At 64.6% G+C, this 56210-nt stretch carries 52 protein-coding genes, 1 tRNA gene, 1 pseudogene and 1 riboswitch (1 of these 55 only partly in view); of the genes and pseudogenes, 33 read left to right on the plus strand and 21 right to left on the minus strand.

Features of this window, described 5'->3' with window-relative positions; genetic code table 11:
• Both ACO2Q9_RS09140 and lplT read left to right on the plus strand, forming a co-directional pair.
• On the plus strand, positions 1-918 hold the 3' portion of the coding sequence (locus tag ACO2Q9_RS09140; RefSeq protein ID WP_423310459.1) for a UDP-glucose dehydrogenase family protein. It extends 462 nt beyond the left edge of the window; 918 of the gene's 1380 nt are visible here — the last part of the coding sequence; its start codon lies beyond the left edge, outside the window; its stop codon occupies positions 916-918.
• Between the two features lie 35 nt (positions 919-953).
• Entirely contained in the window at positions 954-2228 is a 1275-nt protein-coding gene (gene lplT / locus ACO2Q9_RS09145) for a lysophospholipid transporter LplT (protein ID WP_423310461.1), read from the plus strand.
• Positions 2229-2234: 6 nt separating this feature from the next.
• On the opposite strand, the gene ACO2Q9_RS09150 is transcribed toward lplT, so the two are convergent.
• Complete coding sequence (locus ACO2Q9_RS09150) at positions 2235-3467, minus strand: glycosyltransferase family 4 protein (protein WP_423310463.1); 1233 nt, start codon at positions 3465-3467, stop codon at positions 2235-2237.
• 156 nt (positions 3468-3623) lie between these two features.
• On the opposite strand from ACO2Q9_RS09150, the gene ACO2Q9_RS09155 reads away from it, so the two are divergent.
• Positions 3624-4232, plus strand: coding sequence for a hypothetical protein (locus ACO2Q9_RS09155; RefSeq protein WP_423310465.1), 609 nt, complete (start codon positions 3624-3626; stop codon positions 4230-4232).
• Here ACO2Q9_RS09155 and ACO2Q9_RS09160 read toward each other — a convergent pair.
• The gene (locus ACO2Q9_RS09160) at positions 4213-5889 is read right to left on the minus strand and encodes an aminotransferase class III-fold pyridoxal phosphate-dependent enzyme (RefSeq protein WP_423310467.1); all 1677 of its coding nucleotides are present in this window, start codon (positions 5887-5889) and stop codon (positions 4213-4215) included. The two genes, ACO2Q9_RS09155 and ACO2Q9_RS09160, sit on opposite strands and share 20 nt — an antisense overlap.
• A 70-nt stretch (positions 5890-5959) precedes the next feature.
• Between ACO2Q9_RS09160 and asd the strand changes: the two genes are divergently transcribed.
• Entirely contained in the window at positions 5960-6829 is an 870-nt protein-coding gene (gene asd, locus ACO2Q9_RS09165) for an archaetidylserine decarboxylase (RefSeq protein ID WP_423310469.1), read from the plus strand.
• Positions 6830-6877: 48 nt separating this feature from the next.
• Here the strand turns inward: asd and ACO2Q9_RS09170 are convergent, their stop codons facing one another.
• From ACO2Q9_RS09170 to ACO2Q9_RS09180, 3 genes are all read right to left on the minus strand, one after another.
• The gene (locus ACO2Q9_RS09170; protein ID WP_423310472.1) at positions 6878-8575 is read right to left on the minus strand and encodes a PhoH family protein; all 1698 of its coding nucleotides are present in this window, start codon (positions 8573-8575) and stop codon (positions 6878-6880) included.
• Between the two features lie 178 nt (positions 8576-8753).
• On the minus strand, positions 8754-9230 hold the full coding sequence (locus ACO2Q9_RS09175; RefSeq protein WP_423310474.1) for a peroxiredoxin: 477 nt from the start codon (positions 9228-9230) through the stop codon (positions 8754-8756).
• Between the two features lie 107 nt (positions 9231-9337).
• On the minus strand, positions 9338-9715 hold the full coding sequence (locus ACO2Q9_RS09180; RefSeq protein WP_423310476.1) for an Mth938-like domain-containing protein: 378 nt from the start codon (positions 9713-9715) through the stop codon (positions 9338-9340).
• A 90-nt stretch (positions 9716-9805) separates the two neighbouring features.
• On the opposite strand from ACO2Q9_RS09180, the gene ACO2Q9_RS09185 reads away from it, so the two are divergent.
• From ACO2Q9_RS09185 to ACO2Q9_RS09235, 11 genes and pseudogenes are all read left to right on the plus strand, one after another.
• Positions 9806-11047: a pyridoxal phosphate-dependent aminotransferase gene (locus ACO2Q9_RS09185; protein WP_423310478.1), complete on the plus strand. Its 1242-nt coding sequence runs from the start codon at positions 9806-9808 to the stop codon at positions 11045-11047.
• Positions 11048-11075: 28 nt separating this feature from the next.
• Positions 11076-12386, plus strand: a complete 1311-nt coding sequence (locus tag ACO2Q9_RS09190) for a homoserine dehydrogenase (RefSeq protein WP_423310480.1) — start codon at positions 11076-11078, stop codon at positions 12384-12386.
• A complete protein-coding gene (gene thrC / locus ACO2Q9_RS09195; RefSeq protein WP_423310482.1) occupies positions 12386-13801 on the plus strand; it encodes a threonine synthase in 1416 nt (471 codons plus the stop codon). Before ACO2Q9_RS09190 ends, thrC begins: the two co-directional genes overlap by 1 nt.
• Positions 13802-13822: 21 nt before the next feature.
• The gene (mobB, locus tag ACO2Q9_RS09200; RefSeq protein WP_423310484.1) at positions 13823-14359 is read left to right on the plus strand and encodes a molybdopterin-guanine dinucleotide biosynthesis protein B; all 537 of its coding nucleotides are present in this window, start codon (positions 13823-13825) and stop codon (positions 14357-14359) included.
• Positions 14356-15603 (plus strand): gephyrin-like molybdotransferase Glp, encoded by a 1248-nt coding sequence (gene glp, locus ACO2Q9_RS09205; protein ID WP_423310486.1) that lies wholly within the window; start codon positions 14356-14358, stop codon positions 15601-15603. Before mobB ends, glp begins: the two co-directional genes overlap by 4 nt.
• 7 nt (positions 15604-15610) lie before the next feature.
• Entirely contained in the window at positions 15611-15862 is a 252-nt protein-coding gene (gene moaD / locus ACO2Q9_RS09210) for a molybdopterin converting factor subunit 1 (RefSeq protein WP_423310488.1), read from the plus strand.
• A gap of 78 nt (positions 15863-15940) precedes the next feature.
• Positions 15941-16432, plus strand: coding sequence for a molybdopterin synthase catalytic subunit MoaE (moaE, locus tag ACO2Q9_RS09215; RefSeq protein WP_423310490.1), 492 nt, complete (start codon positions 15941-15943; stop codon positions 16430-16432).
• A 20-nt stretch (positions 16433-16452) separates the two neighbouring features.
• Complete coding sequence (locus ACO2Q9_RS09220) at positions 16453-18633, plus strand: cyclic nucleotide-binding domain-containing protein (protein WP_423310492.1); 2181 nt, start codon at positions 16453-16455, stop codon at positions 18631-18633.
• A gap of 99 nt (positions 18634-18732) precedes the next feature.
• Entirely contained in the window at positions 18733-21333 is a 2601-nt protein-coding gene (gene clpB / locus ACO2Q9_RS09225) for an ATP-dependent chaperone ClpB (RefSeq protein ID WP_423310494.1), read from the plus strand.
• 14 nt (positions 21334-21347) lie between these two features.
• Positions 21348-21686 carry a hypothetical protein gene (locus tag ACO2Q9_RS09230; RefSeq protein WP_423310496.1) on the plus strand — a complete coding sequence of 113 codons (339 nt, stop codon included), beginning with the start codon at positions 21348-21350 and terminating at the stop codon, positions 21684-21686.
• Positions 21687-21779: 93 nt separating this feature from the next.
• Positions 21780-23075, plus strand: a pseudogene (locus ACO2Q9_RS09235) (UDP-N-acetylglucosamine 1-carboxyvinyltransferase); the annotation flags it as partial.
• A gap of 16 nt (positions 23076-23091) precedes the next feature.
• On the opposite strand, the gene ACO2Q9_RS09240 reads toward ACO2Q9_RS09235, so the two are convergent.
• Complete coding sequence (locus ACO2Q9_RS09240) at positions 23092-23940, minus strand: AraC family transcriptional regulator (RefSeq protein WP_423310498.1); 849 nt, start codon at positions 23938-23940, stop codon at positions 23092-23094.
• Between the two features lie 87 nt (positions 23941-24027).
• On the opposite strand from ACO2Q9_RS09240, the gene ACO2Q9_RS09245 reads away from it, so the two are divergent.
• On the plus strand, positions 24028-25269 hold the full coding sequence (locus tag ACO2Q9_RS09245; protein WP_423310500.1) for an MFS transporter: 1242 nt from the start codon (positions 24028-24030) through the stop codon (positions 25267-25269).
• Between the two features lie 19 nt (positions 25270-25288).
• Complete coding sequence (locus tag ACO2Q9_RS09250; protein WP_423310502.1) at positions 25289-26038, plus strand: sulfite exporter TauE/SafE family protein; 750 nt, start codon at positions 25289-25291, stop codon at positions 26036-26038.
• On the opposite strand, the gene ACO2Q9_RS09255 is transcribed toward ACO2Q9_RS09250, so the two are convergent.
• Positions 26028-26555 (minus strand): 6,7-dimethyl-8-ribityllumazine synthase, encoded by a 528-nt coding sequence (locus tag ACO2Q9_RS09255; protein WP_423310504.1) that lies wholly within the window; start codon positions 26553-26555, stop codon positions 26028-26030. The two genes, ACO2Q9_RS09250 and ACO2Q9_RS09255, sit on opposite strands and share 11 nt — an antisense overlap.
• A 113-nt stretch (positions 26556-26668) precedes the next feature.
• Positions 26669-26836: riboswitch (FMN riboswitch) on the minus strand.
• A 117-nt stretch (positions 26837-26953) separates the two neighbouring features.
• On the opposite strand from ACO2Q9_RS09255, the gene ACO2Q9_RS09260 reads away from it, so the two are divergent.
• Positions 26954-27793, plus strand: coding sequence for an SAM-dependent methyltransferase (locus tag ACO2Q9_RS09260; RefSeq protein ID WP_423310506.1), 840 nt, complete (start codon positions 26954-26956; stop codon positions 27791-27793).
• 27 nt (positions 27794-27820) lie between these two features.
• On the opposite strand, the gene ACO2Q9_RS09265 is transcribed toward ACO2Q9_RS09260, so the two are convergent.
• The 10 genes from ACO2Q9_RS09265 to ACO2Q9_RS09310 all read right to left on the minus strand — a co-directional run bounded on the left by ACO2Q9_RS09265 (position 27821) and on the right by ACO2Q9_RS09310 (position 38250).
• Entirely contained in the window at positions 27821-28687 is an 867-nt protein-coding gene (locus ACO2Q9_RS09265; RefSeq protein WP_423310508.1) for a sugar phosphate isomerase/epimerase family protein, read from the minus strand.
• 6 nt (positions 28688-28693) lie between these two features.
• Positions 28694-29902: a dihydrodipicolinate synthase family protein gene (locus ACO2Q9_RS09270; protein ID WP_423310510.1), complete on the minus strand. Its 1209-nt coding sequence runs from the start codon at positions 29900-29902 to the stop codon at positions 28694-28696.
• 12 nt (positions 29903-29914) lie between these two features.
• On the minus strand, positions 29915-31090 hold the full coding sequence (locus tag ACO2Q9_RS09275; RefSeq protein WP_423310512.1) for a Gfo/Idh/MocA family protein: 1176 nt from the start codon (positions 31088-31090) through the stop codon (positions 29915-29917).
• A gap of 16 nt (positions 31091-31106) precedes the next feature.
• Positions 31107-32078 carry a tripartite tricarboxylate transporter substrate binding protein gene (locus ACO2Q9_RS09280; protein WP_423310514.1) on the minus strand — a complete coding sequence of 324 codons (972 nt, stop codon included), beginning with the start codon at positions 32076-32078 and terminating at the stop codon, positions 31107-31109.
• Positions 32079-32260: 182 nt separating this feature from the next.
• Positions 32261-33622 (minus strand): hypothetical protein, encoded by a 1362-nt coding sequence (locus ACO2Q9_RS09285; protein ID WP_423310516.1) that lies wholly within the window; start codon positions 33620-33622, stop codon positions 32261-32263.
• Positions 33619-34449 carry a sugar phosphate isomerase/epimerase family protein gene (locus ACO2Q9_RS09290; protein ID WP_423310518.1) on the minus strand — a complete coding sequence of 277 codons (831 nt, stop codon included), beginning with the start codon at positions 34447-34449 and terminating at the stop codon, positions 33619-33621. The genes ACO2Q9_RS09285 and ACO2Q9_RS09290 overlap by 4 nt, the downstream gene beginning before the upstream one ends.
• A complete protein-coding gene (locus ACO2Q9_RS09295) occupies positions 34446-35957 on the minus strand; it encodes a tripartite tricarboxylate transporter permease (protein WP_423310520.1) in 1512 nt (503 codons plus the stop codon). Before ACO2Q9_RS09295 ends, ACO2Q9_RS09290 begins: the two co-directional genes overlap by 4 nt.
• Before the next feature lie 15 nt (positions 35958-35972).
• Positions 35973-36473, minus strand: a complete 501-nt coding sequence (locus ACO2Q9_RS09300) for a tripartite tricarboxylate transporter TctB family protein (RefSeq protein WP_423310522.1) — start codon at positions 36471-36473, stop codon at positions 35973-35975.
• Positions 36474-36513: 40 nt separating this feature from the next.
• Positions 36514-37521 carry a Bug family tripartite tricarboxylate transporter substrate binding protein gene (locus ACO2Q9_RS09305; protein WP_423310524.1) on the minus strand — a complete coding sequence of 336 codons (1008 nt, stop codon included), beginning with the start codon at positions 37519-37521 and terminating at the stop codon, positions 36514-36516.
• A 78-nt stretch (positions 37522-37599) separates the two neighbouring features.
• Positions 37600-38250, minus strand: coding sequence for a TetR/AcrR family transcriptional regulator (locus ACO2Q9_RS09310; RefSeq protein ID WP_423310526.1), 651 nt, complete (start codon positions 38248-38250; stop codon positions 37600-37602).
• A gap of 119 nt (positions 38251-38369) precedes the next feature.
• Here ACO2Q9_RS09310 and ACO2Q9_RS09315 point away from each other — a divergent pair, with 119 nt between their 5' ends.
• Positions 38370-40064, plus strand: coding sequence for a thiamine pyrophosphate-binding protein (locus ACO2Q9_RS09315; protein ID WP_423310528.1), 1695 nt, complete (start codon positions 38370-38372; stop codon positions 40062-40064).
• A 60-nt stretch (positions 40065-40124) separates the two neighbouring features.
• Here the strand turns inward: ACO2Q9_RS09315 and ACO2Q9_RS09320 are convergent, their stop codons facing one another.
• Together ACO2Q9_RS09320 and ACO2Q9_RS09325 are read right to left on the minus strand one after the other, a co-directional pair.
• A complete protein-coding gene (locus ACO2Q9_RS09320) occupies positions 40125-40577 on the minus strand; it encodes an SWIB/MDM2 domain-containing protein (RefSeq protein ID WP_423310530.1) in 453 nt (150 codons plus the stop codon).
• Between the two features lie 332 nt (positions 40578-40909).
• A complete protein-coding gene (locus ACO2Q9_RS09325) occupies positions 40910-41767 on the minus strand; it encodes a DMT family transporter (RefSeq protein WP_423310532.1) in 858 nt (285 codons plus the stop codon).
• 80 nt (positions 41768-41847) lie between these two features.
• On the opposite strand from ACO2Q9_RS09325, the gene ACO2Q9_RS09330 reads away from it, so the two are divergent.
• The 12 genes from ACO2Q9_RS09330 (at position 41848) to ACO2Q9_RS09385 (ending at position 52427) form a co-directional block, all read left to right on the plus strand.
• Positions 41848-42288 (plus strand): gamma-glutamylcyclotransferase family protein, encoded by a 441-nt coding sequence (locus ACO2Q9_RS09330; RefSeq protein WP_423310534.1) that lies wholly within the window; start codon positions 41848-41850, stop codon positions 42286-42288.
• Between the two features lie 282 nt (positions 42289-42570).
• The gene (aceA, locus tag ACO2Q9_RS09335; protein ID WP_423311228.1) at positions 42571-43878 is read left to right on the plus strand and encodes an isocitrate lyase; all 1308 of its coding nucleotides are present in this window, start codon (positions 42571-42573) and stop codon (positions 43876-43878) included.
• Positions 43879-44005: 127 nt separating this feature from the next.
• Entirely contained in the window at positions 44006-44185 is a 180-nt protein-coding gene (locus ACO2Q9_RS09340) for a hypothetical protein (protein WP_423310536.1), read from the plus strand.
• A gap of 185 nt (positions 44186-44370) precedes the next feature.
• Positions 44371-46278: a threonine--tRNA ligase gene (thrS, locus tag ACO2Q9_RS09345; RefSeq protein ID WP_423310538.1), complete on the plus strand. Its 1908-nt coding sequence runs from the start codon at positions 44371-44373 to the stop codon at positions 46276-46278.
• A gap of 84 nt (positions 46279-46362) precedes the next feature.
• Positions 46363-46956 (plus strand): translation initiation factor IF-3, encoded by a 594-nt coding sequence (gene infC / locus ACO2Q9_RS09350; RefSeq protein WP_423311230.1) that lies wholly within the window; start codon positions 46363-46365, stop codon positions 46954-46956.
• Between the two features lie 172 nt (positions 46957-47128).
• Entirely contained in the window at positions 47129-47332 is a 204-nt protein-coding gene (rpmI, locus tag ACO2Q9_RS09355; RefSeq protein WP_423310540.1) for a 50S ribosomal protein L35, read from the plus strand.
• A gap of 26 nt (positions 47333-47358) precedes the next feature.
• Entirely contained in the window at positions 47359-47718 is a 360-nt protein-coding gene (gene rplT, locus ACO2Q9_RS09360; protein WP_423310542.1) for a 50S ribosomal protein L20, read from the plus strand.
• A 128-nt stretch (positions 47719-47846) separates the two neighbouring features.
• Positions 47847-48902 carry a phenylalanine--tRNA ligase subunit alpha gene (pheS, locus tag ACO2Q9_RS09365; protein WP_423310544.1) on the plus strand — a complete coding sequence of 352 codons (1056 nt, stop codon included), beginning with the start codon at positions 47847-47849 and terminating at the stop codon, positions 48900-48902.
• 21 nt (positions 48903-48923) lie between these two features.
• Positions 48924-51368, plus strand: coding sequence for a phenylalanine--tRNA ligase subunit beta (gene pheT / locus ACO2Q9_RS09370; protein WP_423310547.1), 2445 nt, complete (start codon positions 48924-48926; stop codon positions 51366-51368).
• Positions 51365-51736: an integration host factor subunit alpha gene (locus tag ACO2Q9_RS09375; protein WP_423311232.1), complete on the plus strand. Its 372-nt coding sequence runs from the start codon at positions 51365-51367 to the stop codon at positions 51734-51736. The genes pheT and ACO2Q9_RS09375 overlap by 4 nt, the downstream gene beginning before the upstream one ends.
• 128 nt (positions 51737-51864) lie before the next feature.
• A complete protein-coding gene (locus tag ACO2Q9_RS09380; RefSeq protein ID WP_423310549.1) occupies positions 51865-52314 on the plus strand; it encodes a MerR family transcriptional regulator in 450 nt (149 codons plus the stop codon).
• 36 nt (positions 52315-52350) lie between these two features.
• A tRNA-Pro gene (locus ACO2Q9_RS09385) sits at positions 52351-52427 on the plus strand.
• 67 nt (positions 52428-52494) lie between these two features.
• Here the strand turns inward: ACO2Q9_RS09385 and ACO2Q9_RS09390 are convergent.
• The gene (locus tag ACO2Q9_RS09390) at positions 52495-53361 is read right to left on the minus strand and encodes an IclR family transcriptional regulator (protein ID WP_423310551.1); all 867 of its coding nucleotides are present in this window, start codon (positions 53359-53361) and stop codon (positions 52495-52497) included.
• A 161-nt stretch (positions 53362-53522) separates the two neighbouring features.
• On the opposite strand from ACO2Q9_RS09390, the gene ACO2Q9_RS09395 reads away from it, so the two are divergent.
• Positions 53523-54551 (plus strand): TRAP transporter substrate-binding protein, encoded by a 1029-nt coding sequence (locus ACO2Q9_RS09395; RefSeq protein WP_423310553.1) that lies wholly within the window; start codon positions 53523-53525, stop codon positions 54549-54551.
• 19 nt (positions 54552-54570) lie between these two features.
• Positions 54571-55290, plus strand: a complete 720-nt coding sequence (locus tag ACO2Q9_RS09400; protein WP_423310555.1) for a hypothetical protein — start codon at positions 54571-54573, stop codon at positions 55288-55290.
• Between the two features lie 27 nt (positions 55291-55317).
• Here the strand turns inward: ACO2Q9_RS09400 and ACO2Q9_RS09405 are convergent, their stop codons facing one another.
• Positions 55318-56139, minus strand: coding sequence for an IclR family transcriptional regulator (locus ACO2Q9_RS09405; protein WP_423310557.1), 822 nt, complete (start codon positions 56137-56139; stop codon positions 55318-55320).
• Positions 56140-56210 lie beyond the last annotated feature (71 nt).

Raw genomic sequence — 56210 nt, forward strand, 5'->3', positions numbered from 1 at the left:
TCGAACCCGGAATTCCTGAAGGAAGGCGTGGCGGTCGGCGATTTCATGCGGCCGGACCGCATCATCCTCGGCAGCAGCGAGACACCTGCCGGTGCCAGGGCGCGCGTGTTGCTGAACCGCCTCTATGCGCCTTTCAACCGTCACCACGACCGCACGCTGCACATGGATCGCCGCAGCGCCGAACTCACGAAGTACGCAGCCAACGCGATGCTGGCCACGCGCATCTCGTTCATGAACGAGATTGCCAACATGGCCGACAGCGTGGGCGCCGACGTGGATGCGGTGCGTCGCGGCATCGGTTCCGACTCGCGCATCGGTCCGAGCTTCCTCTATGCGGGCACGGGCTACGGGGGCAGTTGCTTCCCGAAGGATACGCAGGCGCTGCTGGAGACGGCGCGCGCGCACGGGCTCTCCATGCATCTGGTGGAGGCGGCCCAGCGCGTCAACCAGGCGCAGAAAGGCATGCTGCTGCGCCATGTGCTCGCGCGCATGGGTGAGGATCTCCAGGGCCTGACGTTCGGCGTATGGGGCCTGGCGTTCAAGCCCGATACCGACGACATGCGCGAGGCACCCAGCCGCGATGTCATCTGCGGCCTGCTCAGACGCGGTGCACGCGTGCTCGCGCACGACCCCGTGGCGATGCCCAATGCGCGCGCCTGCCTGGTGGAAGATCTGGCGGGCGATGCCGCCCTGATGGCGAACTTCAGCCTCTGCTATGCGCCGCAGGATGCGGTCGCCGGTGTGGACGCGCTGCTCATCTTCACGGAATGGAAGGCGTATCGCAGTCCGGACTTCGAGGCCATGCGTGGCGTCATGCGCCAACCGCTGCTGCTGGACGGACGCAATCTCTACGAGCCTGCGCAAATGCGCGAGCTGGGCTTCCAGTACGTCGGCATCGGCCGCCGAAGCGCTGCGTGAACGCAGGCGTGCCCGTTGAGCCAGTCGACGGGCCCGTGACCCAGGCAACGCTCGCTTCGGCGCGCATGCCGCGGGGCTTCTACCGGCTCATCGCCGCACAGTTCTTTTCTGCCCTGGCCGACAACGCACTGCTGATCGTCGCCATGGCGCTGCTCGCGGAGCAGGGCATGCCGATCTGGTGGGCGCCGATGCTCAAGTTCTGCTTCACGCTGGCGTACGTGATCTTCGCGCCGGGCGTCGGCCCGCTGGCAGATGCGCTGCCCAAGGCACGCCTGATGGCATGGATGAACCTGCTGAAGATCGTCGGAGTGCTGGGCCTCGCACTGCAGACCCATCCCTTGCTCGCGTTTGCCATTGTCGGGCTCGGTGCAGCCGCGTATGCGCCCGCCAAATACGGGTTGATCACCGAGCTTGTGCCGCCGCGCCAGCTCGTCGCTGCCAACAGCTGGCTCGAGGTGACCGTGGTGTGTGCTGCGCTGATGGGCACCGTGCTCGGCGGGTTGCTGGTGGCGGCTCCGGTCGTTGCAATCGGCGCGGAGTGGGGCGGGCCATGGCAGGGTCGGGGCGCGTGGTTTGCCCATCACACGGTCTACGGCGCTTCGCTGCTGGCGCTGCTGGGCATCTATTTCGTGGCCAGCGCGCTCAACCTCGGCATTCCGGACTCCGGAGCGCGCTATGCGTCGTCCACGCCGCGGCTGCATGTGCTGGTGCGCGAATTCACGGACGCCAACAGCCTGTTGTGGCGCGACGCATGGGGTGGGCTGTCGCTGGCCGTGACGACGATCTTCTGGGGCTTCGGCGCGACCTTGCAGTTCGCGGTGCTGCGCTGGGCGCAGGACTCGCTTCAGCTCTCGCTGGAGCAGGCGGCGTACTTGCAGGCTGCCGTGGCCATCGGTGTGGTGGGTGGTGCGGTACTTGCGGGCAAATGGGTCGGGCTGCACCAGGCCATGCGCGTGCTGCCGCTCGGCGTGTTGCTGGGACTGCTGGTGCCTGTGGTGGCCTTGGTGGACGAGCTCGGCCCGGCGCTGGTCCTGCTCGTGGTGCTGGGCGTGGCCGGGGGCGCGATGGTGGTGCCGATGAACGCGCTGCTGCAGCATCGGGGCTACCAGCTCCTGACGGCGGGTCGCTCCATTGCCGTGCAGGGCTTCAACGAAAACCTGGGCGTGCTCGCCATGCTGGCCGTCTACGCCGGCCTGCTCGGGCTCGACTGGCCGATCGAGGCGATCATGACCTGCTTCGGCCTGGGCATCGCTGCAGGCGTGCTGCTGCTGGCGCTGCGTGCGAGGCGGCTGGCGCCCCTCGTCCACTGAGGTCGCCTAGTGGCGCGAGGTCGGCGGCGACGCAGCGACTTCGCGCATCACGCTTTCGATGTCGTCGAGGATGCGTGACCAGCCGTGCTCCGACATGGCTTGCGCGGCAGCAGCGCCGACGCGGCGCAACTCCGGATCGGAGGCGACACACGCAACGGCCGTGCGAAGGTAATCTGCATGGTCGCCGAATGCGGCGAGCCAGCCGGTGCGGCCGTGCGGCCCGTGGGCACCGTTCGTGATGGCGGTCGCCGCCGCGGCGTAGTCGAAAGCGACCACGGGCAGGCCGCTGGCCATCGCTTCCAGGGTCACGTTGCCGAAGGTTTCCGTGAGACTGGGAAAGAGGAAGAGGTCCGCGCTCGCGTAATGCGCGGCGAGATCGTCACCCGTGCGTGCGCCGGCAAAATGCGCATGGGCGCAACGCGCGCGCAACTGTGCCAGCATCGGCCCGTCGCCGACGACGACGAGGCGTGCCGGCGAAAGTCCTGCAGACTTGCGCTGCGCGGCGATCGCATCGAATGCCTCCGCCATCAGCATGAGATTCTTCTCGGCTGCCAGTCGGCCGACGCTGAGCACCACGAGATCGTCCCGGCCAGCGCCCCATTGCTGGCGCAGGCCATCGCTGCGCTGGCCGGGATGGAAGAACGCCGTGTCGACACCGCGCTGCACCACGCGCAGGCGCTCGAAGCCGCGACTGTCCAGATCCTGCAGCAGACCCTGGTTGGGCACCATCGTGATCTGCGTGCGGTTGTGGAAGCGCCGCAGGTAGGCTTGCACCGGCTTCTGCAGCCAGCCCACGCCGTAGTGGCGGGCGTACGAGTGGAAGTTGGTCCGGAAGTCCGAACTGACCGGCAGGCGCAATGTCTGCGCGGCCTGCAGCGCGGACCAGCCGAGCGGCCCCTCGGTGGCGATGTGGATCAGGTCGGGACGGCGCCATTTCCACAGGTTCACCATCGCGCGCCTGGACGGCATGCCCACGCGCATCTGCGGATAGCCGGGGATCGGCATGCCGCGCGTGAGGAAGTCCTGCAACTGTGCGCCGCTGCTCTCGCGTCCCTGGCGCGGGCGGATGACCTGCACATCGTGCGAGCGCGCGCGCAGTCCGTCGACCACGCGCGCGATGGTGCGTGCCACGCCGTTGATCTCCGGCGGATAGGTCTCGGTGACCAGTGCGATGCGCAGCGTGCGCTGCGTCATCGGCGTTTCGTCGATATCGAAGCTCTCGTGGGCGGGTTCGTGCATGCACGGATTGTTGGGAACGCGCGCAACACAAATATGACAACGCGGTACATGTGTCCAGGGCGTTGCAGTCACCGGCCTGTCATCAGGAATTCACGACACACGGGCACGCTCCGCAGCCAGACATTCCACCCCTGCCCGAAAGCACAAGGAGCCTGCATGAGCGGATTTTTCGAGGAGCTGAGAATCCAGCGCTGGGACGACCACCGCTACTACCATCACAGCCGCATCAACCAGGCGCTGCACCTGCTCAGCGCCCTGAGTTTCCTGACGGCTTATTGCCTGCTCATGGTCGACCCGGCCATTGCCGCGTTGCTCGCGTGGCTGGTGTCCATGACGAGCCGGCAGGCCGGCCACTTCTTCTTCGAGCCGCGCGGCTACGACGAAGTGAACCAGGCGACGCACGAGCACAAGGAAGAGATCAAGGTCGGCTACAACTTGCGCCGCAAGGTGGTGCTGATGACGCTGTGGGCGCTCTCGCCGGTGGCGTTGTACGTCGAGCCGTCGCTATGGGGATGGATGGAGCCCGCAACCGATGCGTCGCAGTACCTGCACAACCTCGGTCTCCTGTGGCTTGCGATCGGCGTGGGCGGCCTGCTGTTCCGCACCGTGCACCTGTTCTTCCTGAAGGATGTGAAGTCGGGCCTCGTGTGGGCCACCAAGATCCTCACCGACCCGTTCCATGACGTGAAGCTGTACTGGCGCGCGCCGCTGTTCCTGCTGCGCGGTGAACTGATCGACCCGATGATCAAGCACCAGCGGGTCTGAACCTGCGGAACCAGGCACGCAGCATTTCATGTGCGATCGTGCGTCTGATCTCCTTGTTCGTCTGCGTGGCGCCTTCGTGCCACCAGCCGTCCCGCTGCATGGCCAGGCCCGCTGCAACGAACGCGTCGGTCACGGCGTCGACATCGGCATCGGTGTAGTTCAGGCTGAAGATCAGCCGGCCGGTGCCGATCCAGCTCAATGCCAGGCCGTGCAGGCGCAGGTAGTACTGCAGCATCCAGTTGTAGCGCGACGGTGTCGTGTAAGTGAGCGTCCAGATGGACGAGAGATTCACCGCACGCACGGGGAGTCCGCTGGCCTGCATGCGTTCGTTGAAGCGCTGCGCATGGTGGTTCCAGCGTTCGTCGAGCCCTTCGTACAGCGCCCGCGTTGCCGGTTTGTCGAGGCGATGCAGGAAGGCATTCATCGCCCCCATCACGTATGGATGCGAATTGAACGTGCCGCGCGCAAAGCAGAGATCGGCCGGCCGGTCTTCGCGGTAGCGCTTCATCAGGTCGCGGCGACCGCACACCACGCCGACGGGCAGGCCGCCGCCGAGCGTCTTGCCATACGTCACCATGTCGGCGCGCACACCGAAATATTCCTGGGCGCCGCCGGGCGCGAGACGGAAGCCGACGAAGACTTCATCGAAGATCAGCACGATGTCCCGTGCGGTGCACACGTCGCGCAGTTCGTGCAGCCATTCCGTGTAAGCCGCGCGGTCGTAATGCGCGCCGCGCGAACTGTCCACCAGCGACGAATCGCCGGGAGCATTGGCATTGGGGTGCATCGCCTGCAGCGGGTTGACCAGCACGCAGGCGATGTCGCGGCGCGTGCGCAGCACACGCAGGGTGTTTTCGTGCATGTCGCGCAACGTGTAGGTCTCGCGTGCCGGCATGGGGTTGCCGGGGCCCGGCTGCACGTCTTCCCACCAGCCATGGTACGCGCCGCTGAAACGCACGAGGTAGCGGCGGCCGGTGTGGTAGCGCGCAAGGCGCACGGCCTGCATCACCGCCTCGGTGCCGGACATGTGGAACGACACCTGCTCCTGGCCGGAGATGACACGCAGGCGGCGCACGTTGTCCAGCATGCAGGGGTGATACGCGCCGAGCACCGGGCCGAGCGACGCCACGAGCGCGCTGCCGTCGGCAATGGTCTGCTTGTAAACGTCGTTACCCAGCAGGTTCACGCCGTAGGAACCGGTGAGATCGAGGAAGCGGTTGCCGTCCAGATCGGTCACGGTCACGCCGTCCGTGGCGACGACGCAGCTGCCCGTGCGCAGATGCTGCCGCAGATATGGGCTGTACTGGTAAGGGACGCGGTAGGCAGAAATGAATTGCAGGTCGGCCAGGCTGTCCTGCAGCTCGCTGGTGGCGGCCAGCGACTGCGCGAAGCGCCGTGCGAACTCGTCCGACAGGCGGGAAAGAGCGTCGCGCCGGCGCTGCACGACGGCGTCACCCGCTCCGTCGGAGTTGAAGAACATCGACTCGTCGTACGCGTAGCCGGGCAGTTGCCTGGCCACGCGCTTGGACCAGCGCGCATGGCCGGTGAGCGAGGGATGCTTGGCGCGCGACAGCAGCAGACGCTGCCATGCCTTGAGTCCGGCCCAGCCGATCAGGGCGAGGGCGGCGGCACCAGTCACGACGGTCGTGCCATTCATCAGGGTTTCATTCATTGCAGCAAGAGGCAGGAGTTCCCTGCTGCTTTTAAGCCCGGGATTTGACAGCGCCATGAAAATCCGGAACAGCCTGCGCCATCTGATGCAGAACGAGTCGCTCAATTTCTGGCTGACCAACGGCCTGCCGCGGCGCAGCGTCACCCGCTGGATGGGGCGCCTGAGCAAGGTGCGCGTGTGGCCGGTGCCCCAGGTGTCGATGGGGCTGTGGCGCCTGTTTACCGACGTCGATCTGGGCGATGCGAAGAAGTCACGCTTCGAGAGCCTGCACGACTGCTTCACGCGCGAATTGGTCGAGGGTGCGCGACTTGTCGATCGCCGGGCAAGCATTCTTTCCAGCCCCTGCGATGCGATCGTCGGTGCATGTGGGCATGTGAAGCGCCATGCGATGTTGCAGATCAAGGGTCAGACCTATGCACTCGACGATCTGCTGCTCGATGCGGCGCTGGCTGCGCATTTCGATGGCGGTACGTATGTGACGCTGCGCCTGACGTCCGCGATGTACCACCGCTTCCATGCACCGCACGACGGCGTGGTGACGCGCGTGCGTTACCTGCCCGGCGACGTGTGGAACGTGAACCCGCCGACGCTGCGGCGCGTGCCGCGCCTGTTCTGCCGCAACGAGCGGGCCGTGATCGAGATGCGCATCGACGCGGACGGGCACCGGCTGGCGCTGGTGCCCGTGGCGGCCATCCTTGTCGCGAGCCTGCGGCTGCATTTTGCGGACCTGCACCTGCACATCGACTACGACGGCCCGTCAGACGTGGCTTGCGACGCAAAGCTCGTCAAGGGGCAGGAGATGGGCTGGTTCGAACACGGCTCGACCATCATCGTGTTCGCGCCGCGCGGCTTCGCGCTGGCCGATGGCATCGGGACCGGACAGCGGATCCGCATGGGGCAGGCGCTGCTGCAGACGCCGGAATGAAAAAAGGGAGCCGCGAGGCTCCCTTTTCGTTGGCGGAGGTGGCTCGGGTCAGAGTACTTCGCTGGCGAAGTCCGCCAGGCGCGAACGTTCGCCGCGCGCCAGCGTGATGTGCCCGCTGTGAGGCCAACCCTTGAACTTGTCCACCGCGAACGTCAGGCCGGAAGAGCCTTCGGTGAGGTAGGGCGTGTCGATCTGCGCAAGGTTGCCCATGCAGATGATCTTGGTGCCCGGGCCTGCGCGCGTGATCAGCGTCTTCATCTGCTTGGGCGTCAGGTTCTGCGCCTCATCGATGATGACGTACTTGTTCAGGAAGGTGCGGCCGCGCATGAAGTTCATGCTCTTGATCTTGATGCGGCTGCGGATGAGTTCATTCGTCGCCGCACGGCCCCATTCGCCGGCGCTGGTCTCGGTCTTGGCCAGCACCTCGAGGTTGTCATCCAGCGCGCCCATCCACGGGCCCATCTTCTCTTCCTCGGTGCCGGGCAGGAAGCCGATGTCCTCGCCCACGCTTACCGTGGCGCGGGTCATGATGATCTCGGTGTAGCGGCGATCGTCCAGCACCTGTGTCAGGCCGGAAGCCAGCGCCATCAGCGTCTTGCCGGTACCGGCCGTGCCGGCGAGGGTGACGAAGTCCACTTCCGGGTCCATCAGCAGGTTCATCGCGAAATTCTGCTCGCGGTTGCGCGTGGTCACACCCCAGACCGAATTCTTCAGATGGCCGTAGTCCTTGAGCGTCTTGAGCACCGCCGTCTTGGCCCGGATCTCGGTGACGCGGGCGTACAGGCTCGGTTCACCGGGCGCTTCGAAGTACACGAACTGGTTGATCAGCAGATGCGGCACGATGGGGCCGGTGATGCGATAGAACGTGTGACTGCCGCTCTGCCAGCTTTCCACCGTCTTGCCGTGCTTGGCCCAGAAGTCTGCCGGCAGGGCGAGGGCACCCGAATACAGCAGGTCTCCGTCTTCCAGCGTCTTGTCGTTCTGGTAGTCCTCGGCGGCCAGACCGAGTGCGCGCGCCTTGACACGCATGTTGATGTCCTTGGACACCAGCACGACGTCGCGCGGCGCGTGCTGCTGTCGCAGTGCTTCGACAACGGTCAGGATCTGGTTGTCGGCCTTGCCCTGCGGCAGTACTGCGGGCAAGGTGGCTTCGAGCTGCTGCGTCTGGAAGAAAAGGCGACCGCCGGCTTCGCGGTGGCCGGTGGTGTTGAGCAGCAGGCCTTTGGCGATGTCGGCCCCTTGCGCGCCGGCCAGCGCGTCCAGCGTGCGGCTGGTCTGGCGGCCATTGCGGGCGACCTCGGTCATACCCTTCTTGTGACCATCGAGTTCTTCCAGCACGATCATCGGCAGGAAGATGTCGTGCTCCTCGAAGCGGTACAGGCACATCGGGTCGTGCAGCAGGACGTTGGTGTCCAGCACGAAGAGCTTGGTCGGCCCGGTGGATCGCGCCTTGCGCGTCGTGCGCGGCTGGCTGGCGGCTTCCCTGGCGTGGTTGTGTGCCGGGGCAGGGCTTCCTGACGGCGAGCCCACACGGGAAATCAACTCATCTGCTTCTTCGGCGAATCCGGCATCGCCGCCGCCCTGGCGCGCGTCGAACAGGTCGACCGCCTGCGGTTTTTCAGCCAGCGGACTGTCGCTGGTCCCCTGCGATTTTCGTGATGCCCTGGCCGGGTTTCTTGCAGGTGCCTCGTAGGCTTCCGGCACGAGAAGGGCTGCACGCTTGGTAGGGGCGGGGGGCAGTGGCATGGGGCAGAAGACTCCTGAAAGTGAGGGTCAAAAAGCGAAAAAGCCGCCTCGAGGCCAAGGCGGCTTTTTGGGGGGAAGCAGTTGCGAACTCCAACGGCATGCGAACCATTATGCATGACCGCGATGAAAAGCAACCCCTGCTTCCCGGGCTGTTGCCCGGATACGTCAGGAACCTGTTTCAGGCAGCTTTTTTCAGGGCCTTTACCGCCTTGAGGACTTCGTCGACATGGCCGGGCACCTTCAGGCCACGCCATTCCTGCTTGAGGATGCCATCGGGGCCGATCAGGAACGTGCTGCGTTCGATGCCCTTGACCTTCTTGCCGTACATGATCTTGTTCTTGACGACACCGAACATGTGGCACATCTTCTCTTCCGTGTCGGCGATGAGTTCGAACGGCAGTTCGAGCTTGGCCTTGAAGTCGTCGTGCGACTTCATGTTGTCGCGCGAGACGCCGAACACGGTGGCGCCGGCTTTCACGAAGTCTTTGTACTTGTCGCGGAACTGCATGGCTTCGGTCGTGCAACCGGGCGTGTTGTCCTTGGGGTAGAAGTACAGAACCAGGATCTGCCCGAGATGCGTGGTGTTGGACACCTTGATACCGCCGGTGGCGTTCGCTTCGAATTCGGGAATGAGTTTGTTGACAACGATCGCCATATGGATTTGTATCTCTGTGTATGTCCCGCTGGAACGGGGTTGCTCGTTGCTACACGGGGCCTCCGAGCCCCCCTTGCAACCCTCGATTTTACCCTGAAAAAGGGTACTCAGGGCACGGGCTCCACCAGCAAAGCCGCAATGACATGACGGCCTTCCCCGGCGAGGATGTTGTAGGTGCGGCAGGCGGCCTGCGTATCCATGGTTTCCACGCCGATGCGCCGCGCCATCAGGACGGAAAGCCAGGCCGGCGAGGGAAAGCGCAGCTTCTGGCCGCTGCCGAAAATGACCAGCTCGGGGGCCATTTCCGACAAGGTTGCAAAGTGTTCGGCGTCGAGATCGGCGAAGGCGGCCACCGGCCAGGGCGTCAGTTCACCGCGGGAGCCCACGAGCAGACTGGTTGTGAATTTCTCGCCGTTGACGCTCACCCAGTCAGGCCCGCAGGCGTTGATGGACTGGACGTCGAACTGGTCGGGTTGCAGCTTCATGGTGCAGGGTCTGTTGCGCTGCACTAAAACAATGCAGAACTGTGGTCAAATTATAGGTTTCCCCACTGCAAACCGCCTCCCGGAGGGACTTTGAAAGCGATCACGAAATCGGCCAAGCTGGCAAACGTCTGCTACGACATCCGTGGGCCCATCATGGACGCCGCCCGACAGATGGAAGAAGACGGCCACAAGATCATCAAGCTGAACATCGGCAATCTGGCCGCATTCGGCTTCGATGCGCCCGAGGAAATCCAGCAGGACATGATCCGCAACCTGCCGAATTCGGCCGGTTACTCCGACAGCAAGGGCATTTTCGCCGCGCGCAAGGCGGTGATGCACTACACGCAGCAACAGGGCATCAAGGGCGTCACGCTGGACGACATCTATCTGGGCAACGGCGCGAGCGAGCTGATCGTCATGGCGACCAATGCGTTGCTGGACAACGGCGACGAGTTGCTGCTGCCTTCGCCCGACTACCCGCTGTGGACCGCGGCTGCCAGCCTGTCCGGCGGCACACCTGTGCACTACATGTGCGAAGAGAAGAATGGCTGGATGCCGGACCTGGACGACATCCGCCGCAAGATCACGCCGGCGACCAAGGGCATCGTCGTCATCAACCCCAACAACCCGACCGGTGCGCTGTATTCCGACGAGACGCTCAAGGGCATCGTGAAGATCGCGCGTGAGCACGGCCTCGTGATCCTGGCCGATGAGGTGTACGACAAGGTGCTCTACGAAGACGTGAAGCACACGGCGATCGGCAGCCTTTCCGAAGACGTGCTCACGCTCACCTTCAATTCGCTGTCCAAGAGCTACCGCTCATGCGGTTACCGTGCGGGCTGGATGGTGGTGTCGGGCGACAGGAAGCCGGCCCGCGACTACATCGAGGGCCTGAACATGCTCTCGAACATGCGCCTGTGCGCCAATGTGCCGGGGCAATGGGCGATCCAGACGGCGCTGGGCGGTTACCAGAGCATCGATGAGCTGGTGCGTCCCGGCGGGCGGCTGCGTCGCCAGCGCGACCTGGCGCACGAACTCATCACCGCGATTCCCGGCGTGACCTGCGAAAAGCCGCAGGCTGCGCTGTACATGTTCCCCAGGCTCGACCCGGCGGTCTACCCGATCGTCGACGACCAGCAGTTCTTCATGGAGCTGCTGCAGGAGACGCGTGTGATGCTGGTGCAGGGCTCGGGCTTCAACTACCCGGACAACCAGCATTTCCGCATCGTCTTCCTGCCGCATGAAGACGACCTGCGCGAAGCCATCAACCGCATTGCGCGCTTCCTCGCGCAGTACCGCGAACGCGCAGGCACGATGCGCCTCGTTGCGTGAACCAAGAATCATCAGTACCGGGTTTCAAATGAAAGCGATTCAAGTAGGCCTGCTGGGCATCGGCACGGTAGGCAGCGGCACGTTCAACGTGCTCCAGCGCAACCAGGAGGAGATCAAGCGCCGCGCAGGCCGTGGCATCGAGATCACCATGGTGGCGGACCTGGACACCGTGCGCGCGCAGCAGGTGGTGGGCGACAGCGTGAAGGTGGTGAACGACGCCCGTGCGGTGATCGCCAATCCGGAGATCGACATCGTGGTCGAGCTGATCGGCGGCTATGGCATCGCGCGCCAGCTGGTCATGGAGGCCATCGAGGCCGGCAAGCATGTGGTTACCGCCAACAAGGCGTTGCTGGCCGTGCACGGCACCGAGATCTTCGCCGCCGCGCACCGCAAGGGCGTGATGGTGGCATTCGAAGCGGCGGTGGCCGGCGGCATCCCGATCATCAAGGCGCTGCGTGAAGGCCTGACCGCCAACAGCATCCAGTGGATCGCCGGCATCATCAACGGCACCACGAACTTCATCTTGTCCGAGATGCGCGACAAAGGGCTCGATTTCGATGTCGTGCTCAAGGAAGCCCAGCGCCTGGGTTACGCCGAAGCCGATCCGACTTTCGACATCGAAGGCGTCGATGCGGCGCATAAGGCAACGATCATGAGCGCCATCGCGTTCGGCATTCCGGTGCAGTTCGACAAGGCGCACGTCGAAGGCATCACGAAGCTGGCTGCCCAGGACATCCGCTACGCCGAACAGCTCGGCTATCGCATCAAGCTGCTGGGCATCACCAAGCGCACGCCCAAGGGCATCGAGCTGCGCGTGCACCCGAGCCTGGTGCCTTCCAAGCGCCTGCTGGCCAACGTCGAGGGCGCGATGAACGCAGTCGTCGTGAACGGCGATGCCGTCGGTACCACGCTTTACTACGGCAAGGGCGCGGGCAGCGAGCCCACGGCAAGTTCCGTGATTGCCGACCTGGTGGACATTACGCGCCTGCACACGGCCGACGCTGCGCAGCGCGTGCCGCACCTGGCTTTCCAGCCCGACGCGATGAGCGACCTGCCGGTGTTGCCGATGGGCGAGATCGTCACCAGCTACTACTTGCGGCTGCTCGTGGCGGATGAGGCAGGCGTGCTGGCCAGGGTGACCGGCATTTTGGCCGGTGCCGGCATCAGCATTGACGCCGTGCTGCAGCGCGAAGCTTCCGAAGGCGAGAACCAGACCGACCTGATCATCCTCACGCACGACTGCGTGGAAGCGCGAATGAACGACGCCATCGCGCAGATGCAGGCTCTGCCCACGGTGCTTGCACCCATCATCCGCATCCGCAAGGAAGAGCTCAAGTAATGTTCTACGTCTCGACGCGCGGCGACCCGCAGCGACGCGCTTTCTGCGAAATCCTTCTCGAAGGGCTGGCACCCGACGGTGGCCTGTATCTGCCCAAGGCTTATCCGCAGGTGAGCGACGCCATGCTCACGCGCTGGCGTGGCCTGCCGTATGCGGAACTCGCGTTCGAAATCCTCTCGCTCTACATCCACGACATTCCGCCTGCCGACCTGCGCGCGCTGTGCGCGAAGACTTACACGGCGCAGGTTTTCGGCACGGAGGAAATCGTGCCCTTGCGCAAGCTGGAAGACGGCGTATACCTCGAAGCCCTTTCCAACGGCCCGACGCTGGCCTTCAAGGACATGGCGATGCAGTTGCTGGGCAACCTGTTCGAGTACGAACTGGCGCGCCGCGGCGAAGAGCTCAACATCCTCGGCGCGACCAGCGGCGACACCGGCAGCGCGGCCGAATACGCCATGCGCGGCAAGAAGGGCGTGCGCGTCTTCATGACGTCGCCTCACGGCCGCATGAGCCCGTTCCAGCAGGCGCAGATGTTCAGCCTGCAGGACGCGAACATCCACAACCTCGCGATCCGTGGCGTCTTCGACGATTGCCAGGACATCGTGAAGGCGGTCTCCAACGACCTCGACTTCAAGCGCAAGTACCGCATCGGCACCGTGAACTCCATCAACTGGGCGCGCCTGCTCGCGCAGGTGGTTTACTACTTCGCGGGCTACTTCCAGGCAACGCGGTCCAACGACCAGAAGGTCAGTTTCACCGTGCCGTCGGGCAACTTCGGCAACGTCTGTGCGGGCCATGTCGCGCGCATGATGGGTCTGCCCGTCGGGAAGCTCGTGGTCGCCACCAACGAGAACGACGTGCTCGACGAGTTCTTCCGTACGGGCCTCTATCGCGTGCGCGGCGCGGCCGACACGCACGAGACCTCGAGCCCGTCGATGGACATCTCCAAGGCGTCGAACTTCGAACGATTCGTCTTCGACCTGCTGGGTCGTGACGCCGCGCGTACGAAGGACCTGTTCGGCGCGCAGATCGCCGGCAAGGGCCAGTTCGATCTGGGCGAGGACGCGCTGTTCGCCGAAGCGGCCACGCGTTATGGCTTCGCCAGCGGCAAGAGCACGCACGCCGATCGCCTGGCCACCATCCGCGACACGTGGCAACGCTTCGGTACGATGATCGACACGCACACCGCGGACGGCTTGAAGGTGGCGCGCGGGCAGTTGAAGTCCGGCACGCCGATGATCGTGCTGGAGACCGCATTGCCCATCAAGTTCGCAGAGACCATCCGCGAGGCGCTGGGCATGGAGCCCGAGCGGCCGGCGGGGCTCGAAGGTATCGAGACCCTGCCGAAAAAGGTCACTGTGCTGGACGCGGACAAGACGCTGGTGATGGACTACATTGCCAGCCACTGCAACTGAAGATCCACCAGGAGCTCCGCTTTGAACGTCGTCGCCATCGCAGGCTATTCCGGCTCGGGCAAGACCACGCTGGTGGAGAGCCTGATCCCGGCCCTCAAGCTGCGGGGCCAGCGCGTGTCGGTGGTCAAGCATGCGCATCACAAGTTCGACATCGACCACGAAGGCAAGGACACCTGGCGTCATCGCGAAGCGGGCGCATTCGAAGTGGTCGTGGCGTCCAGCCGCCGGCTTGCGCTGATGCGTGAGTTCGAGAAGGAGTCCGAGCTCAGCGTGCATCACCTCATTGCCGAGCTGTACGACGGCGTCGACTGGGTGCTGGTCGAAGGCTTCAAGCAGAGTGATCTCTGCAAGCTCGAAGTGTGGCGCCCGTCGACGGGCAAGAGGGCGCTCTATCCGGATGACGATTTCGTCGTGGCCATCGCCACCGACGCGCCCGACCGCCTGCCCGAGCAAACGCTGCGCCCGGTGCTCGACGTGAACGATGCCGACACGATTGCGCAATGGCTGATGGAAAACGCCCACCGCTTCGAATACCGCGACGAGTCCTACGTCCCATGAACGCCTCGCGCCAACCCTTGAAGCCGCTCGACGAGGCCTTGGCCGACCTGCTGCAGCACGCGGTGCGGCTGGGTGAAGTCGAGCGCGTCTCTACCTTCGATGCCGACGGCCGCGTGCTTGCGCAGGACGTCACGTCCTTGCTTCAGGTGCCGCCGCAGGACAACAGTTCCATGGACGGATACGCCGTCCGCCTGGCTGACGTGGCGCAAGCGGGTGCAGTGCTGGAGGTGACGCAACGCATCCCCGCCGGCGCATCGGGCGCACCGCTCGGATCCGGTACCGCCGCACGCATCTTCACCGGCGCGCCCATTCCCGAAGGCGCGGACGCCGTGGTCATGCAGGAAGACGTCGAGGCCTTCGAGGTCGACGGCAGGCCGATGGCGCGCATCAACGCGGTGCCCAAGGACGGACAGTGGATCCGCCGCAGCGGTGAAGACATCCTGCGCGGCACGGTGGTGCTCCAAAGTGGCACGCGGCTGGGTCCGGCGGCGCTGGGCATGGCGGCGAGCGTGGGCATGGCCGAACTGGTCGTGGCACGCAAGCCGCGCGTCGCGCTGTTTTCTACCGGCGACGAGCTCGTCATGCCCGGTGCGGTGGCACCCGCGGACATGAAGCCGGGCGCGATCTACAACTCCAACCGGTTCTTCCTGCGCAGCCTGCTGCTGCGGCTGGGCTGCGAGGTGACAGACCTTGGCATCGTGCCCGACCGGCGGGACGCGACGCTCCAGGCGCTGCGCGATGCTGCCGCATCCAGCGACCTCATCCTCACGAGCGGCGGCGTTTCCGTCGGCGAGGAAGACCACATCAAGCCGGCCGTACAGACGCTGGGCGAATTGCATCTCTGGCAGATCGCCATGAAGCCCGGCAAGCCGTTTGCCTACGGCAGGGTCGGCAAGGCCCATTTCATCGGGTTGCCGGGCAACCCCGTGTCCAGCTTCGTGACTTTTCTTGTGCTGGTCCGTCCGTTCCTGCTGTGCATGCAGGGCGTCCAGGGGACACAGGCCCATGCGTTGCCGGCGCTCCTCCTGCCTGCCCACTTCGACTGGCCGCGTCCGGACAAGCGCCGCGAATTCCTGCGTGTGCGCATCAACGCAGCCGGCGGCCTGGATCTGTTTCCCAACCAGAGTTCGGGCGTGCTGACCTCGGTGGCGTGGGGCGATGGTGTGGTGGATGTGCCGGCCGGCCAGACGATCGCACATGGCGACGCCGTGCGGTTCACGTCGTTCTCGCAATTGCTGGCCTGAGCACCGCATGAAGATCCAGATACGCTATTTCGCATCGGTCCGCGAAGCCGTCGGCCAGGCCCAGGAACTGGTGGAAACGCAGGCCACCACGGCAGGGCAACTGCGCGACGAGCTCATCGCCCGCGGTGGCGCGTGGGCGGAAGCGCTGGCCCGTGGCAAGGCGGTCCGTGTGGCGGTGCAGCAGCTCATGAGTGCCGAAACCACCGAGCTGAAGGACGGCGACGAAGTCGCGTTCTTTCCCCCCGTCACGGGCGGCTGATCCCGCGCAGCCCACGGGGTGTGTCGCGGTGTAACGCTGCGAACACGTTGTCACATAAGGGTGACACAATCATCGGCTATGTCTTTTCCGCCCCCGTTCCGGGCCCACGTTTCCATCCAGACCGGCGACTTCGACCTCAGTGACGAAGTGATGGCGCTTCGCCAGCAGGACAGCCGGGTCGGTGCCGTCTGCAGTTTCGTCGGCACCGTGCGCGATCGCAGCGAAGGCCAGTCGGTCGCTTCGATGGAACTGGAGCACTACCCCGGCATGACCGAGAAGGCCATCGAAGCCATGATCGACGAGGCACGCCGCCGCTTCGACATCTTCGGTGCGCGCGTGATCCATCGCGTCGGCCATCTCGAGCCCGCCGATCAGATCGTGCTGGTGGCCGTCACCTCGGCGCACCGTGGTGCTTCGTTCGAAGCCTGTGAATTCCTGATGGACTACCTCAAGACGCAGGCACCGTTCTGGAAGAAGGAAGCCACGCCAGAAGGTGCTCGCTGGGTCGATGCCCGCGTGACGGACGACGCGGCGCTTGCGCGTTGGGGCATCACGTCCGGGAACGCCTGACCAGGACATCGAATTTCCGCATGCAGGACTCGCAGTTTTCACCGTTCGACCCGACCCGTCCGCGCAACTGGCGCAATGCTTTTCCGGTCGCACTCGAGGGCGCGGGATTCGGCATTCCAGTCACCGTGGGTTCGGTGGCGCTGCTGTTCAACCGGATCGATCCGCAGTGGATGGCGGCCGGGCTGCTGGCTGCCCTGCTGGGTCTGGCGTTGATGCACCTGCTGGTCGCGCGCAGCGGCCGGCCCATGGTGCATGCCGTGCGGGTGATGGAAGTGACCATGATGCTGGGCTTCCTCGATCACTTCATCGCGAAGATGCCGGGCTGGGGCTTGCCCGATACGCCGGCCAACCGCCTCATGCTGGTGATGGCCGTGACTGCAGGGGCCGCGCTAATCCTGCCGCTTGGCTACGCGTTGCGGCTCCAGCGGTTCGCCCGGATGATTCCCGCGCCGGTATTCGCCGGCTTCAGCACGGCACTGGCCATCACGCTCTGGATCTCGCAGATCGGTGTGCTGTGGACGGCATGGCCGGCGGAGGGCGCATGGTTTCCCGTCATTGCCCTGATCGTGCTGGGCGTGGCCATTGCCGCGGAGCGCTGGCTGCGGGGCTGGCCGCCCGGGCTCGTGGGGATGATCGCGTCTTCGCTGGCTGCAGCGGCGGTGGCCGCTGCCGGATGGCACGTGTTCGGCGCGGTGAAGGTCGGATCGTTGCAGGCGACCTTGCCCATTTCGCTCGTGGACTGGTCGGCGCTGTGGGCACCGCAGGTCAACACGGTCAGCCTGTTGCGCGACGTCGTGCTCGCCAGCTCGACGCTCGCATTGCTCGTGTTCCTCAACACCATCGTGAACGAGGAGGCGGTGAACCAGATGGACGAGCGCCGCGCCACGCCGCTTGGCTGGGTGCGTGTGTCGCTGGGCCAGATCGCCGCGTCGTTCATGGGTTCGCCGCTCATCACGGCTGCCATCGGGCCCACCCGCGCCGCCGTCCGCGTGGGATGGCTGGACTGGCGCGCGATGGGCCTCATCGCTGCCGCCGCGCTGGCGGTATTGGCCAGCGGCGTACTGTCGCTTGTGCCGCTGGCGGCCGTCTGCGGCCTGCTTCTGTATGACGGCTGGCAGGCCTTCGACCGGCCGAGCCTCGCCATGGCCGTGCGCCGCTTGCGCGGACAGCCGATGGTGCTCAGCGAGCGGGAAGACCTCGTCACGGTGGGGCTGGTCGTGGCTTCCGCCGTGCTGTTCAACATGGTGATCGGGGTCTTCGTGGGTGTGTTCGCCGGTCTGGTGCTCTATGCATGGCGCAATGGCCGCCGGCTGGCACGCACGGTGACCACCGGCATGGAAGTGCGCTCGCGCTGCACGCGCTCGGCGCACGACACCGCGCTGCTGGCGACACGCGCAGACCGCGTGCGTTTCATCGTGCTCGAGGGCGCGCTGTTCTTCGGCGCGGCCAGCACGCTGCAGACGCTGCTGCGTGAGCAGAGCGCGCCCGGCCACTACATCGTGGTGGACTGGTCCAACGTCGTCAGCGCGGACAGCACTGTCGCGCGGTCTTTCATCCGTGCTGCGGCTGACTCGAAGAGCGGCGGCGCGCAGGTCGCTGTCTCGGGCATCGACGGCGCCGGCTCGCAACTGGCGGACACCTTGCGTGCGGCGGGGCTGTTGTTGCCGGTGTTCCCGGACTCCGACCGGGCGCTCGAGTGGGCCGAGAACGAGGTGATTGCCGTTGCGCGCGCAGGCGAGGCCGCGCAGTCACCGGAGGGCACCATGCTCCAGGAAGCGCTGTCGCTGATGGAGGGGCTCAACCCGGAACGCCGCGACGCCATCGAAGCCTTGTTCGAACAGCGATTCCTGCGTGCCGGCGAGACAGTGTTCCATGTGGGCCAGCGTGACAGCGAACTGATGGTCATCCTCAAGGGCAGTGTGGACGTGCTTGTTCCGCGCGACGAAGGGCACGACATCCGGCTCGCGCGCATCCGCAGGGGCGCCATGCTGGGCGAACTGAGCTTCCTGGACGCATCGGCGCGGGGCGCGACGGCTGTCGCAACCGAAGACCTGTTGCTCGGCGTGCTGACGCGCGAGCGCTTCGACCGGTTCGCAAAGGACTATCCCGAGGCCGGCCGTCAGGTGCTGACCAACCTGGCGCTCGACCTGGCCGTGCGGCTGCGGCGCACCAACCAGATGGCGGTCAGCAGCGCGCGTTGAAGCCGCGTCGAAGCTGGCGGTGCCCGGTTGCCAGGGCAAGGTTTTTCTTGAAATGCTGCGGATAACCCCTATTTCCTGGGGAGTTTGGAGAATTCGGACATGCGTCAAGACAAGCTCACCACCAAGTTCCAGGAAGCGCTGGGCGACGCCCAGTCGCTGGCGCTGGGCGCCGACAACGCCTACATCGAACCCGTTCACTTGCTGGCCGCCATGCTGCGCCAGCAGGACGGCCCGCGCGCGCTGATCGAGCGCGCCGGGGCCAATGCCACCGGCCTGCTGGCCGCCGCCGAAGAAGGCATCAAGCGCCTGCCGCAAGTGCAAGGCCAGGACCAGATCCAGGTCGGCCCCGAGCTGGTGAAGCTGCTGCAGGCCACCGAGAAGGAATCCATCAAGCGCGGTGACCAGTTCATCGCGGGCGAGTTGTTCCTGCTGGCCGTGCTCGACAGCAAGAACGACGTGGCGCGCATGGCCAAGGAAAACGGCCTGACGCGCAAGTCGCTCGAGGCCGCCATCGACGCGGTGCGCGGCGGGCAGGGCGTGAACAGCGCCGACGCCGAAGGCCAGCGCGAAGCGCTCAAGAAATACACGCTCGACCTCACCGAACGCGCACGCATCGGCAAGCTCGACCCGGTCATCGGCCGCGACGAGGAAATCCGCCGAGCCATCCAGGTGCTTCAGCGCCGCAGCAAGAACAACCCTGTGCTCATCGGCGAACCCGGCGTCGGCAAGACCGCCATCGTCGAAGGTCTGGCGCAGCGCATCGTCTCGGGTGAAGTGCCCGATTCGCTCAAGGGCAAGCGCGTGCTGTCGCTCGACATGGCTGCGCTGCTGGCCGGTGCCAAGTTCCGCGGCGAGTTCGAAGAGCGGCTGAAAACCGTGCTGAATGAACTGGCCAAGGACGAAGGTCAGACCATCGTCTTCATCGACGAGCTGCACACCATGGTGGGCGCCGGCAAGGCCGAAGGCGCGATGGATGCCGGCAACATGCTCAAGCCCGCGCTCGCACGTGGCGAACTGCATTGCGTTGGCGCGACGACGCTCGACGAATACCGCAAGTACATCGAAAAGGACGCCGCGCTGGAGCGCCGCTTCCAGAAGATCCTCGTGGGCGAGCCGAGCGTGGAGGCGACTATCGCCATCCTGCGCGGTCTGCAGGAGAAGTACGAAGTCCACCATGGCGTGGAGATCACCGACCCGGCCATCGTCGCTGCGGCGGAACTCTCCGACCGCTACATCACCGACCGCTTCCTGCCGGACAAGGCGATCGACCTGATCGACGAGGCGGCAGCCAAGATCAAGATCGAGATGGACTCCAAGCCCGAGGTGATGGACCGGCTCGACCGCCGCATCATCCAGCTCAAGATCGAGCGCGAAGCCGTTCGCAAGGAAAAGGACGAAGCCTCGCAGAAGCGCCTGACGCTGATCGAGGAAGAGATCGGCAAGGTCGAGAAGGAGTACGCCGATCTCGACGACATCTGGAAGGCAGAGAAGGCGCAGGCCCAGGGCAGTGCGCACATCAAGGAAGAGATCGATCGCATCAAGTTCCAGATCGAGGAACTCACGCGCAAGGGTGACTTCAACAAGGTCGCCGAATTGCAGTACGGCAAGCTGCCCGAGTTGCAGCGCCGCGAGAAGGAAGCGCAGGCCAAGGAATCCGAAGGTGGTGAGGTCAAGCGCAACCAGCTGATGCGCAACGAAGTCGGGGCGGAGGAAATCGCCGAGGTCGTTTCGCGCGCCACCGGCATTCCGGTCGCGAAGATGCTGCAGGGCGAGCGCGAGAAGCTGCTGCAGATGGAAGACAAGCTGCATGAGCGTGTGGTCGGGCAGGACGAGGCGATCGTCGCCGTGGCCAACGCCATCCGCCGCTCGCGTTCGGGCCTGTCGGACCCGAACCGGCCGACCGGCTCGTTCCTGTTCCTCGGCCCCACCGGCGTGGGCAAGACGGAACTGTGCAAGGCACTGGCTGGCTTCCTGTTCGACAGCGAAGACCACCTCATCCGCATCGACATGAGCGAGTTCATGGAGAAGCATTCGGTCGCACGCCTGATCGGCGCGCCGCCCGGCTACGTGGGCTACGAAGAAGGCGGCTACCTGACGGAAGCGGTTCGCCGCAAGCCGTACAGCGTGGTACTGCTGGACGAAGTCGAGAAGGCGCATCCGGACGTGTTCAACGTGCTGCTGCAGGTGCTGGACGATGGCCGCCTGACCGACGGGCAGGGACGCACCGTGGACTTCAAGAACACCGTGATCGTGATGACCAGCAATATCGGCTCGCCCATCATCCAGTCGATGGTCGGCAAGCCGGCTGAAGAGATCAAGGAAGCGGTGTGGGACGAGCTCAAGAATTACTTCCGCCCCGAGTTCCTGAACCGCATCGACGAGACGGTGGTGTTCCACGCGCTCGACGCGAAGAACATCGAGTCCATCGCGGCCATCCAGCTCAAGGTGCTGCAGGCGCGCCTGGCGAAGATGGACCTGGTGCTGGACGTGTCGCCGGCGGCGCTGGCCGAGATCGCCAAGGTCGGCTTCGACCCGGTGTTCGGCGCGCGGCCGCTCAAGCGGGCCATCCAGCAGCGCATCGAGAACCCGCTGTCGAAACTTTTACTTGAAGGGCGATTCCCACCCAAGAGCGCGATCCCGGTCGATGTCGATCCGGTGCGCGACCCGGGTGTGTTCAAGTTCGACCGTGCCGTCGGCTAAAAGGAGTGCGTTGATTGACTGATCTGTTCGGCAGCCTTGTCCGTTTCACGTTGCGCGTGATCTTCTTCCTGTTCGGGCTGCTGTTCGCTGCGAGCGTGCTGGTGGCCGTGCTGTTCATTGCGGCACTCTGGGGCGTTCGCGCGCTGTGGGCGCGGCTCACGGGGCGACCGGTCACGCCGTGGGTGATGCGGATCGACCCGCGTGCAGGGTTCCGCCGCTACAACGATGTGGCCGCGGGTGCTGAGGCAGAGCCTGAAAAGACCGGCGCCGAGCGCGCGGCAGCCCGCGCGCTGGGGCAGGGCGGTCGGGCGGACGTGGAAGACGCGCAGCCGCGTGAACCGGCAGGCCGCTGACGCAGGCTGTTCCGGCCCGGCGGGCCGGCGACTTCACACAGACTTCACAGAGGACGCATACCGCGTTCCCAACCGGCGGGAAGAATCGCCGGCATGACGCATCTCACCATCCACGGCGGCCGGCCGCTCTCCGGCACCATCGTCCCCTCGGCGAACAAGAACGCCGTGCTGCCCGTGCTCTGCGCGACGCTGCTCACGGACCAGCCCGTCCGGCTGCTCAATGTGCCGGACATCACCGATGTGCGCCGGATCCTGGATATCTTCGCCATGCTGGGCAGCGACGTGGCGATCGACTGGGAGTCCGGCACGCTCGACCTGCACCATCGCGACACGCGTTTCGACCCTGCCGTTCACAGGTTGCCCGAAGCCATGCGCTCGTCCGTCATGCTGGTGCCGCCGCTGCTCGCGCGCTTCGGCCAGGCGCGCATCGAGGCGGACGTGAAGGGCTGCACGCTGGGCGTGCGCGAGATCGATCCGCACATCGAAGTGTTCGAGCGTTTCGGCGCGCAGGTGGTGCGGCATGACGACGCGATCGCCGTGCACGCACCGCGTGGCCTGAAGGCGAATGACCACTGGCTCGACTACGCGTCGGTCACGACCACCGAGAACTTCGTGCTCTGCGCCGCGATGGCTGGCGGCACCTCGTCGCTGACCAATGCCGCCTCCGAGCCGCACGTGCAGGAGTTCTGCCGCTTCATGGCGGCGATCGGGGTGCCGGTGGAGGGCATCGGCACGTCGCGCATCGCGGTGACGGGCGGGGCTGGGCTCACCGGCTGCGAGTTTTGCTTCATCGAAGACTTCCACGAGGTAACGACCTTCCTCGCGCTCGGCGCGATCACCGGCGGACAGGTCCGGGTGAAGAACAGCGCGCCGGCGCAGTTTCCGCTGATCGACCGCACCTTTGCGAAATTCGGCGTGCACGTGCGCCACGAAGACGGCTGGTCCATCGCGACGACGGACGGCTCGCTCGCCGTGCGTCCGCCGTTCACGCAGAACCTGTTGCCCAAGATCGAGGCTGCGCCGTGGCCGTACCTGCCGGTGGATCTGCTGCCGATCTTCATCGCACTCGGCGTGCGTGCGCACGGCAGCGCGATGTTCTGGAACAAGGTGTACGACGGTGCCATGGGGTGGACGAGCGAACTCTCGAAATTCGGCGCACACGTGATGCTGGCCGACCCGCACCGGCTGGTCACCTTCGGTGGACTCAGGCTGTCTCCTGCACGGGTGGAAAGCCCCTACATCATCCGCGTGGCCATCGCGTTGCTCATGGTGGCAGCCAGCACCGAAGGCCGCTCGGAGATCATGAATGCAGACCCGATCCGTCGCGCGCACCCGCGCTTCGTGGAAAACCTGCGTCTGCTGGGCGCGGACATCGCGTGGAAGACGGGCGCAAGCGAAGGCGCGCTCAGGCAATCGCACGCGGCTGGAACGCCCGGGGCGGCTGTCCCATCGCCGACTTGAACATCGCGCTGAATGCGCTTTCGCTGCTGTAGCCGGTAGCCTGTGCGACGTGGCTCACCGGCATGGCGCGTGCGAGCATGGGAAGCGCATGGGCCAGTACGACCTGCTGCCGCCACTGCTGGTAGCTCAGGCCGAGTTCATCGCGGAACAGGCGCGCCATGGTGCGCTCGCTCGCGCCGACATCCGCCGCCCATTCACCGAGCGTGGCGCGCTTTGCGGGTTCCTTCATCACCGCATCGCACAGCGCGCGCAAGCGCTTGTCGCCGGTCAGTGCCGAAGGCAGCGGCACGCCCAGGGCGGGCATGTCGCGCGAGCCCGACTGGCGCAGTTCGTCGAGCACGAGCGAGGTGAGCAGCACCTCGCGCGCGGGCGGCAGCGGTTCGCCGACCGGTGCGTCCAGCGCCTGCACGAGTTCTCGCAGCAGCGGCGTCACTTCGAGCATGCGGCAGCCGTGCCAACCGCCGGGCGTCACAGACTCGTGCATGTACAGCGTGCGGAACTCGGCGGCCTCGATCACCGTGATCGCGTGCAGCGATCGCGGCTCGATCCACACCGCGCGCGACGGCGGGACGATGTAGGTCATTCCGTTATCCCCCGGCCCATCGGGCAGGGCGCTCACCTGCAGGATGCCGCTGGCGCAATACGCCAGTTGCGCCCAGGGGTGACGGTGCGGCTCGAAGTGCGCGTCCATGGGCATCGAGCGGGCGCGCACGCGAACGGGCCGCGCCCGATCGGGTGTGAACGGGTCGGTGTCACCGACCGGCGTGGGGACGGGGTGCAGCTTGCGGGGCATGGCGCTGTTTCATGGTTGGCCGGATTTCGCAGGTGAATGGCGTTCTGTCGCATTCCGGAATTGCATCCCGATACTACGATAGCGTCCATGACAAATACAACAGCCATGAATCTTCCCGGCGGCGTGCCACTGAGACAGGACGCCGGCGTGATCGGCCTCGTCGGCATCGCGCACCTCATCAGTCATTTCAGCCAGCTCCTGCTGCCGCCGCTTTTCCCGTGGCTCAAGACCGAGTTCAACGTGAGCTATGCGGAACTGGGCTTCCTCATGACCGTGTTTTTCGTCGTCTCCTGCGCGGTGCAGGCGGCGTCGGGCTTCCTGGTGGACAGGATGGGCCCGCGTCCGATCCTCTTCGCAGGCCTGGCACTGCTGGGGCTGGCCGCTTTCGGCTTCGCGGCGAGCACGAGCTACTGGATGCTCACGCTGTTCGTCGTGGTCGCAGGCCTGGGCAATGGGGTGTTCCATCCGGTGGACTACACCCTCATCAACCGCAAGGTCAGCAGTCCGCGCCTGGGGCACGCGTACAGTTTCCATGGCATCACGGGCAGCCTGGGCTGGGCGCTCGCGCCTGCGTTGCTGGTGCCGGTCGCCATTGCCTATTCTTGGCGCGCGGCCCTCGTGGTCGCCGGCGTGCTGGCATTCGTGGTGCTGGCGGTGCTGCTGTTCCACCGCGAGAAGCTCGACCTGCCGGCCGGCGTTGCAAGCACGAAGAAGCAGGCCGCCACCACGGGCGCGAGCAACTTCGGCTTTCTCTCGATTCCCGCCGTGTGGATGTGTTTCTCGTTCTTCTTCTTTTATGCGGCGGCACTGAGCATCGTCCAGACCTTCGCGCCGCAGGCAGCGGCCCAGTTGCATTCGGTCGATCCACGGCTGGTGGCCATGTGCCTCACGGTCTACATGGTTGCGAGTGCCGGCGGCATGGTGCTCGGCGGGTTCCTCGCGGCCAATCCGGAGCGGTGCGAGCGCGTGGTGGGCATCGGATTCGGGCTCGCGTCGATGCTGGCCCTCGTGATGGGCTTCGGTACGTTCTCCGGCGTGTTCGTGCCTGTGCTGTTCGGCATGATGGGCTTCTGCGTCGGCATCTCGGGCCCGTCGCGCGACCTGATCGTCAAACGGTCCACGCCCGACAACGCGTCAGGCCGTGTCTACGGCGTGGTGTATTCGGGTCTGGACATCGGCCAGGCCATCGCCCCACTGGTCTTCGGGCCGATGATGGACCATGGCCAGTACACCGGCATCTGGATCGGCCTTGCGGCGGTGCAGGGCGTGCTCATCGTCAGCGCATTCAACGTGCGCAAGGCACGGCGCACCGAGCTGCAGCCGGCCTGATGCGCCCGACACCGGTCCCGTGGATTCGCTGACCCTCATCCTCGTCGTCGGCGCCGCAGCGGCCGGCTTCGTGCAAGGGCTGTCGGGCTTCGCGTTCGGCCTGGTCGCCATGTCTTTCTGGGCGTGGACGGTACCGCCCCAGCTCGCAGCGGTGATGGCGGTGTTCGGCGCGCTCACGGGGCAGACGCTGGCCGCCGTCACCGTGCGGCGCGGCTTCAACCTGACGTTGCTCTGGCCCTTTCTCGCCGGCGGGCTGGTGGGTGTGCCCATCGGCGTGTGGCTGCTGCCGATGCTCGACGTGCAGGTGTTCAAGGCCTGTCTCGGCCTGCTGCTGGTGACCTGGTGCCCGGTGATGCTGATGACCGCCCACCTGCCAGCCGTGAAGTTCGGCGGCCGCTGGATGGATTCAGTGGCCGGCTGGTGCGGCGGAATCATGGGCGGCATCGGCGGTTTCGCCGGTGCGATCCCCACGCTCTGGTGCACCTTGCGCCGCATGCCCAAGGACACGCAGCGCGCGGTGATCCAGAACTTCAATCTGGCGGTCCTGATCGTCGCCTTCGCCATGCAGATCGGCGCGGGCCTCGTCACACGCGACATGCTGCCGTACTTCGCGTGGGTCGCTCCTGCAATGCTGATCCCCACGCTGCTCGGCGCGCGCCTTTACATCGGCATCAGCGAAGCCACGTTCCGCAAGATCGTGCTCGGCCTGCTGACGGCATCGGGCGTGGCCTTGCTGGCCTCGTCCGTGCCGGCCTTGCTCAACCACTGACCAGTTCGCGCAGGCTGTGGACCGTCTGCACGACGGCACGTGCCGCTTCCGTGCCCTTGATGCCGAAGTGGCGGTGGAAATACTTGCGGTGCTCCACATGTTCGTGGAAGTGGTGCGGCGTGAGCACCGCGGACATCACGGGTAGGTCCGTCTCGAGTTGCACGGTCATCAGCGCCTGCACGACCGTCTGCGCGACGAACTCGTGGCGGTAGATGCCGCCGTCCACCACCAGGGCGCAGGCGACGATGGCCGCATATCGCCCCGTCTTCGCGAGCCGCCGTGCATGCAGCGGGATCTCGAACGCGCCGGGCACGCGAACGATGTCGATCGCGTCTTCGGCGACGCCGTAACGTGCCATTTCAGCGATGAACGCCAAGCGCGCCTGTTGCACGATGTCGGCATGCCAGCAGGCCTCGACGAACGCGAAGCGCAGGTCACCCGGCAGGGAAGGAAGGATGTGGATGGGATCGTCCGCTTCGGTGCTGGACGTGAACGTGGAGTAGTCGGTCTGACTCATGGTTGCCTTTCAAAGCAAGGGTTTCCAGAAATCAGGGGTGCACGAGCCGGCGGCACGATGCCGCACGCGCGCAGGCCAGAAAAGCCCGGTCGTGCGGCATCGAAGCCGTCTGTTCGCGCTCTCTTTCATCCGGACTGTGACCGTCGGCCCCGGAGTCACACCGGGTCTGCTGACCCCGGTACCTGGCGGCACCGGGCGCTCGCGGGCTCATGCGAATGGCTTCCTGCGAAGCCGCCGCCATCACCGCCGGTGGGGAGTTTCACCCCGCCCTGAGAACGCTTGTGTGGCAGGCGCTTTGAAGACGCCTGCCACGGCGGCATTCTAGGCGGGCCGGCAAAAGCTTGCCGTCGCATGGGTTACCACCGCCGTCCAGGCAGCCCTCTGAGATACTGCCCGCCATGCACACGTACATCGCCCGCCGCACGGCAATCTCCGCTCTCGTCGCCATCGCCTTCGCGGTCGTCCCATTTGCCACGCAGGCGCAGGTCATGGACGAAGTCCCTTTCATCACCACGCCCGACAACGTGACCATGGAAATGCTGAAGACCGCCAACGTCGGCCCGAAGGATCACGTCATCGATCTCGGCTCGGGTGACGGTCGCATCGTCATCACGGCGGCGCGCCAGTTCGGCGCGAGCGGGCTGGGCGTGGAACTTGTGCCCGACCTCGTGGCGAAGAGCCGCGACAACGCACGCCGCGCCGGCGTCGCGCAGAAGACAGAGTTCCGCGTGCAGGACATCTTCGACACCGACCTGTCGGCGGGCACGGTGATCACCATGTACCTGCTGCCCGAGGTGAACCTGCAACTGCGGCCGCGCCTGCTGCGCATGGCGCCGGGCACGCGTCTCGTCTCGCACGACTGGGACATGGGTGACTGGCAGCCCGACCGCACGACACGCGTGGACGTGCCGGACAAGAAAGTCGGCCTCGAGAAATTCAGCCGTGTGCACCTGTGGATGGTGCCTGCGCCGGTGGACGGCTTGTGGTGTTCCGGTGCGACGCGGCTGCATTTCCAGCAGAAGTACCAGAACTACGACGCGCGCATCGAGGGCGGCGCTGCAGTGGCGCAGTCATGGGCAGGGCGCATTTCGGGCGTCGATCTGCCCGCGCCGGTGGGTGGACCCATGCGTCCGTCGTTCACGTGGCGCGACGGGGGACTGGACGTGAAGACGAGCACTGCAGGACTGGCCAGCGGCACGCGGTTCACGCGCGCCACCGGCAACGCGTGCCCGGCCTGAGTCCGGTCTGGACCGCGGCGTGCAGCGTCACACCACGCTGCGATGGCGCTCGACGCAGGTGTCCAGCACTTCCTCGCCCGGGCGCTTCCACCAGTCGAGTTCGGAGAAGATTTCCACTTCGCTGAAGCCCGCGTAACCAGCGGCCTCGACCCATCCGCGTACCTTGCGCAACTCGACCACGCCGTCGCCCATCATTCCGCGGTCGGACAGCAGGTCGCGCGTGGGCGTGAGCCAGTCGCAGACGTGATACGCCAGCAGGCGCTCCTTGCCTGCACGCGCGATCTGCTGTTCGAGCTTCGGGTCCCACCACACGTGATAGATATCGAGCGCGACGCCGAGTGCGCCTGAGCGCTTCGGGTCGAGTTCATCGCACACGTCGAGTGCATGCTCCAGCGTGTTGATGCAGGCCCGGTCGGCCGCCTGCATCGGGTGCAGCGGTTCGATGGCCAGCGGCATGCCGACTTCATGCGCGTATTCCAGCGAGGCCGCGATGCCATCGCGCACCTCGGTGCGTGCGCGGGCGATGTCCTTGTACGCGGCTTTGCCTTCGAGCGCGCCGGGCAGGGCGCCCACGACGAGCACGAGGCAGGCCGCGTCGAGCGTCTTCGCTTCGTCGATGGCGCGGCGGTTGTCGTCCAATGCGGCTTGCCTGCCGGCTGCATCGGCAGCGGGGAAGAATCCGCCACGGCAATAGCCCGAGAGGCCGATCTCATGCGCCTTCAACTGCCGGCGCACGTTGTCGATGCCTGCGGCTGCCACCTGATCGCGCCAGGGGCTGATGGCGCGGATGTTGCGCTTCGCGCATTCGTCAATGATTTGCGGCAGGTCCCATTGCCTGCGCACGGTGGCCGTGTTGATGGACAACCATTCGTGCCCGGTCGAGAAATCACGCATCCGCGTTCAACCTTCCACGCCGTGCAGCGCCAGCATCGTCTTCATGCGCGTGACTGCCAGATCGGGCTGTGCGAGCAGGTTGGCTTCGTCGGCCAGTCGGAACAGTTCGGCGAAGTGCACCAGGCTGCGCGTGCTCTGCTGGCCACCCACCATGGTGAAGTGCTTCTGCTGTCCGTTGAGCCACGCCATGAACACGACGCCCGTCTTGTAGAAGCGCGTGGGCGCACGGAAGATGTGACGCGACAGCGGTACCGTCGGGCCGAGGATCTCGTGGAACTTCTCCGTATCGCCGACCGACAGCGCGCCGAGCGCGGCGCTGGCCGCAGGTGCAATGGCGTCGAAGATGCCGAGCAGTGCATCGCTCTGACCATGCGTCGCAGCCGTGCCGTGGCCGTCTCCGGCGATCAGTTCGGCGTAGTTGAAGTCGTCGCCGGTGTACATGCGCACGCCCTGGCCGTCGATACCACCTGTCACGGGCAGGCGGCGGCGCATCGAGATCTCCTTGTCCTTGTCGAGCAGCGAGATCTTGATGCCGTCCACCTTGTCGGGATGCGCCGCGATGATGCCGACAGCCGTGTCCATGGCCGCATCGACATCCGGTGTGCCCCAGTAGCCTGCGAGTGCGGGGTCGAACATGTCGCCCAGCCAGTGCAGCACCACGGGCTGCTTCGCCTGGCTCAGGATGCGGTCGTACACGCGTTCGTAGTCGGCGGGGCTCTTCGCCACACGGGCGAGGGCGCGGCTGGCCATGATGATCAGTTTGCCGCCGAGCTTCTCGATGGCTTCCATCTGCTCTTCGTACGCGCGAATCACCTGGTCCACGCTCGTCACCGATTCGGGCGCGAGGTGATCGGTACCGCAGCCCGACGCCACCTGCGCGCCCGGCACGTCACGCGCTGCGTCGAGCGAGCGGCGGATGAGCTCGAGCGACGTGGGCCAGTCCAGCCCCATGCCGCGCTGTGCGGTGTCCATCGCCTCGGCCACACCCAGGCCCAGCGACCAAAGGTAGCGGCGATAGGCGATGGTGGTGTCCCAGTCCACGGCACATTGCAGCCACGGGTCGATGGCAGCGAGCGGGTCGGCCACGACGTGAGCGGCAGAGTATGCGATGCGGTTGAACTTCACGCCGCGCGCGGGCTGCACGGGCGCACTGCCCTTGAGCGTGTAGCGGGCGAGCTTGCCCGACGAGTCAGGCAGGTTGAGCGACAGAGCCATTTCCGGAAACCTTCAGATCTTGAGAGCGGGCACGTCGATCCAGCGGCGTTCCTTCCAGCTGTCGAGCGCGGCTTCGACCAGCTGCACACCCTTGGCGCCTTCGGGCAGCGTCCACTTGTACGGCGCGTCTTCCACCACGTGGCGGATGAAGGCTTCCCACTGGATCTTGAAGCCGTTGTCGTAGACCTGCGAGTCAGGGATTTCCTGCCACTGGTCGAAGAAGTTCATCGTCTGCTTCTCGTCCGGGTTCCACACCGGGCGTGGCGTGGCAACGCGCGACTGTGCGCGGCAGCTCGACAGCCCTGCGACGGCGGAGCCATCGGTGCCGTCCACATGGAACGTGACCAGATCATCACGGCGCACGCGCGTGGCCCAACTCATGTTCAGTTGCGCGATGACCGGCTCGCCGTTGTGGCCGGTGAGTTCGCAGGTGGCATACGCTGCATCGTCGGCGGTGGCCGTGTAGGGCTTGCCCGCTTCGTCCCAGCGCGTGGGGATGTGCGTAGCGCCCAGGCACGAGACCGACTTCACTTCGCCGAACAGGTTGTCCAGCACGTAGCGCCAGTGGCACATCATGTCCAGGATCATGCCGCCGCCGTCTTCCGAGCGGTAGTTCCAGCTCGGTCGCTGGATCGGTTGCAGGTCACCTTCAAATACCCAGTAGCCGAACTCCAGGCGCACGCTGAGCATGCGGCCGAAGAAGCCGGCGCGGCGCAGCATGTCCAGCTTGCGCAGCCCGGGCAGGAACAGCTTGTCCTGCACGGCACCGTGCTTGATGCCATGCTTGGCCTTCGCTTCTTCCGCCAGGTGCGCAATTTCCACCGCTTCGTTGAGGTTGGTGGCGATCGGCTTCTCGCAGTACACGTGCTTGCCGGCGCGGATGGCTTTTGCCAGCAGCGTCGGGCGCATCTGCGTGGTGCCCGCGTCGAAGAACACCGTGTCGCTCTTGTTGGCCAGCGCGGCGTCGAGGTCGGTGCCCCAGCGCTCGATGCCATGCGCGCGTGCCAGTGCCTCGATCTTCTCGGCATTGCGGCCGATGAGGATGGGGTCGGGCATCACCTTGTCGCCGTTGGAAAGCGTCACGCCGCCTTGCTTGCGGATCGCGACGATGGAGCGGATCAGATGCTGGTTCATGCCCATGCGTCCGGTGACGCCGTGCATGATGAGCCCGAGTTTTTGCGTGGCCATGGGAGAGGTGTTCCTTTCAGTTCTGCACTTGCAGGCCGGCGGCCTTCACGAGTGCGGCGTTGCTCTTGATTTCGTCCTTGATGTAGGCGTCGAACTGCTCGGGCTTGAGCGTCCATGCGTCGGCGCCGAGCTTCATGAAGCGCTCTTTCACTTCGGGTGTGGCCAGGGCCTTCACGACTTCGTCGTGCAGGCGGTTCACGATCTCGCGCGGCGTCTTGGCCGGGGCCATCATGCCGATCCAGAAGTTGAATTCGGAGCCGGGCACGCCGGACTCGGCGGTGGTCGGCACGTCGGGCAGGGCGCTGGCGCGGCGTGGCGAACCCACGGCCAGGGCGGTCAGTTGGCCGTCCTTGATCTGGCCGATGACCGGGGCGATGGGCGAGAAGTAGTAGTCCACGCGGCCGGAGAGCACTTCGGTCACGGCTTCAGCCGAGCCCTTGAACGGGATGTTCTGCGCATCGATCTGCGCGGCCATCTTGAACTTCTCGGCGTTCAGGTGCGTGGCGCTGCCCTGTCCGGCGGAAGCGAAGTTGAGCTTGCCCGGATTGGCCTTGCCGAAAGCGACGAGCTGCTGCAGCGTCCTGATGTTCTTGGAGGGCGAGATCACCAGCACGTTCGGCGTGGAGGAGATCGGCGTCACGCCAGCGAAGTCGGTGATGGTGTCGAATGGCAGCTTGGCGAACGTGGACGGGCTCACCGTGTGCGACGACGAGTGGATCATGATCGTGTAGCCATCAGGCGCAGCCGTGGCCACGGCCTGCTGGCCGATGGTGCCGCTCGCGCCGCCACGGTTGTCCACCACGATGGACTGGCCCATGCTCTGGCCCATCTTGTCGGTGATGGCGCGCGCGATGATGTCCGTCGTGCTGCCGGCAGCGAAGGGAACGATCACGCGGATCGGCTTGTTGGGGTAGCTGCCCTGGGCGTGCGCGGACATGGACGTGGCGACGGCCAATGCCGCCAGCGCGGCAATACGGGTGAATTTCATGCTTGTCTCCGGTTTATCTGGGTTCGATGGTTAATTCACCATCAAGTGAATTGAGATGAATTCTAGTACACGGGATTGCGCAGTCAATCTGCCGACTCAAGGAGAGGATTGGTGAAAACCCTGCAGCAAGGCCTGTCCTGCTTAGGGGCTGCGAAGCATTTATTCACCAATTGGTGAATATTTCAGACAATTGGCTGGAGGCTGTCCCAGTGCGGTGCGGCGGACGACGCAAAGCCCGGGACGTGCAGCGACGCCAGCGACAAGCGACCGTCGGCGACGGCCAGGCGTGGCTTGCCGGTCTGGCTGTAGAAGCCGTGGAACGCGCGTGCGAAGGCTTGCGACTCTGCTTCCGGCGCGATGCCGAAGCCGTCGACGTAGTGATGTCCGTTGCGTTCGATGTGCGTCACGCCCAGGCTCGACGCGAGCAGCGTGTCCTGCTGCACGGCGAGGCCGGCCTGGCAGGTGAGGTCTTCACCGGAGAGCAGGAGCTTTGCTGGCTCCTTCGCCACGCGCGCCGCGCTGTGCAGCGAGCGGTAGATGCCCTTGCAGGCCTTGCTCGAGATGCCGCTGTAGCCGAGCGCAAGGCCTTCCTCGAACGCTTCGGGATGGTCGTCGGATTCGTCCAGGATCACGGGCACGCGGATGCCGAGTGAACGGATGGATTCCCGGAGTGCGACGGAGCGGGCCAGCGGCTGTTCCAGCAGCAGCGTGCGCGACAGCAGTTCGCGCAGTGACTTCTCCGGGACGATGGCATTCCAGAACGCACCCAGCGACGCCGCGTCGGTGAAGGTCTCATTGCCGTCGAGCGTGACCCGGTAGTCGCCTGCCTGCTCGTCCAGCAACTCGGCGATCTGCGTCAGCCGCTCGACGTCGGCCTCGTGCTTGCCGCTGAGCTTGAGCTTGAAGTGGTGGAGTCCGTAGCGGCGGATGGCAGCCTCGAGCGTCGCAGGCAGACCATCCTGCGGCAGCTCATTCGAGCTGCCTTCACGCAGGATGTCGGCCAGCCCCACGGTGTGGCGCAACGTGACGTGACTGGCGGCCTTCAAGTCGATATGCGGGGACCAGGGGTCGCCCAGCACGCCTGCGCTCACGCCATCCACCCACGAGTGGCCGGTGGCGTGCAGTGCGGCGTCGGCCACGGCCTTGTCCAGCTGCGCGGTGCCGAACTGGGCGACGAGACGGGGCAGACCGCGCGACATGGCCTGTGCGATGGCGGCTTCGCCGGCCTGCTGTGCCAGTTGCCAGGGCGACAGGCTGTCCTGCTGCGTATGCGCGAGGTACGACTCACGCGCGATGCGCAGGGCTTCGCGCAACTGCTCGAAGTTCTGCTCGTGCGTGAGCGCGGGCGACTTGTCGAACCACTTGGGCACCATGAGCTCGGCGGTGATGCCTTCGGTGCGATGTCCGTCGACATCGGCATGGATGCGTACGAAAGCCTGGGGGCACCGCGTGACGGTGGCCGCGCCGAAGCGGAACGGCAGCCGCTGCGTGACGGGGCGTTCGTACAGTTCGATGGCGCGGATGCGCAAGGTCGGCGCGGTCATGTCAGGGTCTCGAGGATGCCGCGCACGTGGCCGGCCGAATAGGCCGCACAGCCGAGCGGGTCTGGGTGGTAGTCGAAAGGTTCGATGGCGATCCAGCCCTTGTAGCCGGCGGCCTTCAGCGCTCGCAGGGGTTCGGCGACGGGCGTGTCGCCCTGGCCGGGGCCGCGCCGGTTGCGGTCGTTGACCTGTACGTGCGCGAGATGGCCGCTGGCGAGAAAGCGCGAGATCAGGCGGTCCGAAGCTTCGGTTTCGGATTGCGCCGCCGCGCTCAGGTCGATCATGGTCCGCATGGCGGAAGAGCCGATGCGGTCGACGACGGCCGCTGCCTCCGCCACGGTGTTGATGACGTTCGTCTCCGCGCGGGACAGCGGCTCGATGCAATAGACCACGCCAGCCGCAGCTGCATGTGGCGCGAGCGCTGCCCAACCCGATTCGACACGTGCAAGCGCGTCCTGAAGGCTCATGCCCGGCATCGGGTTGCGCTGGTTCGGCGATCCGTGCACCAGCACCTGCGCGCCGCAGGCCGCGGCGAAGTCGATCATCTGGCGCAGGAAGTCCACGGTGCGGCGCTGCAGCGCGTCGTCCGGCGTGGAAAGCGACAGGCCTTCCGGCTTCACCAGCAGCCAGTGAAGGCTCGAGATGACAAGTCCATGGGCAGCAGCGGTGTCGCGGAATCGCTTCGCATCGGCTTCCGTGAGCGAGCGCGGGTCATCAGCCAGCGTGAACGGTGCCAGTTCCAGCCCCTGGCAGCCGAGCGCTGCTGCCACGCGGCATTGCTCGTCGAATGGCAGATGCCGCAGCACCTCATTGCACAGCGAGAGCTTCATCCTGCGACAGCCTTGCGCGCGCGCGCGGCTCGTTGCGCGCGGTGCATGCTGTACAGCTTCCAGCCGATGGTGCCGAAGATGAGCGCGGCGACCGCGGCCGAGATGGGGCGCGTGAAGAACGGCGTGAGGTCACCGTCCGACAGCACCAGCGCGCGGCGCAGGTTCTTCTCGAGCAGGTCGCCCAGCACGATGCCCAGCACCAGTGGCGCCATCGGGTAGCCATAGTGCCGCAGGAAGAAACCCAGCACGCCGAAGAACAGCATCACGTACACGTCGAACATGCGGCCGGCGATGGCGAAGCTGCCGACCACGCACAGCACGAAGACGATCGGCACGATGAGGTGCTGCGGCACGCGCAGCACTTGCACCAGCAACTTTGTGAGCACGATGCCGTAGATCAGGATGCCGATGGTGGCGAACAGCATCATGGCCACCACGTCGTAGACGAACTGCGGGTTCTCCACCATGATCATCGGCCCGGGCTTCACACCGTGGATGATCATCGCGGCCATCAGCACGGCAGCAGGTGCCGAGCCCGGGATCGCGAGCGTGAGCACCGGAATCATGGCGCCCGGAACGCAGGCGTTGTCGCCCGTCTCTGCGGCCATCAGTCCCTCGATCGAGCCCTTGCCGAACTTTTCCTTTTCCTTGCTCGCCCGCTTGGCGGCGGCGTAGGACGACCACGCGGCCACGTCCTCGCCAACACCGGGAACGATGCCCACGCCCGTGCCGATGAGGCCCGAGCGCAGGATGGTGCGCCAGTACTGCAGAACGTCTTTCACGCGCGGGATCACGGTGTCGAACGCGCTGATTTTCACGGGGGCCTGACGTTCTTTCATGGCCGTGAGCAGTTCCGCGAAACCGAACGCCCCGACGAGAGCAGGCACCAGCTGGATGCCCCCGGCGAGATCGCGCACGCCCCATGAGAAGCGTTCGTAGGCATATTGCGCTTCCTGACCGATCGTGGCGATGAAGATGCCCGCGATGCCCGCGATCCATCCCTTGAGCGGATCGTCGCCGGTGAGCGTGCCGGCGATCAGCACGCCGAAGAGTGCGAGCCAGAAGAACTCGTAGGCACCGAACTTCAGCGCCATGTTGCCCAGCACGGGTGTGAAACCGGCCAAGAAGAACATGCCGATGAGCGTGCCCATCACCGAGCCGGTGGTGGCGATGCCCATGGCGCGGCCCGCCATGCCCTGGCGCGCCAGCGCGTAGCCGTCCAGGCACGAGGCGGCCGACGCCGGGGTACCGGGAATGTTCAGCAGGATGGCCGAACGCGAGCCGCCGTAGATGGCGCCGACGTAGGTGCAGATCAGGATCAGCAGCGCTTCGTTGGGCTGGAGCTTGAGCGTGAGCGTGGTCACCAGCGCGAGTGACATCGTGGCTGTGAGGCCGGGCAGGGCGCCCATCACAACGCCGACCAGCGACGAGAGCAGGGCGTAGAAGATGACCGCAGGCGTGCTGAACGCAGCGATCGAGTGGCCGAAGGCGATCAGACCGTCAAACATGGCGTCGTCCTCCGTTCAGGGCAGCCGCACGAGGAAGACGTCCTCGAAGACCAGGTCGACCGTGACCGCAGTGGCCAGTCCCGCCATCACCGCAGCGATGATGCGCTTGCGCGGTGTCACGCCTTCCGGGGTGAACAGCCAGACGAACGCGGCGACGAAGACCGCAGTGGCGCCGATGAAGTGCACGCGCCCGATCAGCAGGCATGCGTAGACCAGGCAGAGGGCCAGTGTGTACGCCGTGCGCCGGTTGATCAGCGCAGCGGGCGGGATGGCGTCGCCGGCTTGGGCTGCTTCGCTTTTGCGCCTGCCCAGGCCGCGCATGATCAGGATGACACCCAGCAGCATCAGCACACAGCCGATCAGCCCGGGCATGAAGCCCGGCATGGTGTAGAGCGTCGCGCCCATCTGCGTGAACCGGTCCATCCGCAGGGATTCGACCAGGACCAATGCCCCGAAAACAATCCAGCCCGCTCCGCCAATGATGTCGGAGCGGGCAGTCTTACCACCCTCGCTCATGTTCTTCGCTTTGCTCTGAGTTGTACTGCTGGTGCCTGCGTCAGGGCTTCGGGATACCGATGGTGTCGGGCGACACCTTGGCCTTGCCGGCGGCCTGCTGCACCCACGCGTAGGACTGGATGGCCGGCATCACGAGCTTCTGCGCTTCGTCGCCGGACTGGCCGGCGAACATCGCGCCGCGGCTTTCCGCATACTTCTTCAGCGCGTCGCCCTTGGCGATCTGCTCGGCCCAGATCTTGTTGAGCGTCTGCGTCACTTCGGCGGGAACACCCTTCGGAACGAACAGGCCGAAGTAGTTGATCGGGTCCTTGAAGCCGGGCACGAACTGCGACAGCGGCGGGATGGTGCCATAGCCTTCGATGGTCAGCGGCTTGTCGCTCACCACGGCCAGCGGACGGATCTTCTTGGCGCGGATCATGTCGGTCTGCTCAGCGGCCAGCTGCGTGGTGACCTGCGTTTCGCCTGACAGCGTGGACACCACGGCGGGGTTGCCGCCGTCATAGGTGACGTGCTTGTAGCTCGTGCCGGTTGCGCGTGCGATGGCCTCGATGGCGGAGTGGCCGCTCGAATTCACACCCGCAGTGGCGACGCTGATGGTGCCCGGCTTGGCCTTCATGGCGTCGAGCAGTTCGGTCATCGTCTTGTAGGGCGTGTCGGCGTTCACACCGACCACCGAGACGTGCGCCACGGTGAGGTAGAGGTTCCAGTCGCTGATGGACGTGTCCAGCATGCCGAGCACCTTGTAGGTGCCCAGGTCCTTGGCCGCGCCAGCGGTCCAGGTGTAGCCGTCTTTCGGCGCTTCCACGGCGTTCTTGGTGCCGACCGAGCCGGACGCACCGGGCTGGTTCATCACCACGACCTTCTGGCCCAGGTGCTTCTCCACCTCGGCAGCGGCCACACGGGTGACCTGGTCGGTGGAGCCGCCTGCGGCCCAGGGCACGATCAAGGTGATCGGGCGGGTGGGTTTCCACTGGGCGAAAGCGCCGGTAGCGGCGACGGAAAGCAGGGCCGCAGTCAGCAGACCGCGAACTTTGAAAGCATGAGTCATGGCGTTGTCTCCTCGTTTAATTCACTATCAAGTGAATTCTGCGGGGACTGCCGCCTGTGGGTCAATGCGCGCCGGCGCTCAGCTTCTCAGGACATACCCTAGGATCACGTCGCACATGTGCGAGAGGCGCTCGTGTCTCGCCTTGGGTGTCATCAGGTCGCGGCCGAAGATGGCCGAGAGCGTGTAGTTGTTGGACAGGTAGAAGTACGCCATGCCGGCGATGGATACGTACAGCTGCAGCGCGTCGATGCCGCCGCGGAAAAGGCCTTCGGCGCGCCCGCGTTCGAGGATCTCGGCCAGTGTCTCGATGAGCGGCGAATTCATTTCCCTGGCGCGCGACGAGCGAACGACATGGCGGCCCTGGTGCAGGTTCTCGCTGTTGAGCAGGGTGAGGAACTCGGGGTTGGCGAGGTAATAGTCCCACGTGAATTCGGTGAGCCGGCGGATGGCCTGGGCGGGCGCCATGTCGCGCAGGTGCAGTTGCGCTTCGGCCTCGCGGATGTGGCGGTACGCATGTTCCAGCACGGCAAGGAACAGGTCGTCCTTGCTGCTGAAGTAATAGTAGATCAGCCGCTTGTTCACCTCGGCGCGCTCGGCGATGCGGTCCACACGGGCGCCGGCCAGGCCGTAGCGGGCGAACTCGTCGCGCGCGGCGAGCAGGATCGCGGCCTGCGAGCGGTCTGCATCGCGGCCACGAGGTTCCGGCTGGGGTGTTTTCTTGGGGGCCATCGTGGGATCTTGTTGCGCTGAAGTTAACTGTTTGGTGAATTAATACAAGCGGGACGACCCGCAGGGCAGGATCATCGGCGCAATCTGCAGATAATGAATCAACTCCGTACTCGTGCATCATGACTCAACAACTCGCGGGCCATCTGCTGGTCGAATGTATTGCAGCCCAGGGCGTGACCCATGCATTCGGCGTGCCGGGCGAAAGCTTCCTCAGCGTGCTCGACGGCTTTCATTCGTACGCCGACCGCATCCGCTTCATCACGTGCAGGCAAGAGGGCGGGGCGGCCTTCATGGCAGAGGCCGTCGGCAAGCTCACGGGCCGGCCGGGCGTCTGCTTCGTGACGCGCGGCCCCGGTGCGACCAATGCGTCCATTGGCATCCACACCGCGTGGCAGGACTCCACGCCCCTGGTGCTGTTCGTGGGCGATGTGGCCAGCGACACGCGCGATCGTGAAGCCTTCCAGGAAGTGGACTTCGCCGCGTTCTTCGGCCCTTCCACCAAGGGCATGGCCAAGCGCGTGGAACGCATCGACGATGCCCGCCGCATCCCCGAGTACGTGGCGCGCGCCTTCGCAACGGCGATGAACGGACGCCCCGGCCCGGTGGTGGTCGTGCTGCCCGAAGACATGCTCACGCAGCCGGTGGACGTCGAACCGATGCCGCGCATCGACGCCGTGCAGGCCTGGAGCGATCCGGGCTCGCTGCGCAGCCTGCGCGCGATGCTTCTCGCTTCGCAGCGCCCCATCGTCATCGCTGGCGGTGGCGGCTGGACGCCGCAGGCCGCGCAGGCGCTGCAGCGCTTTGCAGAGAACTGGCAGTTGCCGGTTGCCAATGCCTTCCGGTTCCAGGACACGTTCGACAACCACCATCCGCTGTATGCGGGCGACGTGGGTATCGGCATCAATCCGCGGCTTGCGCAGCGCATCAAGGACAGCGACCTTGTCATCGCGCTCGGCCCGCGGCTTGGCGAGATGACCACGGGCGGCTATACGTTGCTCGAAGCGCCTCGACCGAAGCAGAAGCTCGTGCACGTGCATGCGGGCGCGGAAGAACTCGGTCGCGTGTACCAGGCCGATCTCGCGATCCATGCGACGATGAATGCGGCTGCGCGTTCGCTCGAAGTGCTGACAGCGCCGCCGTCCGTGCCCTGGGCCGACTGGGCCGCGCAGGTCCATGCCGATTACGAGGCGAACCTGGTGCCGCAACCGCTGCCGGGCGACATCGACATGCCCGCCATCGTCGCTGTTTTGCAGAGGCACCTGCCGCAGGATGCCGTGCTCACCAACGGCGCAGGCAACTTCGCGAGCTGGATCCACCGCTTCTTCAGGCATCACGGGCTCGCGAAAGGGTTGAAGACGCAGCTTGCTCCGACCTCCGGAGCGATGGGTTACGGCGTGCCTGCCGCGATCGGCGCGTCCATCGCAACAGGTCGCACGGCCTTCACGATTGCAGGGGACGGTGATTTCCTCATGAACGGGCAGGAGCTCGCGACGGCTGTTCAGCACGGTGGAAAGAGCATCGTGCTGCTGCTCAACAACGGCATGTACGGCACCATCCGCATGCATCAGGAGCGCGAGTATCCGGAGCGCATCAGCGCAACGCACCTGCAGAACCCGGATTTCGCGGCGCTTGCACGTGCCTACGGTTACGACGGTGTGCGCATGACGCGCACTGAAGAATTCGAGCCGCTGCTGCTTGCCGCGCTCGCGCGCCCCAACGGCACGCTGATCGAGGCCGTGTTCGATCCGGAAGTGATCACCACGCGCGGCACGCTCAGCGCGATCCGCCAGGCGGCGCTCGACAAGCGGAAATGAAAAAGGCCGGCATGGAGCCGGCCTTTGATTTCGCGAGGTACCGGGGTACCGGAACGCGAATTACTTGACGTGCTTGCCGATCAGGCCAGCCATCTCGAACATCGAGACCTGTGCCTTGCCGAAGACTTCCTTCAGCTTTGCGTCGGCGTTCACGAGGCGCTTGTTGGCCTTGTCTTGCAGACCGTTCTTCTTGATGTACGTCCACAGCTTGCTGACCACTTCGGTGCGGGGCAGCGGAGCCGAGCCGACTACTGCGGCCAGTGCCGGGCTGGGGGTCAGCGGCTTCATGAATGCAGCGTTGGGGGTGCGCTTCTTCTTGGGAGCAGCAGCCTTCTTCGCCGGAGCCTTCTTGGCGGGAGCAGCCTTCTTCGCCGGCGCGGCCTTCTTTGCAGGAGCCTTCTTCGCCGGAGCGGCCTTCTTCGCCGGAGCCTTCTTGGCGGGAGCAGCCTTCTTCGCCGGTGCAGCCTTCTTGGCAGCGGGTTTCTTCGCTGCAGCTTTCTTCGCAGTTGCCATGGTTGAATTTCCTTCTAGAAGTTGATTGATCACCAGCGAAATACTGCTTCTCTCCACTGGCAGTGCGGATGCTATAGGAGAAAAAACGCGTTTCCAAGCGGAAAACGCAATTTTTCACTCTGTCGTGTTGTTTTTTTCGCGTTCGTTTCAACGTGTTTTTCCCTCTGAAAACGCGCGGGAAGCCGGTACCGCGTGGTGCCTTGCGCGTTGCCTGCCATGAGGCATGTACGCATCCTGTGTGTCGCAGTGGGTCGCAGGTGTTCATCCGGCGTGGGAGCTATCGTCATCAACATCGCGCCACGACACGGAAATCCGGCGCGCGAAGAGTGCACTCAGTGACGGGTGGGCAACGTGGCGAGCACCACGCCAGCGAGCGCAGCAGCGAACGCCAGGCCCTGCAGCAGCGACAGGCTCTCGCCCAGGGCGATGACGCCGACAAGCGCCGCACTGACCGGCAGCATGACCGTGAACACACCCGCCTGCGATGCCGGTACCGCACGCAGACCTGTCATCCAGAGCCAGGCCGTCCAGACGCTGGCGGCAAGCCCATAGAACACGAGCAGCACCCAGATGCTCACGTGCACCGAATGGAAGTCGAAGTGCCAGGCTGCGTAGGCACCCAGAGGCGTCATGAGCACCAGGCCCCAGAGGTTGATGATGGACGTGATGCGCTTGGGGCCGAGCACGCCGGTGAGCTTCTTCGCGATGACGGCATAGATGGCTTCGCAGGCCACGGCTGCAAAGATCAGCAGGTTGCCCAGCCATGATGTGCTGTCGCCAGGCGCTGCATCGTGCTGCGGCTTCGCCAGGCCGAGCAACCCGATGCCGACGACCGCACAGACGATGGCCGCCCAGATGCGCAGGCCGATGCGTTCACGCAGCAGCAGCCAGCTCAGCACCGCCACCACGGCAGGCATGGATGCCATGATCACGCCTGCCGATACCGCTGACGTCATGCTCACGCCGAACAGCATGAAGATGGAGAAGAGGAAGTTGCCGAACAACGATTCGAGGAAGAGCAGTTTGCGCACGCCGGGTGAAAGCGGTGGCTCGCCAGCCGGCTTCGGCAACCAGCGCACCATGGCGATGGCACCGATGCCGAAGCGCAGCCATGCGAGCAGGAAGATCGGGAAAGCCAGCGCCAGTGGCTTGGACAGTGCGACGTAGCTGCCGACCAGCGACATGCTCAACGCGAGGCATCCATAGGCGAGCAGTCGGCGGGGATGTGCGGATGTCCCGTCAGGAGCAGGCGAGGGATTCACTAGACTCGGTGCAGAAATTTCTCGAAGAACCGATCATGCCTGAAGCCCCCCTTGAAGCAGCCGCTGCCCGCCGTCATGTCTTCGTCTATGGAACGCTGCGCCGCGGCGATGACAACGACATCAACCGCTTGAAGCCCGCGCCTGTTTTCATCGGTATGGGGCGCATTGGCGGAACGATGTACCACTTGGGGCGCTATCCCGGCGTGACATTGGGTGGACAGGGCTTTGTGGAGGGTGAGGTGTATGCGGTGACGCCAGAACTCGAGCGCGTGCTCGACGAGATCGAGGAGCTGTACCCGCAACAGACCAACGAGTACTTCAAGCGCGACATCGATGTTGAGGTAGGTGGCGTGTCCGTCGCCTGCTTCGTCTATGAGATCAATCCGGACCGTGTGGACGGAAGGCCGGTCATTCCGGGTGGCGACTGGGTGCGCGACCGTTATCTTTGAGGCGATCCCATCCTGCATTTCACAGGCGTCAGGCCCATTCCGTAATGCGGAAGGGCGCAATGCTGCGCCGCGCCATTTTTTCTCAATGCAAGAAAAATCATTTCATGATGAGAAAAATAAAAATAGATCATTGATTTAATTGGATTTATTTTTAGTCTTTTATAAGACATAAGAGCTTCGCAGGTCTTCTATAAGACTTAAAGTTTCTCCAGAGCGTTGCATTCGGCGACGCACCCGGTGCCCCCTCAACTTCTGGAGAAAATCATGACCAACTGGACCCAACTGACCCGCGAGCAACAGATTCAAGCCCTGGAGAAGGACTGGGCTGAAAACCCCCGATGGAAGGGCATCAAGCGTGGCTACACCGCGGCCGATGTGGTCCGTCTGCGCGGGTCGCTGCAGATCGAGCACACCCTGGCCAAGCGCGGCTCCGAGAAACTCTGGAACCTGATCAACACGGAGCCTTTCGTAAATTCGCTGGGTGCGCTGACCGGCAACCAGGCCATGCAGCAGGTCAAGGCCGGCCTCAAGGCCATTTACCTTTCCGGCTGGCAGGTGGCCGGTGATGCCAACAGCAATGGCGAGATGTATCCGGACCAGTCGCTGTATTCGGTGGATTCGGTGCCGAAGGTCGTGAAGAAGATCAATGCCACCTTCGCCCGCGCCGACCAGATCCAGTGGAGCGAAGGCAAAAGCCACGGCGACGAAGGCTTCACCGACTTCTTCGCACCCATCGTGGCCGATGCCGAGGCGGGCTTCGGCGGCGTGCTGAACGCCTTCGAACTGATGAAGGCGATGATCGAAGCCGGCGCCGCCGGCGTCCACTTCGAAGATCAACTGGCCGCTGCCAAGAAGTGCGGTCACATGGGCGGCAAGGTGCTCGTTCCGACGCGCGAAGCCGTCTCCAAGCTCGTGGCAGCCCGTCTGGCTGCCGACGTGATGGGCACGCCGACCGTGCTGCTGGCCCGTACCGATGCCGAAGCTGCCGATCTGGTGACCACGGACGTGGACGAAAACGACAAGCCGTTCTTCACCGGTGAACGCACGGTGGAAGGTTTCTTCCGCAGCCGCAATGGTCTGGAACAGGCCATCAGCCGTGGTCTGGCTTACGCCGAGTACGCCGACCTGATCTGGTGCGAAACCGGCACGCCCGACCTGGCGTTCGCCAAGGCGTTTGCCGACGCGATCCACGCGAAGTTCCCGGGCAAGCTGCTCGCCTACAACTGCTCGCCCAGCTTCAACTGGAAGAAGAACCTGGACGACGCGACGATCGCGCGCTTCCAGAAGGAACTGGGTGCGATGGGCTACAAGTTCCAGTTCATCACGCTGGCTGGCTTCCACAGCCTGAACTACTCGATGTTCAACCTGGCCTACGGCTATGCGCGCAACAACATGAGCGCCTTCGTGGAACTGCAGCAGGCCGAATTCGCCGCTGCCGAGCGTGGCTTCACCGCCGTGAAGCATCAGCGCGAAGTGGGCACGGGTTATTTCGACGCGGTGACCACCACCATCGAAGCCCAGGCTTCCACGGCTGCGCTCAAGGGCTCGACCGAAGACGCCCAGTTCTTCGATTCGCACAAGGCGGCTTGAACGCGCGGCGCGGGTTGCGTGATCTGTTTCACGGAATTTCCCTGTCCCGCAAGCCCGGCTCCGGCCGGGCTTTTTTATTCGCGCGTTTAAGCGTAAAGTGAACGGGCCCCCCATAACGGAGAGAGCCATGAGCGAGGGAACCACAGCATTCATGCACAAGTCCTGCCCCGACTGCAACGGCAGTGGCGAGCTGCGCATCGACAGCGAGAACATCAACGAGAACTTCGAAGTCGAGAAGCAGACCGTCATCACCCAGTGCCCGGCCTGTCAGGGCCTCGGTTTCGTCGACGGGCCTGCGGCAAGGTAGAATCCGTCGGCACCCGCGCACGCGGGCCATCTGCAAGAGCGAGAAAGGCAATCCGGTTATGACACCGCGAACTACAGTGAATGTTTTCACCGGCCCTCTGGGTCAGTAGCTGCGCGACCCGGTTTTTCTCCTCCACTCCAAAGCGCGGCCCTGACCGCGCTTTTTTGTTTCCGGAAATATTCCCCATGATCCAGATTACGCTTCCCGACAATTCGAAACGCGAATTTCCTGGTCCTGTCTCGGTGGCCGATGTCGCCAAGGCCATCGGCCCCGGCCTTGCCAAGATGACCGTTGCCGGCAAGGTGGACGGGAAGCTGGTCGACGCGAGCGATGTCATCGATCACAGCGCCAAGCTGCAGATCATCACGCCGCGTGACCAGGAGGGCGTGGAGATCATCCGCCACTCCACGGCCCACCTCGTGGGGCACGCCGTGAAGCAGCTGTATCCGACGGCCCGCATGGTCATCGGCCCGGTGATCGACGAAGGCTTCTACTACGACGTCGCTTATGAGCGCCCGTTCACGCCGGAAGATCTGGCGGCCATCGAGCAACGCATGCGCGAACTGATTGCGCAGGACTACGACGTCGTCAAGAAGATGACGCCGCGCGCCGAGGTCATCGAGGTGTTCAGGTCGAGGGGCGAAGACTACAAGCTGCGCCTCGTCGAGGACATGCCCGACGAGCAGGCGATGGGCCTTTACTACCATCAGGAATACGTGGACATGTGCCGCGGCCCTCACGTGCCCAACACGCGCTTTCTCAAGGTCTTCAAGCTGACCAAGCTTGCCGGTGCCTACTGGCGAGGCGATGCGAAGAACGAGCAACTGCAGCGCATCTACGGAACGGCGTGGGCCGACAAGAAGGATCTGGATGCATACATCCAGCGCATCGAGGAAGCCGAGAAGCGCGACCACCGCAAGCTCGGCCGTGAGCTCGACCTGTTCCACATCGACGACGTGGCACCCGGCGTGGTGTTCTGGCACCCCAAGGGCTGGGCCATCTGGCAGGTGGTCGAGCAGTACATGCGCGGCGTCTACCGCGACACGGGCTACCAGGAGGTCAAGGGACCGCAGATCCTGGACAAGAGCCTCTGGGAGAAGACGGGGCACTGGCAGAACTACCGCGACAACATGTTCACGACGGAGAGCGAAAAGCGTGAGTACGCGCTCAAGCCTATGAACTGCCCGGGCCACGTGCTGATCTTCAAGTCCGGCCTGCGCAGCTACCGTGACCTGCCGATCCGCTACGGCGAATTCGGCCAGTGCCACCGGAACGAACCCTCGGGAGGGCTGCACGGCATCATGCGTGTGCGTGGCTTCACGCAGGACGACGGTCATATCTTCTGCACGGAAGACCAGATCCTGGACGAGTGCGTGGCCTACACGGGGCAGCTCCTCCAGGTCTATGCCGACTTCGGTTTCAAGGACATCCTCTACAAGGTGGCCACGCGCCCGGAGCACCGCATCGGTTCGGACGAGCTGTGGGACAAGGCCGAAGGCGCGCTGATGGAAGCGCTGCGCCTTTCGGGTGTGGATTTCGTGATTGCCCCGGGTGACGGTGCTTTCTACGGGCCGAAGATCGAATACACGCTCAAGGACGCGCTCGGGCGCCAGTGGCAGTGCGGCACGATGCAGGTGGACTTCAACATGGCAGAGCGCCTTGATGCCGAATACGTCACGGAGACGAGCGGGCGGGCACACCCCGTCATGCTGCACCGGGCCATCGTCGGGAGTCTGGAGCGTTTCATCGGCATGCTCATCGAGAATCATGCCGGTGCATTGCCTGCCTGGCTCGCTCCGGTGCAGGTGGCGGTGCTCAATATCAGCGAATCGCAGGCCGAATATGCCGCGGAAGTTGCCAAAAGGCTGCAAAATCAAGGGCTTAGAGTTGATCTGGACCTGCACAACGACAAAATTACGTATAAAATACGGAAGCATTCGTTGCAAAAGCTCCCTTTCATCCTCGTCGTGGGCGAGAAAGAGAAGGAGACAGGCGCAGTCGCAGTGCGCGCCCGGGGTAACCAAGACCTCGGAGTCATGTCCCTCGATTCATTCCTCCAGAAGATTTCGGGCGATATTGCCAGCAAGGTCTGAGCTTTCCTGAAGCAGGCCTCGCGAGCGCGTCGTGGTGACTGCAGGCGCCGCCTTCGGGCGGCAGTTTTTTCAAGGATTTGAACCATCGCTACTGAATTTCGTGATCGCCGCCAGCGCGAAGAACGCAAACACCGTCTGAACCGGGAAATCATGGCCCCGGAGGTCCGCCTGAGCGGGCCTGAAAACGAACCACTGGGCATCGTCAGCCTCGCAGAAGCCCTGCGCATGGCCGGTGAACTCGACGTGGATCTGGTTGAAATTGCCGCCACCGCAAACCCGCCGGTTTGCCGTTTGATGGATTACGGCAAGTTCAAATACCAGGAACAGAAAAAGGCGGCCGAGGCGAAATCGAAGCAGAAGGTCATCGAGGTCAAGGAAATCAAGTTCCGGCCCGGTACCGACGATGGTGACTACAACATCAAGATGCGCAACATCAAGCGCTTTCTTGATGAGGGTGACAAATGCAAGATCACGCTGCGCTTCCGTGGCCGCGAGATCACGCACCAGGAGATCGGCATGGCGCTGTTGCAGCGCATCCGTGACGACCTGGCAGACCTGATTGTCGTCGAGCAGTTTCCCAAGCTCGAAGGCCGGCAGATGATCATGATGATCGCGCCGGGCAAGAAAAAGTCGGGCGCAGCCGCAGGCAAACCCGCCGAGGCCACGCAAGCGGCCTGAAGAGAAAAAAGGGGTTCCGGCAGGTTGGTCGCCAGCCGGTTCCCTGCGGATGCGCAAGCATCCGCGAACTGCATGGTCCGCAAGGGCCGTGCAGCAAACCAAGTGGCTCGGGGCCAACAAGTCTGCGTCAGGTTCGCAGCGCCTCACGAGCACAAACGAGAAGGAGCATTCAATGCCCAAAATGAAGACCAAGAGCAGCGCGAAAAAGCGTTTTCGCGTTCGTCCGGGTGGTACCGTCAAGCGCGGTCAAGCCTTCAAGCGTCACATCCTGACCAAGAAGACCACCAAGAACAAGCGCCACCTGCGTGGAGCCGTTTCTGTTCATGAGACCAACATGGGTCACATGGCACAGATGCTGCCCCTGCAAGGCCTTTGATCAACTGACGAACAAGGAGAACTGATATGCCTCGCGTCAAACGTGGTGTTACTGCCCGCGCACGTCACAAGAAGGTCCTGGCCCTGGCCAAGGGTTTCCGCGGTCGCCGCGGCAATGTCTTCCGCATCGCCAAAGAAGCGGTGATGAAGGCTGGGCAATATGCCTACCGTGACCGCCGTGCCAAGAAGCGTGTATTCCGTCAGCTGTGGATCGCCCGTATCAACGCCGCCGCGCGTGAAATGGGCCTGACCTACAGCCAGTTTGCCAACGGCCTCAAGAAGGCATCCATCGAGATCGACCGCAAGATGCTGGCCGACCTCGCGGTGCACGACAAGGCTGCTTTTGGCAGCATCGTGGAGCAAGTCAAGGCCAAGCTGGCTGCTTGATCGCACGATGACGCTGCCGGCGTGACCTGTTCACACCGGCGGCGGAATTCACAAGCAAACCACAAGGGCTGAGGCTTGCAGGCTTCAGCCCTTTCTTTTTTTTCACGCTTCCTTTCACGAATTCAAAGATGAACGAGTTGGACACCCTGGTCGACGAAGCGAAAGTCGCCTTCAGCAAGGCTGGCACGCCCGCCGATCTGGAGAACGTCAAGGCCCAGTACCTGGGCAAGTCGGGGCGCATCACCGAACTGATGAAGGGCATGGCCCAGCTGTCGGTCGAGGAGAAGAAAACCCGCGGCGCGGCCGTCAACGTGGCCAAGCAGGCGGTCGAAGCCGCGCTGAATGCCCGCCGCCAGGCGCTGGCCGATGCCGAACTCGACATCCAGCTCAAGGCCGAGGCGCTCGACGTCACGCTGCCCGGCCGCCGCCGTCAGGCGGGTGGCCTGCATCCGGTCAGCCGCACGATGGAGCGCATCGAACAGATTTTCGGCAGCATGGGCTTCGACGTGGCCGACGGCCCCGAGATCGAGTCCGACTGGTACAGCTTCACGTCGCTGAACAACCCGCCGAACCACCCGGCGCGTTCCATGCAGGACACGTTCTACGTGGACATGAAGGGCGACGACGGTATTCCGTACAACCTGCGTCCGCACACAAGCCCGATGCAGGTCCGTTATGCGCACCAGCACATCAAGAAGCATGCGGACCTCGTGAAGGCCGGCGGGACGATGCCCGAGATCCGGGTCATCGCGCCGGGTCGCACCTACCGCGTCGACAGCGACGCCACGCACTCCCCGATGTTCCACCAGTGCGAAGGCCTGTGGCTGGGCGAGAACGTTTCGTTCAAGGACCTGAAGGTCGTCTTCACCGATTTCTGCCGCACGTTCTTCGAAAGCGATGACCTCGTGCTGCGCTTCCGCCCCAGCTTCTTCCCGTTCACCGAGCCGAGCGCCGAGATCGATATCCAGTTCCAGAGCGGCCCGTTGGCCGGCCGCTGGCTCGAAGTGGCGGGCTCCGGTCAGGTGCATCCCCAGGTGGTGCGCAACATGGGCCTCGACCCCGAGCGCCATATCGGCTTCGCTTTCGGCATGGGTCCGGACCGCCTGACCATGCTGCGCTATGGCGTGAACGATCTGCGCCTGTTCTTCGACGGCGACATCCGTTTCCTGCGCCAGTTCCAATAAAAACGAAACGAGATCCAGGATATGCAATTTCCGGAATCATGGTTGCGAGAGTTCTGCAACCCGCCTTTGACGACGGCCCAGTTGGCCGACACGCTGACCATGGCCGGTCTGGAGGTCGAAGACCTGCATCCGGTCGCACCGCCTTTCAGCAAGGTGGTGGTCGGCGAGATCAAGGAAGCCGTGCAGCACCCCAACGCCGATCGCCTGCGCGTGTGCCAGGTGGACGTGGGGCAGGGCGCCTTGCTCAACATCGTCTGTGGTGCGCCCAACGCGCGCGTCGGCATCAGGGTGCCTTGTGCGCTGGTGGGTGCCGAACTGCCGCCGGGTGAAGACGGCAAGCCGTTTGCAATCAAGCTGGGAAAGCTTCGCGGCGTTGAAAGCCAGGGCATGCTGTGCTCGGCGCGCGAACTCAAGCTGAACGACGACCATGGCGGCCTGCTCGAGCTCGACGCGGCAGCACCCATCGGCGCAAACATCCGCGACGTGCTCCAGCTCGACGACACCGTCTTCACGCTCAAGCTCACGCCCAACCTGGCGCATGGCCTGAGCGTTTATGGCGTGGCACGCGAAGTCTCGGCATTGACTGGTGCCCCGCTGAACACGCCCGCCATCGCGCCGGTGAAGACGGGCTCGAAGGATGTGCTGCCGGTGAAGGTCAGCGCGCCCGATCTTTGCGGCCGCTTCTCCGGCCGCATCATCCGCAACGTGAACACCAAGGCGGCCACGCCGGCGTGGATGGTCGATCGCCTCGCCCGTTGCGGCCAGCGCAGCGTGACCGCGCTGGTGGACATCTCGAACTATGTGATGTTCGAGTACAGCCGCCCGTCCCACATCTTCGACCTGGACAAGATCCACGGGGCGCTCGACGTGCGCTGGGGCAAGCCGGGCGAACAGCTCAAGCTGCTCAATGGCAACACGATCACCGTCGATGAAAAGGTCGGCGTCATCTCCGATGACGTGCAGGTCGAGTCGCTCGCCGGCATCATGGGCGGCGACGCCACCGCCGTGTCCGACGACACGAAGAACATCTACGTCGAGGCGGCTTTCTGGTGGCCGCTGGCGGTGCAGGGCCGTTCGCGCCGTTTCAACTTTTCCACCGACGCTGGCCATCGTTTCGAGCGCGGCGTCGATCCGAGCCTGACTGTTGAGCACATCGAGCGCATCACGCAACTGATCATCGATATCTGTGGCACGCCCGACACGGTGTGCGGCCCTATCGACGACCAGACGCTGTCGTTGCCCGAAGCCAAGCCGGTGACGCTGCGCGTTGCACGAGCGGCCAAGGTCATTGGCATGCCGCTCACGCAGGAGCAATGCGCTGGCGCGCTGCGCCGCCTGGGGCTGGACGTTGCCGAGGGGCAGGGAACCCTCACCGTCACGCCACCGCCTTACCGCTTCGACCTGTCGATCGAGGAAGACCTCATCGAGGAAGTCGCGCGCATCATCGGCTACAACGCCCTGCCTGCCACACCACCGCTTGCGCCCATCACCGCGCGTGTTCGCACCGAGGCGCAGCGCAGTCGCTTCGCAGTGCGTCATGCGCTCGCAGGCCTTGGCTACCAGGAAACCATCAACTTCAGCTTCGTCGAAGAGCAGTGGGAAGCCGAACTTGCAGGCAACAAGGACCCGATCCGCCTGCTCAACCCGATCGCCAGCCAGATGAGCGTGATGCGCTCATCGCTGCTCGGCTCGTTGATCCAGGTGCTTCGCTTCAACCTCGACCGCAAGGCAACGCGTGTTCGCATCTTCGAGCAAGGGCGTGTGTACATGCGTGACGCCACTGTCGCGACCAGCGACACGACAGTGGCCGGCATCCGCCAGCCCATGCTGGTGGCGGGTCTGGCCTACGGCGATACCGACGGCCTGCAGTGGGGCAACAAGGAAGGCCGCACCGATTTCTACGACGTCAAGGGTGATGTTGAAGCGCTGCTGTGGCCGATCGAGCCTGTGTTCGAGGCGGCGGAGCATCCCGCACTGCATCCGGGCCGTTCGGCTCGTGTGCTGGTGGATGGCCAGCCGATCGGCTTCGTGGGTGAACTGCATCCGCGCTGGCGTCAGTCTTACGAGTTGCCGCAGGCTCCCGTGCTGTTCGAGCTGTCGCTCGATGCCGTGTTGCGCAGGGACATACCCGTTGCTTCGCCGGTCGCGCGCTTCCAGTCCGTGGAGCGAGACCTGGCGCTCATCGTGGCCGATACCGTGAGTCACTCGTCGTTGATGGGTGCGATACACGCTGCGCCTGTCGCTGGCCTGCTTCGCGATGCGCTGCTGTTCGACGTGTACCGACCGCAGGTCAAGGCCGGGCAGGTTGCGCCGTCGTCCGGCCCCGCCGCGGGAGAGAAGAGCATGGCCGTGCGCTTGACGCTCAACAGCGACGAAGCCACACTGACCGAACAACAGATCGAATCGACCGTGCAGGCGGTGGTGCAAAGCCTTGCCGAGCAGACCGGCGCGCGTCTGCGCAGCTGAGCGGAAGAGAACAACAGGAGGACCCCATGGAATTCACCGTTGAAAGCCTGGAAACCCCGGCACTGACCAAGGCGCAACTCGCCGAGTTGCTGTTCGAGCAGATCGGCCTGAACAAGCGTGAGTCCAAGGACATGATCGACGCGTTTTTCGATCTCGTGTCCGACAGCCTGGTGGATGGCCGCGATGTGAAGATCTCCGGCTTCGGAAATTTCCAGATCCGCACCAAGGCCCCGCGCCCCGGGCGCAATCCGCGCACCGGCGAGGCCATTCCGATCCAGGCGCGCCGTGTGGTCACTTTCCACGCCAGCCACAAGCTCAAGGAGCAGATCCAGGGCAACGGGCAGGCGGCGGACTCCTCGGGCGATTGATCTTTTTTCCCGTTTTGGCCTTTCGGCCACGCCTTTTGTCGCGCAATCTCACCGTTGCGCTGAAGTCTTTGCGTGTCGGGTAAAGTTAGAGTAACCTCGAAACTTTCCCCTGTACAACATTGATTTCAATGGAGAAAGATCTCCCTCCAATCCCGGCAAAGCGCTACTTCACCATCGGTGAGGTCGGCGACCTGTGCGGCGTCAAGCCGCACGTGCTACGGTATTGGGAGCAGGAGTTCACGCAACTGCGGCCCATGAAGCGGCGCGGCAACCGCCGCTATTACCAGCATCATGAGGTGCTCATGATCCGCCGCATCCGCGACCTCCTCTACGACCAGGGCTTCACCATCAGCGGTGCCCGCAACAAGCTGCAGGAGCTTGTGCAGCTCGAGCGCGACAAACGTCGCAACGGCGAAGTGGCGCTTGACGGCGTTGACGTCATCGAGGTGGAAGACGATGCGGCCTTCGATGATTTCGACGAGACCGTGGACGGCATGGATTCCACGCTCACGCAGAAGCTCGTGCAACTGCGACGCGAATTGTTCGAAATTCGCGATCTCCTGTCCGCCACACACTGAATGACGGCTTCGGCCGCGTTATAATCTGAGGCTCATCGGCGTGTAGCGCAGCCTGGTAGCGCACTTGCATGGGGTGCAAGGGGTCGCGAGTTCGAATCCCGCCACGCCGACCATATTGAAAAGGGTTAGTAGCAGTCTGCTACTAACCCTTTGTCATTTCTGCGGGCTGAATTTCCGGGGTCATCCACGCAAGGTATGGCTTTTCTTGCGCAGTTCGCCGGCCGCGCGTTGCCGTGATGCGGGTTGCGTCGCCACCTCGCCCGACAGCGTGGCTTTGGGGAACAGTGCCGACGCCGACGTCGCCTGCGCCAGCTCGCTGGCCGTGGCGAGGAGGGCGGGGCCCATCTCCAGCAGTTTCTGCTCGGACAACCTCACCGAGGGGCCAGCCACGACAACCAGACCGACCACGGCGCCACTGCGCGAGCGCACTGGCGCGGCGATGGCGCTCATCCACGGCGTGAACATGTCGCGCACCAGGCTGAAGCCGCGCTTGCGATGCTCGCGCAGCATTTTCAGCAAACCGCTTGCTCCCTTGGGCGCGTTGGGGCCGAAGTCGGGCGATTTGCCGAAGCCTTGCCGCGCGACGATCTCGAGTGCTTCGTCTTCGGGCATGGTCATCAGCCAGGCGTGACCCGCCGCGCTGCAGGACAACTGCAGGTCCGTGCCCATGTCGGGGTCGTACTTGAGCGCAGAGCGCGAGCCCTGCGCCTTGGCGACGAGCGTGAGGCGCTCGCCGTCGACGATGGCCAGGCGCGCGAGTTCCTTCGTGCTCTCGGCCAGTTGTTCGAGCAGGGGCTGTGCAATGTCCACCACACCGGATTTGCTCAGATAGCTCAGGCCCAGCGCGGCCAGCTTGGTGGTGAGTGCGTAATCGCCGTGCATGCGTGTCTGCCGCACGAAGCCGAAACGGATGAGTTCGCCCAGCAGGCGATGGCAGCCGCTGCGCGTGAGGTTCATTTCGTCGGCGATCTGCGCCAGCGGCACGCCGTCCGGGTAATCGGCCAGGAACTGCAGCAGCAGAAGCGACTTTTCGACAGAACTGCTCATGCTTGCTCCTCTACAGGCCGTCAGACCGCGTTGAAAACGTGAATTCTATTCACGAAATGAACACGATCCACTTTTCTTTTGTGGATCGAGGTCGAGTCCCTAGCATTCGTTTCGCGGCCGGCAAGAGCCGGCGAAATTCAACCAGACACATGGAGACAGACATGAATGCTATGAACTGGAGGCGTGGCCTCATCGGTGCCGTTGCCGCGGCCGCCATGCTGTGCGCAGCCGCGCCCGCCCTGGCGCAGGACATCAAGGAGCGCAACCTGCGCTTCGCCTTCAGCCTGGCGAAGGACCATCCGCTGGGGCAGGGTGCACAGAAATTTGCCGACCTCGTGGCGCAGAAGAGCGAGGGCAAACTGAAGGTGACGCTGTTCCCCAATGCCGTGTTGGGCAGCGATCCGCAGAACCTGTCGGCCGTGCGCGGTGGCACGCTCGATTTCACGTCCATGGCGACCGGCCTGCTGGCAGGCATCGACAAGGGTTTCATGATCTTCGACTTCCCGTTCCTGTTCGGCACGCCGCAGGAAGCATTCGCGATCTCCGACGGCCCGGTCGGCACGCGCCTGCAGGCACGCCTGCAGGACCATGGCCTCGTGGGCCTGGGCATCTGGGACCTCGGTTTCCGCAACATGACGAACAGCCGCCGCCCCATCACCAAGATGGAAGACGTGCAGGGCCTGAAGATCCGCGTGATCGCCTCGCCGATCTATCTCGAGTTGTTCAACACGCTTGGTGCCAACCCCGTGCCGATGACCTTCGGCGAGCTGTACGGCGCGCTCGAGTCCAAGGCCGTGGACGGGCAGGAGAACCCGGTCGGCGTGATCGAATCCGCCAAGTTCGCCGAAGTGCAGAAGTTCCTGTCCATCACGCGTCACGTGTACACCGGCATGCCGCTGCTCATGAGCAAGAAGACGTGGGACTCGCTCTCGCCGCGTGAGCAGGGCATCATCAAGGCCGCCGCCGACGAAGCACGTGCCGAAGAACGCAGGATCTCGCAGCAGACCGAAGCCAGGGCGATCGAAGGCCTGCGCAAGACGATGCAGGTCAACGAACTGTCTGCGGCGGAACTTGCGCGCCTGCGCCAGAAAGTCGTGCCCGTCGTCGAGAAGTTCAGCGGCGAAGTCGGCCCGGCGCTGGTGCAGGAAGTCAACGCAGAACTGGCACGCCTGCGCGCCACGAAGCAGTAACGCGACCGGTCAGGCGAAGATGGCTTTGCAAGGACAGGCGGCCGTCGCAATGTGGTGGCACATCGCGACGGACCAGCGCGAGGAGTTTCTGGACTGGCATACGCACGAGCACCTGCCGGAGCGCCTGGGCATTCCCGGCTTCGAGCGTGGCTCGCGCTGGGCGAGCACCGCGAACGCGACTGGGTTCTTCGTGATGTACGAGCTCGAGACGCCGCTGGTGCTCATGGGAGCGGACTACCTCGCGCGGCTCAACAACCCGACGCCGTGGTCGCAGAAGATGATGCCGCATCACCAGCGCATGGTGCGCAGCCTCACGCAGGTGGTGACCAGCCACGGCGGCGGCTTGTGCAGCCATCTGCTCACGCTGCGGTTGTCGCCGTCCCAGGGGCGCGAGTCCGCCTTGCGCACTTGGCTGCGCGATGCCTTGCAGGCGCTGCCGATGACGCGTGGCCTCTCGGGCGCGCACCTGTTGGAGACCATGCCGTTCCCCGGCGCGGTGCAGACGACGGAGCAGCGTATCCGCGGCGGCGACGCGACGGCAGACTGGATCGTGCTGGTGTCGGGTTACAGCGCCGAGGCGTTGCAGGCGCTCGGGAACGATGCGTTGAGTGACGGGGTCTTGCTGGCGGCTGGCGCAAAGCCTGGCGTCGAGCGGCAGGTCTTCAGCCTGTCGGCCAGCCTGAGCCGCGCCGACGTTCCGCTTGCAAGCGGTCTGGGCGCAGCGGCAAGAGCAGCCTGAATGACGTCGTCCGCCGCCCGCAGGTCTTCAGGCGAGTGCTGCTTTCGTTCCGCCGGCGCCGCTTCTGGTGCCACTGCGCACGAAGATCGGCGATGCCCGGCTCGCCATCGCGAGTTCGGCCGTCATGGCCAGCAGCGGCGCACCGAGCTCCAGCATGCGCGCTTCGGTCAGGCGCACGTTCGGTCCCGCGATGGTGATCACGCCGATCGCGGCTTCGCCTTCCCGTTGCACCGGCGCGGCCATGGCGGACATGCCCGGCGCGAACATCTCGTTGATCATGCTGAAGCCGCGCTTGCGTGTTTCCTTGAAGATGCGCGAGAGCTGCGCCATCGTCGTCGGCGCTTTCGGTCCGAATTGTTCGGCGCTGCCGAAGCCCTGGTGCAACACGATCTCCATCGCACGTTCCTCGGGCAACGTGGACAGCCAGGCGTGACCGGCCGCGCTGCAGGACAGTCGCACGTCGGTGCCGGTGTCGGGGTCGTAGCGCAGGCCGCTTTTCGCGCCCTGCATCTTGGCGACAAAGGTCAGTCGCTCGCCGTCGACGATGGCCAGGCGCACGAGCTCACCGGAGATCGTGGCCATGCGGTCGATGATCGGTTGCGCGATGTCGATGATGCCGGAGCTGCTCAGGTAGTTGAGGCCGAGCGCCGCGAGCTTGGTGGTCAAGGCGTAGTCGCCGTGCTCCCGCATCTGGCGCACATAGCCGCACTCGATCAACTCGACCAGAACGCGGTGGCACGCACTGCGCGGAATGCCCAGCTCGTCCGCGATGGAGGCCATGGGCATGCCCTCGGGGCGAGCCGCGAGGTATTCGACGATCTGGAATGAACGGACAAGCGCGTTGGCCATGGGGTCTCCGAAACAGATTGCATCATATCGAAATTCTTGAATAGAATTCCAACTGGAATCAGATTCCATTT

The organism is Variovorax sp. VNK109, from assembly GCF_049445855.1.
Classification (GTDB): domain Bacteria; phylum Pseudomonadota; class Gammaproteobacteria; order Burkholderiales; family Burkholderiaceae_C; genus JAGOCV01.

Excerpts from the sequence above, each read along its gene's own strand:
- ACO2Q9_RS09390 (WP_423310551.1), bottom strand. The coding sequence starts at position 53,361 with ATGAGCAGTTCTGTCGAAAAGTCGCTTCTGCTGCTGCAGTTCCTGGCC.
- ACO2Q9_RS09180 (WP_423310476.1), bottom strand. The coding sequence starts at position 9,715 with ATGAAGCTGCAACCCGACCAGTTCGACGTCCAGTCCATCAACGCCTGC.
- rpmI (WP_423310540.1), top strand. The coding sequence starts at position 47,129 with ATGCCCAAAATGAAGACCAAGAGCAGCGCGAAAAAGCGTTTTCGCGTT.
- ACO2Q9_RS09150 (WP_423310463.1), bottom strand. The coding sequence starts at position 3,467 with ATGCACGAACCCGCCCACGAGAGCTTCGATATCGACGAAACGCCGATG.
- ACO2Q9_RS09340 (WP_423310536.1), top strand. The coding sequence starts at position 44,006 with ATGAGCGAGGGAACCACAGCATTCATGCACAAGTCCTGCCCCGACTGC.
- moaD (WP_423310488.1), top strand. The coding sequence starts at position 15,611 with ATGAAGATCCAGATACGCTATTTCGCATCGGTCCGCGAAGCCGTCGGC.
- ACO2Q9_RS09405 (WP_423310557.1), bottom strand. The coding sequence starts at position 56,139 with ATGGCCAACGCGCTTGTCCGTTCATTCCAGATCGTCGAATACCTCGCG.
- ACO2Q9_RS09295 (WP_423310520.1), bottom strand. The coding sequence starts at position 35,957 with ATGTTTGACGGTCTGATCGCCTTCGGCCACTCGATCGCTGCGTTCAGC.
- ACO2Q9_RS09300 (WP_423310522.1), bottom strand. The coding sequence starts at position 36,473 with ATGAGCGAGGGTGGTAAGACTGCCCGCTCCGACATCATTGGCGGAGCG.
- ACO2Q9_RS09305 (WP_423310524.1), bottom strand. The coding sequence starts at position 37,521 with ATGACTCATGCTTTCAAAGTTCGCGGTCTGCTGACTGCGGCCCTGCTT.
- ACO2Q9_RS09220 (WP_423310492.1), top strand. The coding sequence starts at position 16,453 with ATGCAGGACTCGCAGTTTTCACCGTTCGACCCGACCCGTCCGCGCAAC.
- ACO2Q9_RS09175 (WP_423310474.1), bottom strand. The coding sequence starts at position 9,230 with ATGGCGATCGTTGTCAACAAACTCATTCCCGAATTCGAAGCGAACGCC.
- rplT (WP_423310542.1), top strand. The coding sequence starts at position 47,359 with ATGCCTCGCGTCAAACGTGGTGTTACTGCCCGCGCACGTCACAAGAAG.
- ACO2Q9_RS09160 (WP_423310467.1), bottom strand. The coding sequence starts at position 5,889 with ATGAATGGCACGACCGTCGTGACTGGTGCCGCCGCCCTCGCCCTGATC.
- ACO2Q9_RS09380 (WP_423310549.1), top strand. The coding sequence starts at position 51,865 with ATGGAGAAAGATCTCCCTCCAATCCCGGCAAAGCGCTACTTCACCATC.
- ACO2Q9_RS09245 (WP_423310500.1), top strand. The coding sequence starts at position 24,028 with ATGACAAATACAACAGCCATGAATCTTCCCGGCGGCGTGCCACTGAGA.
- ACO2Q9_RS09275 (WP_423310512.1), bottom strand. The coding sequence starts at position 31,090 with ATGGCCACGCAAAAACTCGGGCTCATCATGCACGGCGTCACCGGACGC.
- ACO2Q9_RS09395 (WP_423310553.1), top strand. The coding sequence starts at position 53,523 with ATGAATGCTATGAACTGGAGGCGTGGCCTCATCGGTGCCGTTGCCGCG.
- clpB (WP_423310494.1), top strand. The coding sequence starts at position 18,733 with ATGCGTCAAGACAAGCTCACCACCAAGTTCCAGGAAGCGCTGGGCGAC.
- thrS (WP_423310538.1), top strand. The coding sequence starts at position 44,371 with ATGATCCAGATTACGCTTCCCGACAATTCGAAACGCGAATTTCCTGGT.
- thrC (WP_423310482.1), top strand. The coding sequence starts at position 12,386 with ATGTTCTACGTCTCGACGCGCGGCGACCCGCAGCGACGCGCTTTCTGC.
- ACO2Q9_RS09320 (WP_423310530.1), bottom strand. The coding sequence starts at position 40,577 with ATGGCAACTGCGAAGAAAGCTGCAGCGAAGAAACCCGCTGCCAAGAAG.
- ACO2Q9_RS09265 (WP_423310508.1), bottom strand. The coding sequence starts at position 28,687 with ATGCGTGATTTCTCGACCGGGCACGAATGGTTGTCCATCAACACGGCC.
- ACO2Q9_RS09280 (WP_423310514.1), bottom strand. The coding sequence starts at position 32,078 with ATGAAATTCACCCGTATTGCCGCGCTGGCGGCATTGGCCGTCGCCACG.
- ACO2Q9_RS09155 (WP_423310465.1), top strand. The coding sequence starts at position 3,624 with ATGAGCGGATTTTTCGAGGAGCTGAGAATCCAGCGCTGGGACGACCAC.
- ACO2Q9_RS09310 (WP_423310526.1), bottom strand. The coding sequence starts at position 38,250 with ATGGCCCCCAAGAAAACACCCCAGCCGGAACCTCGTGGCCGCGATGCA.
- ACO2Q9_RS09290 (WP_423310518.1), bottom strand. The coding sequence starts at position 34,449 with ATGAAGCTCTCGCTGTGCAATGAGGTGCTGCGGCATCTGCCATTCGAC.
- glp (WP_423310486.1), top strand. The coding sequence starts at position 14,356 with ATGAACGCCTCGCGCCAACCCTTGAAGCCGCTCGACGAGGCCTTGGCC.
- ACO2Q9_RS09285 (WP_423310516.1), bottom strand. The coding sequence starts at position 33,622 with ATGACCGCGCCGACCTTGCGCATCCGCGCCATCGAACTGTACGAACGC.
- ACO2Q9_RS09260 (WP_423310506.1), top strand. The coding sequence starts at position 26,954 with ATGCACACGTACATCGCCCGCCGCACGGCAATCTCCGCTCTCGTCGCC.
- ACO2Q9_RS09400 (WP_423310555.1), top strand. The coding sequence starts at position 54,571 with ATGGCTTTGCAAGGACAGGCGGCCGTCGCAATGTGGTGGCACATCGCG.
- moaE (WP_423310490.1), top strand. The coding sequence starts at position 15,941 with ATGTCTTTTCCGCCCCCGTTCCGGGCCCACGTTTCCATCCAGACCGGC.
- ACO2Q9_RS09190 (WP_423310480.1), top strand. The coding sequence starts at position 11,076 with ATGAAAGCGATTCAAGTAGGCCTGCTGGGCATCGGCACGGTAGGCAGC.
- ACO2Q9_RS09315 (WP_423310528.1), top strand. The coding sequence starts at position 38,370 with ATGACTCAACAACTCGCGGGCCATCTGCTGGTCGAATGTATTGCAGCC.
- ACO2Q9_RS09240 (WP_423310498.1), bottom strand. The coding sequence starts at position 23,940 with ATGCCCCGCAAGCTGCACCCCGTCCCCACGCCGGTCGGTGACACCGAC.
- ACO2Q9_RS09270 (WP_423310510.1), bottom strand. The coding sequence starts at position 29,902 with ATGGCTCTGTCGCTCAACCTGCCTGACTCGTCGGGCAAGCTCGCCCGC.
- ACO2Q9_RS09255 (WP_423310504.1), bottom strand. The coding sequence starts at position 26,555 with ATGAGTCAGACCGACTACTCCACGTTCACGTCCAGCACCGAAGCGGAC.
- pheS (WP_423310544.1), top strand. The coding sequence starts at position 47,847 with ATGAACGAGTTGGACACCCTGGTCGACGAAGCGAAAGTCGCCTTCAGC.
- pheT (WP_423310547.1), top strand. The coding sequence starts at position 48,924 with ATGCAATTTCCGGAATCATGGTTGCGAGAGTTCTGCAACCCGCCTTTG.
- ACO2Q9_RS09170 (WP_423310472.1), bottom strand. The coding sequence starts at position 8,575 with ATGCCACTGCCCCCCGCCCCTACCAAGCGTGCAGCCCTTCTCGTGCCG.
- asd (WP_423310469.1), top strand. The coding sequence starts at position 5,960 with ATGAAAATCCGGAACAGCCTGCGCCATCTGATGCAGAACGAGTCGCTC.